Genomic DNA, 57671 nt, shown 5'->3' on the forward strand with positions numbered 1-57671 from the left:
TGAATCCTGCCGGGCGTGCGGCGAACCGGCCACCGCCCGTCATCGTGTGAGCCGCGAGCCGCGAGCCGCGAGCCGCAAGTCGCAAGTTGCAAGTCGCAAGCCGCGAGCCGCGAGCCGCGTGCCGCCTGCCGCCTGCCGCGTGCCGCAAGCCGCAAGCCGCAAGCCGCAAGTCGCAAGTCGCAAGCCGCAAGCCGCAAGCCGCAAGCCGCGAGCCGCGAGCCGCGAGCCGCAAGCCGCAAGCCGCAAGCCGCAAGCCGTCAGTCGACCAGCTCGCCCGTCGGTTCGTAGAACGGATACGGGCCGGCGCCTTCATCGACATATACGTGATGCGACGTCATCCCCGTATCGGGGGTGTAACGATGAACCGCGAACGCCGGCGGTTCGAGCCGGAATGCGGACGGCGCGTCGGTCCGCAGGTCGAACGCGACCTGGTGCGCAGGCGAAGGCACCGCCGACGCGAGCGTGCCGCCGAAGCGCGCGAACATCGTGCGGTGCACGTGACCGCACAGTACGCGCTCGACGTTCGGATGCCCGCGCAGCAGCGCATCGAGTTTCTCGGCGGCGGCGGGCGCGAGACGCAGCTTGTCCATATGGCCGATGCCCGTCACGAACGGCGGATGATGCAGCGCGACGATCACGGGCCGGTCGCGCGCGGCGTCGAGCTGCGCGGCGAGCCACGCGAGCCGTGCGTCGCACAGGTCGCCGTGGCTTGCGCCCGGCACCTGGGAGTCGAGCGCGAGGACGCGCACCGCGCCGACGTCGAGCGCGTACTGGATGAATTCGCCGTTCTGCAGCTCGGCGCGCTCGGCAAACGCGCGGCGCAGCCCGGCACGGTCGTCGTGATTGCCGATCATCAGGTAGTACGGGATCTCGAGCGCCTCGAGCAGCCCGCGCAGGTTGCCGTACTCTTCATCGTGGCCGAAGTCGGTCAGGTCGCCCGTGACGAGCACGGCGTCGGGACGCGGCGCGAGCGCGTTCAGCTTCGCGATGCAGCGCGCGAGCGCGGCCGCCGTGTCGACGCGCCGGTACGCGAGCTGGCCCGGACGCTTGATGTGGAGATCGCTGATTTGAGCAAGCAGCATCGTCGTTCCTCGGAATTGTCTGGTTGTTGTCGCGGCGTCGTCGTGCGCCGCGGTGGGGTCTGCATGAATGATGCCCGAACGACGGATTACGCGCCGAGCGCGATCAGGCCTTCCGGGGCGATCGTGAGGCCGACCGCCGTGCCGCGCGCGAGCGCGACGCGGCCGGGCACGTCGATCACGAGTGCATCGGGTGCCGCATGCTCGATCGTGAGCCGCGTGCGTTCGCCGAGGAATGCGCATGCGCCGACCGCGCCGCGCAGCGGCGCATGCGCGGGATCGGCGAGCTGTGCGTCCTCGGGGCGGAAGAACCATTCGTCGGCCGCATGCGGCGTGACGATCGCGCCGCCCGTCGTTTCGAGCGCGCCATTGCGCCACTGTCCCGCCAGCCGGTTCAGCGTGCCGATGAACTGCGCGACCGTGCGGTTCGCCGGGTGGTAGTAGATGTCGCGCGGCGTGCCGATCTGCTCGATGCGGCCCGCACCCATCACGACGATGCGATCGCCGAGCTCCATCGCTTCGGCCTGGTCGTGCGTCACGTAGACGGTCGTCACGCCGAGTTCGCGCAGCAGCGCGTTCATCTCGCGGCGCAGCACGTCGCGCAGCTTTGCGTCGAGCGCGGTCAGCGGTTCGTCGAGCAGCAGCACGCGCGGGCGCACCGCGAGCGCGCGCGCCAGCGCGACACGCTGACGCTGGCCGCCCGACAACTGATCGACCGGTTTGTCCGCATGCGCATCGAGCCGCATCATTGCGAGCAGCTCGTCGACGCGTTCGCGCAACGCGCGTGGCTCGGTCTTGCGGATCTTCAGCCCGTATCCGACGTTGCCGCGCACCGTCAGGTTCGGAAACAGCGCGTAGTTCTGGAACACCATGCCGACCTGCCGGCGCTCGATCGGCAGCGCGGTGACGTCGTCGTTGCCGAACGCGATCGTACCGCCGGCATCCGGCGTGTCGAGGCCCGCGATCAGGCGCAGCGTGGTCGTCTTGCCGCAGCCCGACGGCCCGAGCAGCACGAGCGTTTCCCCGGCGCCGATCGACAGGTCGAGCGGTTCGAGCACGCGTGTGCCGCGGAACGTCTTCGCGCAGCCGGTCAGGGTGATGGGGGTGGAATCGAGTTTCATGTCTGCGAAAAGTTCAGCGCGAGCGCTTCTTGAGCGCGCGCGTGCCGGACGGGTCGACGCCGAGCCACTGCATTGCGACGAGCAGCGGCAGCGTCATCAGCAGGAACAGGATCGTGTAGGCGCTGCCGACTTCGAGGCGTAGCGAAGCGTAGGTATCGGCGAGCCCGACCGGCAGCGTCTTGGTGTCGGGCGTATGCAGCATCCACGTGAGGTTGAATTCGCCGATCGACAGCGTGAGCACGGCGAGCGCACCGGCGACGATGCCGGGCCGCAGGTTCGGCAGCACGATCGTGACGAAGCGCGTGACGAACGATGCGCCGAGGCTCGCCGCGCCTTCCTCGAGCGTGCGCAGGTCGGCGCCGGCCGCGACGGCTGCGACCGCGCGCACCATGAACGGCAGCGTGAACACGACGTGGCCGACGACGATGAACCACAGGCTCATCCGGAACGCGGTGAAGCCGCCGTACACGACCAGCAGCGCGAGCGCCGAAGCGAGGCCGGGCAGCGCGACCGGCAGCACGAGCGCTTCCTCGATCGCACGCGCGACGCGGCTTTTGCTGCGCGCGAGCGCATAGCCGGCCGGCACGCCGGTGACGAGCACGATCGCGAGCGTCGCGAACGCGACGTAGAGCGACAGCGCGACCGAGCCGTGATACTGCTGCCACACCTGTTCGAGCCAGCGCAGCGTGAGGCCGCTCGACACGCCGCGGAAGTAGTTGACGGTCAGGCCCGCGAGCACGGACATCACGACGGGCACGATCAGGAACGCGCACAGCAGCAGCGTGACGCCCCATTGCAGCGCGGCGATCGCGCGCGCGCCCGTGACGCGCGGCGCGCGACGTGCGGCGCCGTGTGCCTGCGCGGGGGCGGGAGCGGGCGCCGGTGACGGCGCGGAAGAGCCGGAAAGCGATGGCATGCGGGAATCCTCAGGCCGCGGCGGCGGCGGTGTGGCCGGTGAAGCGGCGCGCGAGCGCGAGCACGGCCCAGGTGACGATGCCGAGCACGATCGACAGGCCGGCCGCCGTCGCGATGTTCGCGTTCAGCGTGAACTCGGTATAGATCGTCATCGGCAGCACGTTCAGGTCGGTGGCGAGCGTGAACGCGGTGCCGAATGCGCCCATCGCGGTCGCGAAGCAGATCGCGCCGGCCGCGATCAGGCCCGGCGCGAGCGCGGGCAGCACGATATCGATGAAGATGCGCCACGGCGAGGCGCCGAGCGAACGGGCGGCTTCCTCGAGCGACGCGTCGAGCTTCGACGCGGCCGCGATCACGGTGACGATCACGCGCGGAATCGAGAAGTACAGGTAGCCGATGAACAGGCCCGCAACCGAGTACGCGAAGACCCACTTGTCGCCGGTGAGTTTCGCCGACAGCATCCCGATCAGCCCCTGGCGCCCGGCGAGCATGATCACCATGAAGCCGACGACGACGCCCGGAAACGCGAGCGGAAACGTGAGCAGCGCGAGCAGCACGCGCTTGCCTGCGAACTCGCGGCGCGCGAGAAGCAGGCCGGAGATCGTCGACAGCGCGAGCGTCGCGAGCGTGACGCCCGCTGACAGCGCGACCGTCTCGCCGAGACTCTTCATGTAGCGCGCATTGCCGAGCAGCGCCGCATAGTGCGGAAAGAACGCGCCGTCGGCGGATACCTGCACGAGCGCCGCCATCGGCAGCAGCCAGAATGCGGCGAACACCGCAAGCGCCGGCGCGACGAGCGCGACGCGCCAGCGCAGCGGGAAAGTCAGGTCGAGCATCGGTTGCGTCCTGCCGCTTACTGCATCACTTGCAGGTATTGCTGGCCGAATGCCTGCTGGCCGGCCGCCATCTTGCCGAAGTCGACCGACTTCGCCCGCGCGTATTCGCTTGCCGGCAGGAACTTCGCGGCGATGTCGGCGCCGAGCGTCTGCGCGCGCACCGGACGCAGGTACGCGTTGGCCCACAGCTTCTGGCCTTCGTCGGACAGCACGAAGTCGAGCACCTTCTTGCCGTTCGCGTCGTGCGGCGCACCCTTCACGAGGCTCATCACGTATGGCACGGCGATCGTGCCTTCCTTCGGAATCACGAACTCGACGTTCGCGTTGTCCTTGTATTTCGCGCGATACGCATCGAAGTCGTAGTCGAGCAGGATCGGAATCTCGCCGGACAACACGCGCGCATACGCCGTTTGCTTCGGCACGATCGGCGCATTTGTCTTCAGCTTGCGGAACCAGTCGAGCGCCGGCTTGAAGTTGTCGAGGCTGCCGCCGAGCGCCTGGTTGACGGCGACCGCGCCGGCATAGCCGACGAACGCGCTCGACGGATCGAGATAGCCGACCATGCCCTTGTATTCGGGCTTCAGCAGATCGGCCCACGAGCGCGGCACCGGCTTGCCGTCGAGTGCGTCCTTGTTCACGAAGAAGCCGAGCGTGCCCGAGTGGATCGCGAACCAGTAGCCTTGCGGATCCTTCAGGTTCGCGGGAATGTCGTTCCAGTGCGCGGGCTTGTACGGCGCGATCACGCCCTTGTCCTTCGCCTGGAACGCCGACGACACGCCGAGGTAGACGACGTCGGCGACCGGGCTCTTCTGCTCGGCGATCAGTTGCGCGATCGACTGGCCGGAGTTCTTGTTGTCGAACGGCACGCGGATGCCGGTCTTCTGCTTGATCGCGGCGATCTGCGCGGCCCAGTCGGCCCATTCGGGCGGGCAGTTGTAGCAGATCGCCGTTTCGTCGGCGTGGGCGGCGGGTGCGCCGGCGATGAGCGCGGCGCAGGCGAGCGGCGCGGCGAGCGCGCGCAGCAGCGAGGTCAGGCGAAAGGACACGGTGGGTCTCCGAGCGAGTGGGTGTAGCGCTGGTGTGGTGGCGTGGTTGTTCGTGTGCGTAGCGGTGCGACCGGCGTTCAGGCCTCGCGCAGGTGCAGCTCGGCGGCCGGCGGCGCGACCGTCGCGCCGTCGCGCACCGCATGCGGCAGGATCATCGACGTGCGTTCGATCGCCGTTCCGCCGATGCATTCGACGAGACGCTGCCATGCGTGGCGGCCGATGTCGCGGTTCGGTGTCGCGACGCTCGCGAGCGGCGGCGCGAGCAGTTCGCCGATCGCGATGCCGTCGAAGCCGAGCACCGACAGGTCGTCCGGGATCGAGAAACCCGCGCGGCGCAGGCCGCGCATCACGACCATCGCGAGCAGGTCGTTGCTGCAGAAGAGGGCGGTCGGGCGCGTTGCATGTGCGGTGAGATGCGCGAGCACCGCGTCGGGCAGTTCAGGTGCGTTGAAGTCGACTTCGACCGGCGGCAGCGTGGCCACGCCGCTTTCCTCGAGTGCCTGCGCATAGCCGAGATGGCGCTGGCGCGCGCGGTCCGACGCGGCGAGCGAGCCGGCCAGCATCAGCACGCGACGGTGACCGCGCGCGGTCAGCAGCCGTACGCCGTCGTAGGCGGCACGGCGGTTGTCGACCGATACCGACGGACGGCGCTGCGTGTCGTTGTGCATCAGCACGTAGTGCGGGCCGTCGTGGTCGAGCATGTCGAGCAGCGGGTGCGTATCCGCATCGGCGACGGTGAGGATCAGCCCTTCGACGCGCTGCTCGCGCAGCGTCTCGATCGCGTGGCGTTCGCGCGCCGCGTCGTACTCGGTCGTCATCAGGATCAGCTTGAAGCCGGCCGCGGTCGCGAGCTCGTCGATGCCTTGCAGGCAGTCGGCGAACACCGGGTTCGACAGCGTCGGCACGACGACGCCGACGAGCCGCGTACGCTCGCCGCGCAGTTGGCGGCCGAGCGGGCTCGGGCGGAACTGCAGCGTGTCGATCGCGGTGCGGATCGTTTGCAGCGTGGCGGGGCTGACGGTATGCGGTGCATTGATCGCACGTGAAACGGTGGCGATCGAGAAGCCCGCGAGGGCAGCGACATCCTTGATGGTCGAGGTCATGAAATAACGCGATGTAAACGTTTTCGGCTGGAAAATTATCGAAAACGTTTGTGACTTCGCGATGACGCACGCGACGCTTGTTTCGCAAAAAGCACGACACAAACGTCTGACGGTTGGGGCCGCCGGACGACGCGGACTCGATTGTATCGGGGATGGTGCGGCGCGGGAGGAAATCGCTGGCGGTGTCGTATCGGTGTCGAATCCGCGGGCGGAATCCGTGCGACGGCGGCCGGTGTCGCGATGCGGCGGCGCAGAATAAGGGAACGCATGCGCAAGCAATGGTAGAATCGCGTCCGCCCTCTTGCCGGGGTGATGAAATTGGTAAACATAGCGGACTTAAACGATTGAGTGCCCGGTCGGAAACGGTCGGTGCAGAACCCTTCAAATTCGGTGAAACCCCTGATGCGCGCATCGAGGCAACGCCGAGCCAAGCCTCGCGGCACACGCGAGGAAGGTGTAGAGACTAGACGGGGGGCGCCTAAGGCGCACGGGCAGCGGTCACGCCCGCGCGCGACGGTGAAGGCATAGTCCAGCGCACGAACGGTTACGCTTACGCGACGCCGGCTTTGAAAGAAGCAGTGTGACGAAAATCCGCCGCCTTAACTGGCTTGCCGGTTCAAGTCCGGTCCCCGGCACCACGACTATCCACGCGCATCGACATCGAGCGTCGAGATCCTTGTCCATCAAGGATTCAACAACTATCGGCGGGCTGTGCCTTCCGGTTTCCGCACAACGCTTTCTCCAAGCTCCCCCAGCATTGCGCACGGGGTTGCGCATGGCATCGATTACCCGGTGTAGGTCGGGGGAGTGCGGAACTCACAGGTGTGCAGCGCGACGCGCTGGCCTGGGCCTTCATCGCGCACTCGATGGCAAGACGCCTGTCGATCGTACTGCGGAGCCGCGCGAAATCACGTCTCTTGCGGACGAGGTGGGGATGGCTTGCGGCGAAACGAGGGAGCGGAGCCGGCAACGCGAATGGCGCGTCGGCACCACCCTCGGCGAACACTACCGGCACGTGGTGGAACTTGCGCCTCCTGACGGGGCCGCGAGTCCCACCGTTCAACGAAAACGGCACGCCGGGATGCGGCGCGATGTCTATGAATCACACCGCTCGCGCATGAAGTTCAGATTGCGCGTGCGCGCCGTGTCGATGCGAAAGCGCGTCACCTCGTTTCCCGAGCGTTCCACCGTCAAGACGCCGTGCATGACGGCCAGCCGACCGGCCGGGTCGAACGTGAAAATGTCGTCGGCGACGGGCTCCAGCCGGTAACCGACACTGCCAGCGACGCCGTTCATGGTCATGGTGAGTTCGCCGTTCGTCACGGCGATCGTCGCACGTGCCGCAGCATCGTGACTGCGATACGTACCGGCCAGGCCTGCCGACGCATCGGCGAATGGCGGTGCGTGATCGGGCAAGCGCTCGAGCGTCTCCGCGTGGCCGCAGTCCACCAATTCGAGCGCCGTCACGCGTGCCGCTGCCGTCGACGCGCTAGGTTTGATCAGCAGCGCGCCGCCGGCCCCGTCGTCAACCCGCAACCCGGCCTCCGTCTCGATGAGCGGCTGGGGCATCTGCTTGACGTGATGGAAGCTCGCGATGACCTGCCCGTCGTGATCGCCGATCACGCAATACGTCCCGGACGCGCGCGAGTGGTACTTGCCGAGCAAGGTTTCGTGCCCGGCAGTTTGCAGGGGCGCGGCAAGCTTCGCGCCAAGGATCGCATCGCCCAGAACGATATCGACGATCTGCGTAGCCAGTTCAACCGGATTGGCCGCGGCGCCGTTGGTGAGCACGATGACATCCAGTGCGTGGCTGGCCACGGTCAACATCTGACAGGCGCCACCGAACACACCGCCGGCATGATGCAGCAGCTCCACGCCGCGATGGGGCGTGCGCATCAGCCCGAGGGCATAGACGCCTTCCGCACCGCTCGAATAGTGCGGTTTGGCCAGCATCTGGCGCCAGCTTGCTTCGCTGCCGAGACGCTTGGGGCTGCGCAAATGCGCGAGCCAGAGCAGCATGTCGTCGACCGTCGACACGATCCCGCCTTCGCCGAGCACTTCCCATGTCGGAAAGAGGCCGCGCATGAAGCCGCCGTTTCCATCCGGCACATGCTGGGTCGCCATGCGCGGGCGGATTTGCATATCATCGGCGACCGACTCCGTATCGGCCATGCCGATCACATTGAAGATGCGTTCCTTCAGAAACGTCTCGAAGGGGATGCCGCTGACCCGTTCGATCGCGAGCGACAGCAGGTGATATCCGCCGTTGCAGTAGATCATCCGTTCGCCCGGCGGGAAATTGACGTCGCGTTGCCGGACTTCCGCCGCCAGCGCGCCACCGCGCGGCAGCGTCGCCACGCCTTGCGCGAGCAGCGTGAGGTCGAGATAGCAGCGGTAGCCGCCGGTATGCGTCATCAGTTGGCGCAAGCTGGGGACGCCTGCCAGCGGCGGCAGCTCGGGCACGTACGTGCGAATTCCGGCGTCGATGTCGAGCTTGCCGTCTTCGGCGAGCAGGAGTGCGGCGAGGCAGGTGAAGTGCTTGCTCGTCGAGCCGATGCGCAAGCGTGTGGCCGGTGTATTGGCGACGCCGTGCTCCAGGCTTGCCATGCCGAAGCCTCGCCGGTAGAGGACTTCGCCGCGATGGGCCACGGCCACGACGAGGCCCGGTTCGTCGCACTTGTTGAAACGTTCGAACAGGGCATCCAGTTGCTTCACGATGTCGCGCGATTCTTGTTTCATTGTAAGTTATCCATATGAATTAGAACGGAACGGTAAGCGCCGCGCCGATCGTGCGGGGCTGAATCACGCTGACGAGCGCCGGGCCGCCGAGCGGCATCAGCGACGTACCGGCCGCGATCAACGCGCGACGGTCGAGCAGGTTGCGAACATAGAACGCCAGGCTGAACTTCTTGAAGTCCACACCCGCTTGCAGATCCGTGATTGCATAGCCTGGCAACGGGTAGTCCGGCCGGCCGGAGCTGGCGTCGAACCCGCTATGGCGCCGACCGACGAAGCGCTGGGTAATACCCGCATACGACGGATACCCGTGTGCGGTGAACAGATAGGTGCCCGAGAGTGTCGCGGCGAACTTGGCCGAGTTCGGCAATGGCGCGCCCGCAGTCGTACCCGCGCTGGCATTGCCTGTCGTCAAGCTGGCGTCGATGAGCGACAGGTTCGCACTGAAGTTCCAATGCGGGCCGGGGCGGAACGTGCCGGAGAACTCCAGGCCCTTGATTCGCGCGTTGCCGGCGTTGATGACCTGGTTGACGCCGTCGACGGTGCCGAGCTGCTGGATATTCTTCCACTCGATGTCGTAGACAGACGTCTCCAGCGATAGCCGCTTGTCGAACAGATCGGCCTTGTAGCCGGCCTCATAGCTCCACAGCGTGTCGGGCGCGAAGGTCGGGCTACCCGCCGCGCGTACGCCGGTGAGGGGATCGATCAGCAGTGCATTCGGGCCACCGGGCCGGTATCCGCTGGCGATGCGGACATACGCATTGCTGTTGGAAGTCAGCGCATAGCGCGCGGTGAACATGTAGGTCTTGCTGGTGTCCGACGACGGCGCCGAGACGGTCTGTGTCGGGCCGGCAAGCGTACCGGAGGTCGTCTGGTCATAGGTCTGGGTGTTGTGCGCGATCCGGACGCCGCCGGTCAGCGAAAGACGCGGCGTGAGGTGATAAGTCAGGTCGCCGTATGCCGCGTACTCGTTGTACGTGCTGGGCGCCTGGATCTCCGACAGGTTGGGGCCGGGCGTGCCGTCCGGCAACGTCGTCAGAAAGCCCTCGTTCAACGTGCTGCGCTCGTGCGTATAGAAGAGTCCGGCCAGCCACTCGAGCCGCCGGTTGCCCGGGGAGGTCAGGCGAAACTCCTGGGTAACCTTGTTCGTGGTGGCGACATCCTTCGCCACCACCGAGCCCAGGTTCAGCCCCTGGGCGGCAAACAGCGGCCCATAGACGCCGGTCAGGTCTTGCGGCGCGCTCGAGTTGATTCTTTGATACGACGTGATCGAGTTCAGGCGCGCCCAGCCGAGTTCGTATTCCACCCCGGCCGAATAGAGTTGAATGTTCTGGTGAAAGGGTTGCGGGGCGAACTGTTGCGTTGTCAGGTCCCCGCGGACAGGCTGCCCGTCGGGGCCGTATTCAACGTAGTTCGGATCGTTGCGGTTGATGTTTTGCGAGACCGCGGTCAACCGGACCGTCAAATCCCTGGTCGGCGTCAGTAGCAACGACGCGCGGGCACCGTAAGTGTCGCCGCGATCGATGTGGGAGCCGGCCACGGGGCCCATTGCGTCGACATAACCGCCGTCGTGCTGCCCGAAGACGGAAACGCGCAGCGCAGCAACGTCGGTCTTCAGCGGGATATTCAACGCTGCGTTGGCCGTTCCGCTCACGCCGCCATGCGCGGTTCCCGACACGCCGGTGCCGACTTGCCCGGAAAATTGCCCCGAGTCCGGTTCGTTGGTCACGTATTTCAGCAGGCCGCCCATCGCACCCGCGCCATACAACGTGCCCTGCGGACCCCGCAGGATTTCAACGTGATTGAGGTCGAGCAGGCTCATGTCGAGCGCGAACGTTGCACTCTGGGAGAACAAGGTGCTGCCGCCGAACGCGACGTCGTCGATATACATGCCGACCGTCGGCCCTGTCTGAATGCCTGTCGTCACGCCGCGGATACTGACCTGACCGGAACCGCTGCCGCCACTGGCGTTCAAGTCGACACCCGGCTCCGAGGACAGATAGTCGGACATCGTTTTCGCGCCGCTCTTCTGCAGTTCGTCGGCCGAAAGCACATTGACCTGCATCGGTACTTCGCGAGCCGGTTCACGTCGGCGTGTCGCGGTAACCACGACGGTATTGAGCGTCGCGCCACCTTTGCCTTGCGCCTTCGACATCTCGGCTGCAGGGGCATTCGGCACCGCGGTGCCGGACGCAGTGGCAGGCGTCGCAGCGGACGCCGCATCGGGCGCGGCGATCTGTTGAGTCTGCATGGGCGTTTGCGCCTGTTCCTGCGCGTGGACGCCCAACGATACCAGCCCGAATACCGGTCCGACGAAGAGGGGGGCGTAACGCCCGCCGTGCCGCAGCGGTAGCGTTGCCGAAACCGCCGTGTGCTTCGTCCGGTTTTTCATCTTCACCATTGTCTCCTCCTGATTTTGCGATCTACTGAACGCGGTGCCGCGTCGCGCAACTCAGGGTGAACGGTAAGTGCCGGTTATTTCTGGTTCATGTGGCGTTTGTATCGTCGCTGATACAAACGATCGGGGAGGGCGAAGAGCGGACAGGCAGGCAGACGGGGCGGACCCGGGACGACGACTTGTTTCGGGTTTGCAATAAAGGGCACACATGGCGCCTACATTCACCGGTAATAATTGAAACTATCGCTCGCTGTCGGCCAGGACCATGCACAGACCCCGCTTCGATTCAGCCTTCTACCGCCTGTTTTTCGTGATGATCTCGATCATCCTCGTGATGCAGATCAGTGCCGGCCTGCTACTCTTCAAGCTCTACAGCACCGCTCCGTTCAAACCGCCTCCCGGGATGAGCGCATCGTTGCAGTGGGGCGCCGCCGTGATGATCCAGGTCATGCCGGCACTGATCTCGTCATGGATCGGCGCGCGCATGCTGGCCGCTCCGTTCCGCTCGCTGGCCGTAGGGGCCGCCGAGTTGTCGAGGAATATCGATGCGCCGCCCATCGAGGAAATCGGCCCTGTCGAGGCGCGTCAGGCCGCCAGCGTGTTCAACACGATGCAGGCGTCGCTGCGGCGGCAAATGAGTGAGCGCAACCGCTTTCTTGCCGCCGTGTCGCACGATCTGCGTACCCCGCTGACACGCATGAAGCTGCGTCTTCGATCCGCTCAGGATACCGAATTGAGTGAGCGGCTCAGAGACGACATCGACGAGATGACGCAGCTTCTGGAGGCGACCCTGTCGTTTCTGCGCAATGAAGAAGTGGTCGAGGCGTTCAGTCCGGTCGACATCAATGCACTGGTCGATGCAATCGCGGAGGATGCGGCCGAACACGGTCAAAAGGTGACGATCAGCGGCGAAGTGCCGCCGATATCCGCTCAACCGCTCGGCCTCAAACGCTGCCTGACGAATCTGGTTGCCAATGCGATCCGATACGGCGAGGACGCGCACATCCGTCTGTTCGACGCACCGTCGTGTGTGCGCATCCAGATAGCCGATCACGGCCCGGGCATACCGGAGTCGCAACTGGAGCGGGCCCTGGAGCCGTTCTACCGGGTGGAAAGTTCTCGCAACAGGAACACGGGCGGGACGGGGCTGGGCCTTGCCATCGCGAACGACGTCGTGAAACGTCACGGCGGGGAACTGGTGTTGCGCAACGGGACGGAAGGCGGGCTGGTGGCACAGGTCACGTTGCCGCGTCGATAGGGCGGGCGGCCGGGGCGGCCGTCGGCGCAGCTCTGTTTCACGCTTGATACAGATTGCTCACAAAGCGGAAACAGCGCGTGCTTATAGTCGTTTCACGTCCTTCAATCCTGTTCGGCAGACTTCACCATGAAGCTATATACGGCCCAGCTTTCGACCGAAACCAATACATTCGCACCGTGCCCCACCGGTTGGGGCGGCTTCGAAGAGAGCACCGTCTTTCACGGCGACGCGAGTGTGCGCGAGCCTGACGGCATGGGTCACGTGCTCGCGGAAGTGCGGCGCCTCGCGGAGGGTGACGGCCATGAAATCGTTGAAGGTCTGTGTGCCGAAGCCCAGCCGTCCGGCCGCACGATTCGTGCGGTCTACGAGTCCCTGAGGGACGAAATTCTCGGTGGCGTAAAGGCCGCGTTGCCGTTGGATGCCGTGATCCTGCTGCTGCACGGAGCGATGGTGGCCGAGGGTTACGACGATTGCGAGGGTGAACTGCTTGCCGGCGTTCGCGCGGTTGTCGGACCGGACGTTCCAGTGCTGGTCACGCTCGACCCGCACTGTCATTTCACGCAACGAATGAAGGCATCGGCAGATGTCCTGATTGCTTACAAGGAGTATCCGCATATCGACGCCATCGACCGGGCGCGCGACGCCTACCGGTTGGCGCTCGATATGGCGGCAGGACGCATCCGTCCGACGATCGGCGTGTCCGACTGCCGGATGGTCGGCGCCTGGCACACGACGAGCGAACCGATGGCGGGGTTCGTCCGGCGCATGCAGTCGCTCGAAGGACACGACGGCGTGCTGTCGGTGTCGCTCGGCCACGGGTTCCCGTGGGGCGACGTGCCGGAAGCCGGCGCGAAACTCTGGGTGGTGACGGACAACGATCCCGTCAAGGCCGAGGCGCTGGCGGCGCAACTGGCGCGCGAGTTCTGGGAACTGCGCGACGCGACCGCCCCCGCATGGCTCGATATCGATTCCGGACTGGATCGTGCGCTGGCCGTCGAGGGCGGCCCGGTCGTGCTGGCGGATGTCGCGGACAATCCCGGCGGTGGCGCGCCGTGCGACAGCACGTTCATCCTGCGTCGCGTGGTCGAGCGACGGATTGCCGATGTCGCGATCGGGTGCTTCTGGGATCTCGGTGCCATTCAGATTTGCAAGGACGCCGGTGTCGGGGCAACGCTGACTCTGCGCATCGGCGGTAAATGCAGTGTGTACTCCGGGGACCCGGTGGACCTGCGCGTCACCGTGCGCGGTGTGGTCGAGCATCATGCGCAAAGCATCATGGGTCTCGAGCAGCCGCTTGGCCGCGCGGTGTGGGTAGAGGCCGACAACGGGCTCGACATCGCGCTGATATCGGTTCGCACCCAGGTGCTGGGCGTGGACGCATTCACTGGCCTTGGCATCGACTTCGCCGGCAAGAAGCTGGTGATCGTGAAATCGACGCAGCATTTTCAAACCGATTTCGCGCCGCGCGCGAAGGCCGTATTTCATATCGCTGCGCCAGGTGCGCTCTCGACGGATTTTGCCGGACTGGACTATCGGCATCGTGATCTCAACTACTGGCCGCGCGTGTCGAATCCGTTTGCGACGGGGATGTGAAACCTGGCCGGCGCCGTTCGGCGCCGGCACGCATCAGGCGTCGGCGTGCACCCGTGTGAAGGCCAGATGCCGGGTACGCGGAGTATCGACGCGCAGGCCGGTGATGTCTGCGCGCGTCGGGTCGCGCGTCAGCGTGACGATCCCGGTCATGATGTCCATGGGATCGGCCGGTACCAGCCCGAACACATCGTGGGCGAGCGGCGTGAGGCGGTAGTCGCAACGGCCCACAGCGCCGTGCATGCGAAGGAAGAGTGCGTTGTTGTCGAGTCGAATGACCGCGCGGGCATTCGCGTCGTGGCTTGCGAATGTGCCGGACATCGCGGCGACGAGCGACGGCGACACCTCCGGCGCTTCGTCGAGTCGTACGAACGTTTCGACATGGCCGCAATGCACGATGCGCAGGCTGGCGGGATCGTTCGGCGTGCAAGACGATCCCCAGCGCACTGCCAACGGCCCGTCTCCGCCCGCTTCGACCTGGACATCGTTCAGCGCATCGGCGCTATCGTAGAGCGTCATCGACGGCCTGGGGCAAAGCGGTCCCGTCAATACCAGGGCGCCTTCACGATCTTCCAGTGCATACACGGCGCTGGTGCTGGACGACCGGTAGCTGCCGAGGCGCGCGACATGGTCGGCGGCGCGCGCCGCGACAGGTGGGCCATCGCTGCCAAGCTCATCCGCGAGCACGATGTCGACGACACGCTTCGACAGTTCGAGCGGCGCGTCGAGCGCGCCGTTGCCGAGCAGTATGACGTCGAGCCCGTGCGCCGCCGACACGAGCATCTGGCAAGTCCCGCCGACGACACCGCCGGAATGGTGGATCAGCTCGACACCGCGATAGCGGCTCTGCGTGAGACCCAGCGAGTATTGGCTGCGCTGACCGCTGGAGAATACGGGCAACGCCAGCATCTGGATCCACGTATCGGCGTTGCCGACAATCTTGTTGCTGCATCGCAGGTGGGCAGTCCATCGCAGCATGTCATCGACGGTCGACACGATCGAGCCTTCACCGAGCACGTCCCATGACGGAAAGATGCCGCGCCGGAAGCCGCCGTTGCCGTCCGGAACATGCATGGTCGCGATACCGTGCCCGATCGTCATGTCGTTGGGCACGCACGCGGTGTCGCGCATGAGCATGGGGTTGAAGACATGCGTCGTGAGGAAGGCGTCGAACGGCATCCCGCTCGCACGTTCGACGGCAAGCGAAAGCAGGTGATAGCCGCCGTTCGAATACATCATGCGTTCCCCCGGCGGGAAGTTTTCGTCGCGTTGACGTTGCTGCGAGGCCAGGAGTGCGCCATGCGGCGACATGGCGAGACCTTGCGTCAGCAGTGCGAGATCCAGTGCGCATCGCTGCCCGCCGCGATGCGACATCAACTGCCGCAGCGTCGGCAGGCCGGCGGCCGGCGGCAGTTCGGGCAGATACGCGCCGATGGGGGTGTCGGCGTCGAGAGCGCCGTGCTCGCACAGGAGCAGCACGGCGAGGCAAGTGAAATGCTTGCTGACCGAGCCGATACGCATGCGCGTGGCCGGTGTGTTGCCGATGCCGTGTTCGAGGCTGGCCATGCCGAAACCGCGTCGATACAGCAACTGGCCGCGATGGACGATGCCGGCGATCAATCCGGGGGCATCGGCGCGACGATAACGCGTGAACAGCGCGTCGAGCTGCATCGTGGTGGTGAGTGAATCCGAGGTCATGTCGATGGCTCAGCGTGAGGAATCCGTGGCGCTCGCGTGCTCCCAGACCTGGGGCGGACAGTGCAGCAGGCCGTCGATGTACGCGACACCTGGCTCGCGATCGCGTGCGAGGAAGATCGGTCCGTCGAGATCGACGTGATCGCACTGTTGCCCGAGCAGAAAGGCGGGAGCGACCGCCAGCGAGGTGCCGGCCATGCAACCGACCATCACGGACAAGCCCGCTTCGCGTACCCGCGCGGCCAGGTCGAGCGCGCGCGTCAGGCCGCCGCATTTGTCGAGCTTGAGGTTGACGATGTCGTAGCGGCGCGCGACGGCGGGCAGGTCGCCGAGATCCTGAAACGATTCGTCGGCCGCGAGCGGGATCGGACAATCGATCTGCTCGAGACAGGCGTCCGCACCGATCGAAAACGGCTGTTCGAGCATGCGAACATCAAGCTGTTGCAACACGGGGATCATCGCGTCGAAGTGCGCGTGCGACCAGCCCTGATTCGCGTCGACGGCGAGCGGTACGTCCGGGTGCACCTCACGGATTGCCGCGAGGCGCGCGGCGTCGGCGGCGCTGCCGTCCAGCTTGACCTTCAGCGCCCTGGCGTGGGGCAGTCGCTGCGCGGCCGCGGCCATTGCGTCCGGCTTGTCCACGCCGATCGTCATCGTGGTCAGCAACGGGCGAGGCGCGGCGAGGCCGGCCATGCGCCAGACCGGCATGGCGTGCTGGCGCGATTCGAGCGCCCACAATGCCGCATCGATCGCATTGCGCGCGCCGCCGTTCGGCAATACGTCGAGCAACTGCGTGCGCGTGATGCCCGCTTCGATCGACATTCGGACGCTTTCGATTTGCGCGACGATGGATTCGGGTGTCTCGCCAAGATAAAAGACCCCGGAGGCTTCGCCGTTGCCGGCGTGGCGTCCGTCGTCGATGGTCACGCTCACGAGGCGGGCGGCGTCGATGACGTGGCCGGTGATATGGAACGGCGCAGCCAACGGCCAACGTTCGATGCGCAGCGAGAGGGAGAGCGTGCGGGGCGGCATGGGAGCGGGAGAAAGATGAGCGTTACGCATAGCGTTCGATTGCCTCGCGGACACCGCGGCCGGCTGCGCGCATCAGGATGCAGGCGGCAAAGAAGCCGAACGCCGCGACACAGACGATCGACCACAGCAAGCCCTGGCTGAACGCATGCAGACGATCCGACATGAAACCGATAAACACGGGGCTGCCGGATTGCACGACGATCGACGTCAGCGCGCCAATCGCCGCCACGCGCGAGCGCAGGTGCGCGGGGCAGATGTTCTGCATGATGGTGGGAAACAGCACCATGCCTGCGACCATGCAGGCGAGCTGCACGCCGAAGAGCGCGTAGACCGGCGTGAGGGAGCCCACGGCCAGATAGAGGAACGACAGGCCACCGGCGACCAGCGCGCCACATTCGCAGACACGCAGTGGCGCGAGCACGCCGAAGCGCGCTTTCATGCGGCCGGCAACGAGGCCGCCGAGCACGCAACCCGCGATGCCGCCGGCCATCGCCGCCACGCCCATGCCGCCGCCGGCTTCGGCCGGCGTCGCGCCGAAGGTTCGCACCGCCACGACCGGCATCCACGTCGCCACGCCGCCGAACGACAGATTGACCAGCCCGATGGCGCCGAAGAACTTGAGCATCATGATGGCTTCACGCCGGAAGTAGACCGGTGCGGACGGCAGCGGCGCGGAAGGCCGATGACGACCGGCGGATGCTTCCGTGTCGCCATGCCTTCCGGGTCGAATCAGCAGAATCAGCACGACCAGTACGGGGGCAGGCAACGCAACGGCAAAAAACGCGAGCCGCCACGGCGCGAGATCGGCGAGCCCGGCCGGTAACGCGCCGTGCACCGCCGCGATGCCGTGCATCAGTGCGCCGCCGAGCGCCATCCCCGCCCCTGCGCCCAACAGGTTGGCGAGCGCGAAGATTGCATTGGCGAGCACCCGCTGGCGGGCAGGGAAAAGATCGGGAATCAGGCCGTAGATCACCGGCACCAGTCCGGCTTCGCCGATCCCCAGCCCGACGGTGGCGATGAACAACTGCCAGAAGTGGGTGGTCATGCCGCAGATTGCGGTGGCAGCGGTCCAGACGAGAACACATGCTGCCAGCACCGCACGGCGGTCCAAGCGATCGGCGACCCAGCCGATCGGCAACGAAGCGACGCCCGCGAACAGCGCGATGCCCGCGCCTTGCATCAGGCCGATTTGCGTGTCGGTCAACCCGAAATCGTGGCGGATAGGCTCCGTCAGCAGGATCAGCATCTGACGGTCGACGAACGCGAAGAACGCCACGATCACGAGAATCGCCAGACCGAACCACGCGAGCGGCCCGGCGGGTGAATCCGACGGCGGGTGTTGGCCCGCCACGGGGGCGGGCACGTCGAGGTTGGAGTCGAACATGAGGGCTCTGTGATGAGGAAGCGGTTACTGCATGAACTGCTCGTTACCCACGAGCCCGATGCGGGTCGCGCCGAGCCGCTGCGCGGACGCCATGACCATTGCGACAGCGCGATAAGGCGCCGCCTTGTCGGGCCGCAAATGCAGTTCGGTCGGCGCGGGGTTGGCGGCCACGTCGCGCAATCGCGTTTCCAGTTGCTCGCGCGAACCCAGCGTCTCGCCATTCCATGCGATGGCGCCGTCGGCCGCGATATCGATCTGCACCACGGGCGGTGTCTGCCGTTGCGACGGCGGCGTGCCGGACGGCATGTCCAGCTTGACCGCGTTCGTCTGAACGGGAATGGTGAGGATCAACATGATGAGCAGGACGAGCATCACGTCGATGAGCGGCGTGGTGTTGATCTCGATCATCACGTCGGCTTCGTCGGCGCTGCCGGTGGGCATCGTCATTGCCATCTCGGGACTCCTTGTCGGTGTGGATGGATCATTGGCGCGGTGGCGGTTCGGTGATGAAGTCGACCTTGACGATGCCCGCCCGCTGGCAGGCAAACACGACCCGGCCGATGGCGGCGTAGCGCGCGTCGAGATCGCCGCGGATGTGGACTTCGGGTTGCGGCGATTGCACCGCGACCGCCTTGAGTTTCTCGACGAGCGTTGCCGCGTCGGGCACGCGCCGTTCGTCCCAGAACACGTCGCCTTCCTTCGTCACCGCGAGAATCACGTTCTGCGGGGTCGTTTGCAGCGGCTGCACGGTCTCCTTGGGCAACGTGACCGGCACGGTGTGCGATACCACCGGAATCGTGATGAGGAAGATGATCAACAGCACCAGCATCACGTCGACCAGTGGCGTCGTGTTGATGGACGACATGGTCTCGTCGTGATCGTCGCCGTCGCGGGATCCTATGGTCATGGCCATGGTTCACCCCACGCGGGAGAGGGCAGCGGCCTTGGTCGCGGCGGCGGCCCCGGCCGTGGTCGTGCCGGTCAGGATGACGATGTGCAGTTCCGTCGAAAACCCGCGCACGCGTTCCATCACGGCCTTGTTGCGGCGCACGAGCCAGTTGTAGCCGAGCACGGCAGGCACGGCGACGGCCAGGCCGATCGCGGTCATGATCAGCGCTTCGCCGACCGGCCCCGCGACCTTGTCGATGGAGGCCTGGCCCGCGATGCCGATGGCAGTCAGCGCGTGATAAATGCCCCACACCGTGCCGAACAGGCCGATGAACGGCGCGGTCGAACCGACGGTGCCGAGAAACGCGAGGCCGTCCTGCAAGCGGCTCGAGACTGACGTGGTCGCTCGCTCGATGGCGGCCGCGACCCAATGGTTGAGGTCGACCTGTTCGAGCAGCGCGCCTTCGTGGTGGTCGAATGCTGCGAGGCCTGTTTCGGCGATGAAGCGGAACGGACTGCCGGTGTCCAGTTGACGCGTGCCTTCGCCGAGATTGGCCGCCTTCCAGAAACCCTTCTCTGCCGCCTTCGCGCGGCGCAGCACCCGCGTTTGCTCGAGCAGTTTCGCGACGATGATGTACCAACTGCCCATCGACATGACGACCAGAATGAGCAGCGTGCCGCGCGCGATGAAGTCCCCGCCTTTCCAGAGCGCATCGAGGCCGTAGGGGTTCGTCACCGTATCGGTGGCGGCGTGGGCGGCGCTGGCCGCGAGGAACAGGGCCGTCACCAAGGCGGCCTTGCGGGTACGGTTGATCATGAATGTCTCCTGAAATGCGTTGGCATGAAAAAAGGAACGGCGGTCGCGGGCGCCTTCAATCGAGCTTGAAAGAGAAGGGCACTTGCACGCGGACTTCCTCGCCCTGAGCGACGCAGTGGAACTGTCGAACGGCGTTTTCTGCTGCCCTGTCGAGAACGGGCGCGGCTGACTGGGTCACGCTCAGGTCCTTGACGTTGCCGTCGGTGCCGACCACGAACGTCACGACGACGTCGCCGGTCAGGTTGTCCTTGAGCGCTTCACGCGGATAGCGAATCGCGGCGCGGACTTGTGTCGAGTTGGGACACACCACGCCGACGCTCGTCGACACCGGCGCGGCAGCGGCGGGCGGCGCCGGCGGCGCGACGGGGGCTGACGGCGCAGGCGTGGCCGACTGCGTGGCGATCGCGTTCGGCGATGGAGGCGCGGCGACATGCACGTCGGGCGGCGGCGCGAACGGCGGCGGCGGTGCGACGTGCTTCGGCGGTGGCGGCGCGATCCGCTTCGGTGGCGGTGGTGGGGGCGGCGGCTTGATCTCTTCGATGATTCGCGTCTCGATCGGCTGACGAATCACGTCCACGACTTTCGTCGCGAGACCGGTGAGCAATGCGTAGACGATCGCCGCGTGCAATCCGACCACGAAGGCGATGCCGCCAATGCGCCGGACCGGTGGCTTGGGTTGTGCGTAGTTCATGTCCCGCGTGTCTCCTGCGTCGAGATGACTTGGGAGCCACGTTAAAACCCGGGCATTTCTGTTTCATATCGGCTTTGTATCCGCGCTGACACAAAGTCTTTCCGGTTGGGCAATATCGCGGCACGACGCGCAAAACCAGACGGGGCGGCACAGGCGGACGACGCGCGGGAGCGCGTCTCCGGGAAAATACCGGGCGGGTTATCCATGACGTGAATCCTCGTCAGGCGTCCCGATTTCTCCGCATGACCTTGCGGGGCAAGGTGCGGGGGCAATTATTTCAAGGCCGCAACAATTCGTGCAAATAGCCCTTATATTGGCGGGCAATAATGAGTGCGGGGCACACCTCACCGCCGCAACATCGGAGACAAGACGCCGTGAACAAAGCGATTCGTATTCTCGTCGTCGACGACGACTCGCAGATTCGCAGCCTGTTGTGCGACTGCCTTGCAGACTTCGGCATGACGACCGCGCAAGCCGGCACCGGCACGGAAATGCATCTCGCGCTCGGCGAGGGCGGCTTCGATCTCGTGGTGCTCGACCTGATGCTGCCGGACGACGACGGCCTCAATCTCTGCCGCGAGATTCGTGCGACTTCGGAAATTCCATTGATCATCCTGACCGCGCGCGGCGAGATGACCGACCGGATCGTGGGGCTGGAACTGGGGGCCGACGACTACATCGTCAAGCCGTTCGAGCCGCGTGAACTGGTCGCGCGCATCCAGACGATCCTGCGCCGCGTACGCGCGCAAACGCAAGGCCGGACGCGGGCGCAGGAGGAAAGCCGCTTCGCCGGATGGCGGCTGCATCAAATCGGCCGTCACCTGATTGCTGCCGACAATACGGTCATTCCGTTGTCGAACGCGGAGTTTCGCCTGCTCAACGCCTTCCTTGCCGCGCCGGGGCGTGTGCTGAGCCGCGAATACCTGATGGATACCGCTCGCGGCAAGTCGATCGACACGTTCGACCGCAGCATCGACGTGCAGATATCACGCTTGCGTCAGAAGTTGCGCGAGGACATCAAGGAGCCGCGCCTGATTCGCACGATTCGCGGGGAAGGCTACATGCTGGATGTGGGGCATCGTTAGGTGTGCGTGCGGTTCATTGCCCCGACCGCGCAAGTGCCGGATCGGCGCCCGCCGATCGAACCCGCAACGTCTCGATCAGCGCACGCAGCCCGCCGGACACATGACGATGCCCGGGGTAGTACAGGCACAGTCCCGGCATGACCGGACACCAGTCGGTCAATACGCGTTCGAGCCGTCCGTCGTCGAGCGCAGCGCGGACGAGATGATCGGGCACGAACGCGATCCCGATGCCGTCGATCGCGGCGTCGACCATCAACGGTTGATCGGTCAGCGTGAGCGGGCCGCCGACATTCACCGTTTCGACGACGCCGCGCCGCTCGAACTCCCAGCGGTAGATCGCGCCGCTGTCGAAGCGAAATCGGATGCAGTCGTGCCGATGCAGATCCTGCGGCACGGCGGGGCGCCCGCGCGCGGCGAAATAGGCCGGTGACGCGACGGCGGCGAACTGCACCGGTTCGGACACGCGCACCGCGATCATGTCTTGCGGCACGGCCTCGGCCAGCCGGATCCCCGCATCGAATCCGCCGGCGACGATGTCGCCGAGTGTCCCGTCGGTCACGATGTCGAGATGGACCTGCGGATAGTCGCGCAGGAAGCGCGCGAGCACCGGCTTCAGCACCATGCGGATCGCGCCTTCGCTGGCGTTGATGCGCACGGTGCCGCTGGGCGTGTCGCGCATTCCGTCGACCGCGAGCATCGCGTCGGCAACCGACGAAATCGCGGGGCGGAGCTTCTCGACGAGCCGCTCGCCGGCATCCGTCAGCGACACGCTGCGGGTCGTGCGGTTGAACAGGCGAACTCCCAGGCGCTGCTCGAGGCTCTTGATCGAATGGCTGATCGCCGACGGCGTGACGTCGAGCTCGATCGATGCCGCGCGAAAGCTGAGGTGCGTTGCCGCGACAAGGAACACGTTGAGCGAGAACAGATCGCCGCTTTTCAATTGATGAGCTGAATTCATCTGGGCGTAAAGATTGGCGAGATTGTCATGATAATGCGCCTTTTCTAGACTAGGGCGTTCGTCATTGCAACGGCCGGCCGCGGTCGCGGCGACGCAGCGGCTGCGCGGGCTGACGGACTGCGCAATGAACCCGACGTTCGGTTGAACAAGGAGCAAGCAATGAAGATGAAGGCGGTCGTGATGACTGGCGCCAATCGGCCCTGGGAAGTGCAGGAAGTGCCGGTTCCGGTAGCCGGGCCGGGGCAGGTGCTGGTGAAGATTCATGCGTCCGGGATGTGCTACACGGACGTCTGGGCCACGCAAGGCTTCGGCGGCGACATTTACCCGCAGACGCCCGGCCACGAGGTCGTCGGCGAAATCGTCGAAGTGGGCGCGGGCGTGCATGCGCGCAGGGTGGGTGACCGGATCGGCACGACATGGGTGCAGTCCGCATGCGGTCGTTGCGCGTACTGTCGCGAGAATCGCCCGCTCTCCGGCCAGACGGCCGTGAACTGCGACACGCCGCGGACCACCGGGTTTGCGTCGCAGGGCGGGCATGCCGAGTACATCGCCGTGGCGGCGGAAGGGACGGTGCTGTTGCCCGACGGGCTGACGTACGTCGATGCCGCGCCGATGATGTGCGCGGGCTATACGACGTGGAGCGGCTTGCGCGATGCGGCGCCGCAACCGCACGAGAAGGTCGCCGTGCTCGGCATCGGCGGACTGGGGCACGTGGCGCTGCAACTGTCACGCGCGTGCGGCTTCGAGACCATCGCGATCACGCACTCGGCGGACAAGCGCGACCTGGCGATCCGGCTGGGCGCCGACCAGGTCGTCGCAAACGGCGCGGAACTTCGCGAGGCGGGCGGTGCGGACGTGCTGCTCGTCACGACCAACGAGTTCAGTACTGCAGAGGAAGCGATGGCCGGATTGCGGGTCGACGGCCGGGTGATCCTCTGCGGGCTCGACTTCAGCAAGCCATTCTCGATCGCGTCGCAGCGCAAACCGTTCCACATGATGCGTCAGCAGGTCATCGGGTCGACGCACGGCGGCTTGCGCTACCTGAGCGAGGTGCTCGAGCTTGCCGCCAGGGGCAAGGTCAAGCCGATCGTCGAGACGTTTGCGCTCGACCAGGCCACCGAAGCGTACGACCGTCTTGCGTCGGGGAAGATGCGCTTTCGCGGCGTGTTCACGCCCGCTGGGCACCACTGAAAGCCGACAGGCGCCGGGGGATGCGGGGACGCATGCCCCCGGCCAGCGCGCGTTGCGTTCACGTGAAGCGCCTCCGCGCGTGACCGGCATGACGCGGGCCCGATCGATCGCGATCCTCCGGGCGCGGCATCCCGCCCGGGACCGGCTGTGTCCCGCTGCGGGGCCGGCCGCCGATTTCGTCCGACGCATCCGGTAGCGACCGCGGCCGCCCGCGCATTCCCGCCCGGACCCGGTTCGAAGCCGCACGGCAACACGTGTCCGCCCGCCGCGGCAACCCGGCCCGCTGGCCCTCCCGTACCCGCCATGGCAAATCTGCTCACCGCAATCGAGCGGCTTGGGCATCGACGTCCGGCGCGGCAAGGCATAGATTTCCAAGGTTGACGCGCCTATCCGCGCGTCAGCCCGCGCGCAGGCCGGCAACCGGTCGCGCGTTCCCAAACAGCGTGAGACACAATCGAGCGTGGAGACGACACGATGAGCCTGTCAGAGCCATTGCGTCTGCATGTGCCGGAGCCCACTGGGCGCCCGGGCTGCAAGACGGACTTTTCCTATCTGCATCTATCGCCGGCCGGCGCAGTCCGCCGCCCACCGATCGACGTAGCCGCGGCGGACACCGCCGATCTCGCCCGCAGCCTCGTGCGCGTGCTCGACGACAACGGCAAGGCCGTCGGCCCGTGGGCCCCCGATCTTGACGATGCGCGGCTGATCGCCGGGTTGCGCGCCATGCTCAAGACCCGCATTTTCGACGCGCGCATGATGATCGCGCAGCGCCAGAAGAAAATCTCCTTCTACATGTTGAGCCTCGGCGAAGAGGCGATCGGCACCGCGCACGCGATGGCGCTGCGCGACGGCGACATGTGCTTCCCGACCTACCGGCAGCAGAGCATCCTGATCGCGCGCGACGTGTCGCTCGAGCGGATGATCTGCCAGCTGATGTCGAACGAAGGCGATCCGCTGAAGGGCCGCCAGCTTCCGGTGATGTACTCGGACCGCGAAGCCGGCTTCTTCTCCATTTCCGGCAACCTCGCGACGCAGTTCATCCAGGCGGTCGGCTGGGCGATGGCGTCCGCGATCAAGGGCGACACGAAGATCGCGTCCGCGTGGATCGGCGACGGCGCGACGGCAGAAGCCGACTTCCACACCGCGCTCACGTTTGCGCACGTGTATCGCGCGCCGGTCGTGCTGAACGTCGTCAACAACCAGTGGGCGATCTCGACGTTCCAGGCGATCGCGGGCGGCGAAGGCACGACCTTCGCCGGGCGCGGCGTCGGCTGCGGGATCGCGTCGCTGCGCGTCGACGGCAATGACTTCCTCGCGATCTACGCGGCGTCGAGCTGGGCGGCCGAACGCGCGCGCCGCAATCTGGGCCCGACGCTGATCGAGTGGGTGACGTACCGCGCGGGTGCGCATTCGACGTCGGACGATCCGACCAAGTACCGGCCGAGCGACGACTGGTCCCATTTCCCGCTCGGCGACCCGATCGAGCGCTTCAAGCGCCACCTGATCGTGAAGGGCATCTGGTCGGACAGCGCCCATGACGCGCTGACGGCCGAGCTCGAAGCCGAGGTGATCGCCGCGCAGAAGGAAGCGGAGAAATACGGCACGCTGGCCGACGACCGGATTCCGTCGCCGGCTTCGATGTTCGACGACGTATACAAGGAGCTGCCCGCGCACCTGCGCCGTCAGCGCCAGGAACTGGGAGCGTGATCATGGCGCAACACGAGACAGATACGGCGACGCAGCCGATGACGATGATCCAGGCGCTGCGCTCCGCGATGGACGTGATGCTCGGGCGCGACAGCGACGTGGTCGTGTTCGGGCAGGACGTCGGTTACTTCGGCGGCGTGTTCCGCTGTACCGAAGGCTTGCAGAACAAATACGGCAAGTCGCGCGTGTTCGATGCGCCGATCTCCGAAGGCGGGATCGTCGGCGCGGCGGTCGGGATGGGCGCGTACGGGCTGCGCCCCGTGTGCGAGATCCAGTTTGCCGACTATTTCTACCCGGCGTCCGACCAGATCGTGTCGGAAGGCGCGCGGCTGCGCTATCGCTCGGCCGGCCAGTTCATCGCGCCGATGACGATCCGGATGCCGTGCGGCGGCGGCATCTACGGCGGCCAGACCCACAGCCAGAGCCCGGAGGCGATGTTCACGCAGGTGTGCGGGCTGCGCACGGTGATGCCGTCGAATCCGTACGACGCGAAAGGGCTCTTGATCGCGTCGATCGAGAACGACGACCCGGTGATCTTCCTCGAGCCGAAGCGGCTGTACAACGGGCCGTTCGACGGCCATCACGAGCGGCCCGTCACGTCGTGGCTCAAGCATCCGGCAAGCGCGGTGCCCGAGGGCTACTACACGGTGCCGCTCGATACGGCCGCCATCGTGCGGCCCGGCAACGACGTGACGGTGCTGACGTACGGCACGACCGTGCATGTGTCGCTCGCCGCGGCCGAGGAGACGGGCATCGATGCGGAGGTGATCGACCTGCGCACGCTGTGGCCGCTCGATCTCGACACGATCGTCGCATCGGTCCGCAAGACCGGGCGCTGCGTCGTGGTGCACGAGGCGACGCGCACTTGCGGCTATGGCGCGGAACTCGTTTCGCTGGTTCAGGAACACTGCTTCTACCACCTCGAAGCGCCGGTCGAGCGCACGACGGGCTGGGACACGCCCTATCCGCATGCGCAGGAATGGGCGTACTTTCCGGGCCCGGCCCGGGTCGGTGAAGCGTTGCGACGCGTGATGGAGGCGTGAGATGGGGATTCATGTCATCAAGATGCCGGATATCGGCGAAGGGATTGCCGAGGTCGAGCTGGTGGCCTGGCACGTGGAAGTCGGGCAGATGATCAAGGAAGACCAGCCGCTCGCCGACGTGATGACCGACAAGGCGGCGGTCGAGATTCCGTCGCCGGTGACGGGCAAGGTGATCGAGCTGGGCGGCCGGATCGGCGAGATGATGGCGGTCGGCAGCGAGCTGATTCGCCTCGAGGTCGAAGGCGGCGGCAATCTGAAGGCCGGTGCACCGGTGCGAGAATCAAAGGTGGAAACCGCACCGGTCGCGGCGGCGCCGTCGAAGCCGGTGGCCGACGTGCCGGCCGAACCGCCTGTCCGGCCGGCGGCGAGTCACGCTCCGGCGAAGCCGAGCCGTGCGGAACCTGCGACGCAGCCGCGCGCGGCGCTCGCGCCGGGCGAACGGCCGCTTGCGTCGCCGGCCGTGCGTCAGCGCGCGTGGGACATGGGCATCGAGCTGCGCTATGTGCGGGGCACCGGTGAAGCAGGGCGGATCCTGCATGCGGATCTCGATGCGTATGCGGGCACGGGTGGCGGCGCGGCGCGACCGTCGCACGCCCACGGCTACGACGAACGCAACGACGAAACCGAAGTGCCGGTGATCGGCTTGCGGCGTGCGATCGCGCGCAAGATGCAGGAAGCGAAGCGCCGCATTCCGCACTTCAGTTACGTCGAGGAAATCGACGTCACCGAGCTCGAATCGTTGCGCACGGAACTGAATCGCCGCTACGGCGATACGCGCGGCAAGCTCACGCCGCTGCCGCTGCTGATCCGCGCGATGGTGATCGCGCTGCGCGACTTCCCGCAGATCAACGCGCGCTTCGACGACGAAGCGGGCGTCGTCACGCGCTACGGCGCGGTGCACATGGGTGTTGCAACGCAGACGGACGGCGGCCTTACGGTGCCGGTGCTGCGTCATGCCGAAGCGCGCGACGCGTGGTCGATCTCGGCGGAAATCGCGCGGCTCGCCGACGCGGTGCGCGCGAACCGCGCGCAGCGCGACGAGCTGAGCGGATCGACGATCACGATCTCGAGCCTCGGCGCGCTCGGCGGCATCGTGTCGACACCGGTGATCAATCATCCGGAAGTGGGCATCGTCGGCGTGAACCGGATCGTCGAACGCCCGATGATCCGCGACGGCGCGATCGTCGCGCGCAAGATGATGAACCTGTCGTCGTCGTTCGATCATCGCGTCGTCGATGGCGCGGATGCGGCCGAATTCATCCAGGCCGTGCGTGCGGTGCTCGAGCGCCCGGCACTGCTGTTCGTGGAGTGAGCGCGATGAAGAACGAACACACCACACTGCTCGTCATCGGCGGCGGCCCGGGCGGCTACGTCGCCGCGATCCGCGCCGGCCAGCTCGGCATTCCGACCGTGCTGGTCGAGCGCGACCGGCTCGGCGGCACGTGCCTGAATATCGGCTGCATTCCGTCGAAGGCGCTGATCCACGTGGCCGACGCATTCGAACAGGCGTGCGGTCATGCGGGAGAGGGCGCGCTCGGGATCCGCGTGCACAAGCCCGAGATCGACATCGGGAAAAGCGTCGCGTGGAAGGACGGCATCGTCGACCGGCTGACGCGCGGCGTCGGCGCGCTGCTCAAGAAGAACGGCGTGCGCGTGCTGCATGGCGACGCACACGTGGTCGACGGCAAGACCGTCGACGTCGTCACCGGCGGGCACTCGGTGCGGATCAGTTGCGAACACCTGCTGCTCGCGACGGGTTCCGAGCCGGTCGAACTGCCGACGATGCCGTTCGGCGGGCACGTCGTGTCATCGACCGAGGCATTGTCGCCCGCGACGCTGCCGAAGCGGCTGGTCGTCGTCGGGGCCGGGTATATCGGGCTCGAACTCGGGACCGTCTATCGCAAGCTTGGCGTCGACGTCAGCATCGTCGAAGCGGCCGAGCGCGTGCTGCCTGCGTACGATGCGGAACTCGGGCGGCCGGTTGCCGATTCGCTTGCGCGGCTCGGTGTCCGGCTGTGGCTCGGCCACAAGGTGCTCGGGCTGGCGGAGCATGGCGCGGTGCGCGTGCAGGCCGCCGACGGCGCGGAGCAGACGCTGCCGGCCGATCGCGTGCTGGTTGCCGTCGGCCGCCGGCCGCGCGTCGACGGCTTCGGGCTCGAGACGCTGCAGCTCGATCGTAACGGCCGTGCGCTGCGGATCGACGACGAATGCCGGACGTCGATGCGCAACGTGTGGGCGATCGGCGACGTCGCGGGCGAGCCGATGCTCGCGCATCGTGCGATGGCGCAGGGCGAGATGGTGGCCGAGCTGATTGCCGGCCGGCGCCGCCAGTTCGTGCCTGCGTCGATTCCGGCCGTGTGCTTCACCGATCCCGAGATCGTGACGGCCGGCTGGTCGCCGGACGATGCGCACGCGGCCGGCGTCGATTGCCTGAGCGCATCGTTTCCGTTCGCGGCGAACGGGCGCGCGATGACGTTGCAGGCGACCGAGGGGTTCGTGCGCGTTGTCGCGCGGCGCGACAACCACCTGATCGTCGGCTGGCAAGCGGTCGGGCGCGGTGTGTCGGAGCTGGCTGCCGCGTTCTCGCAGTCGCTGGAGATGGGCGCGCGGCTGGAGGACATCGGCGGTACGATCCACGCGCACCCGACGTTGGGCGAAGCACTGCAGGAGGCTGCGCTGCGTGCGCTCGGGCATGCATTGCACGTCTGACGTGCGGTTTGCCTGAAACGGAGCCGCCGGTGCGCAATGTGCGCACCGGCTGAAGCAGCTTGCCGATCCGGATTTCACGGTGCTGGCTGCGCAGGAGCTGGCCGTCGCGTCGAACCTGCTGGACCTGACCGCCGGCGAGGCCGGTATCGGCCTGAAGGTCGGCCTGCCGGCATGCGGGCTGCTCGGCTATGGGTTGTTGAGCAGCGCGACGGGCATGAACGCCGTCGCGCTGGCCGGCCGCTATCTGGCGCCGACCTATACGTTTGTCGGGATGACGTTCCGCCGCGTCGGGCCGCACGATGCGATTCGGTTCGACGCATCGCCGGAGCTTGCTGCCAACGTGCAGCGTTTCTTCGTCGAACGTGCGATGGGGGCGACATGCCGCGTATTGCGCGACGTGATCGGCAGCGCCTTCGAACTCGCGACGTTCGACCTGGCGTACGACGCCGGCGCCGGCACCGAAGCGAAACAGATGGTGTTCGGCGCGAAGATCCGGTACGGCCAGCCTGCCAGTACGCCCACGTTCGAACACGCGCATCTCGAGCGGCCGCTGCGTAGCACGCGATCCGGCACGACTGCGCCGATGAAAAAAGCCCGTGAACGATCTGACGTTCACGGGCTTTTCCGTTTTGCGGCGGAGCGGGCCGGCACGTACCGCTGCGGCCCGCGCGGCATCACCACGAATGTCCGATGCCGCCGTTGACCATCATGCGCGAGCCGTTCACCGTGCCGACGCCGAGCTTGATCACGGTGTTCTGCGTGATCCGCGCGCTGCCGCCGACGGCGATCGCCGTATAGCCGCCGTAGTTGCCGAATCCGGCGCCGACCGAGACGACCTTGCCCGGATCGACTTGCGGCATGCCCGCGAGCGCGCCGGCGATCGCGATCCCCGAATACGCGTTGCGTGCGAGATCGTTCACGCCTTGCTGAATCGCGCCGACCCGCTGGTCGGTGTAGCGGTTCGCCGATTCCGTCGCCGTCGTCAGTTGGTTCAGGTTGACCGCGTCGGTACCCTGCGTGCCCGGTGCGACGTTGACGATCTGGCGCTGCTGTTCGGCGGTGCCGACCGAGACCACGTTCGAGCGGCCACCGTCGTTCGAGTTCGCGCCGATCGCGACCGAATTGGAGCCGGCCGTGACGGTCGGCGCATCGGTGCCCGAGCCGTTCATGTCCGCGGTGATGCCCGTGTTGCGCGATGCCGACGTCGACAGGTTGTTGATCTGCGCGTTGATGTTCGTCACGCTGGTCGACAGCGACGACACGCGGTCGTTGGTCGTCGACAGGCCGGTTGACAGCGACGTCACGCTCGTCGACGTGGACGTCGACAGCGAGCCCAGCGCTTCGTTGGTCGACGACAGGCCGGTCGACAGCGAACCGATGCTGGTCGACGTCGACGTGGACAACGACGCGAGGTTGCTGTTCGTCGAGCTGAGCCCGGTCGACAGCGACGCGACGTTCAGGTTGGTCGCATGCAGTTGGCTGCCGTTGATCGCATCGGTGCTGTCGGCGCTCACGCGGCCGGCCGCGACGTTCTGGATCTGGCGTTCCTGGCCCGGTGCGCCGACGCTGAACACGCCGAACGGGTTCGCGCCCGCATACGCGCCGAAACGCAGGTCGCCGATGGTCGACGACGACACGCCGACGGCCGCGCCGGTGACCGAACGGTTGCCGATCGCCACCGAGTTGTCGAGGTTGGCGACCGCGTTCGGGCCGATCGCGACGCTGTTCGCGCCAGTGGCCTGGCTGTCGGCTTCGGTCGAGTTCGCGTGGAAGTACTTCGCTCCCTTCGCGTTGAGGTTGTCGATCGCGTCGCCCACGTTGGTGTGGGTCGTCGTCGTGCCGTCGTTGTTGTACGTCACGTACGACGGCGCGGTGATCTTCCCGGTCGCCGGATCGTACGTGGCGCCGCCGCCGAGCGCGTCGGCCGTGCTGTTGCCGAGGTTCGTCGTGTTGACGGTGACCGAACTGATGCTCGTCGACAGCGAGCCGAGGCCCGACGAGGTCGACGTGGACAGCGACGTCATCGTGCTGTCGGTCGCGCTGAGGCCGGTCGACAGCGAGTGGATGCCCGTCGATGCGGACGTCGACAGCGACGCGAGCGTGCTGTTGGTCGTCGACAAGCCGGTCGAGGCCGACGTCGACAACGACGTGACGGTGTCGTTGGTCGTGCTCAGGCCGGTCGACAGCGACACGAAGCCGGTCGACGTCGAGGTCGACAGCGAGACCAGATTGTCATTCGTTGTACTGATCGTAGTGGACAAGGAACCGGCGGTCGTCGACGTTGCGGTCGACAGCGACGTCAGGTTCTTGCCGAGCGTGTCGATGCCGGTCGATGCCGATGTGGACAGCGAAACCAGCGTGTTGCGGGTCGTCGACAGGCCGGTGGACGTGGCGGTCGACAGCGATGCGACGGTGTTGTCGGTCGTGCTCAGCCCGGTCGACAGCGAAGCCATGTTGCTGTCGACGATGCGCAGGCTGTCGGCGGTCGAGGTCGACAGCGACGTGAGCGTGTCGTTCGTCTTGGAGAGGCCGGTCGACGTCGACGTCGACAGCGACGCGATCGACGATTCGGTCGAGGTCGACAGGCTCGCGAGATTGGAGCCGACCGTGCTGAGTTCGACGTTGGTCGCGTTCAGCTGCGAGCCGTTGACGGCGTCGGTGCTCTTCTCGGCCAGCCGGCCTGCGGCGACGTTGGTCACGGTACGTTCACGGCCGGCCGCGCCGACACTGACGGTCGAGGCGGGGGCGGTGCCGGCGAAATCGTACGCGGTGCCGTTGATCGTCGCGCCGCTCGTGCCGATGGCCGCCGCGGTCACGGAGCCGGAGCCCAGTGCGACCGCGCCGGCGTCGGCAGCCGTTGCGCTCGCACCGAGCGCGACCGCACCGGCGCCCGACGCGATGGCACGCGGGCCGATCGCGCTCGCCGCCTGTGCACTGGCGTTGGCCTGCGTGCCGACCGACACGCTGGTGGCGGCCGAGCTCGTCGCGCGGTCACCCAGCGCGAGCGCGCTCGTTGCGGTGGCGGCGGCGGACGAGCCGGCGCCCAGCGCGCCGCGCGCGGTGGCTTCCGCCGCACGGCCGAGTGCCGTGCCCGTGTGGCTCGACGACGCGTTGGCGCCGATGGCCATGCTGTTCTCCGTGGCCGAGCTGTTGTAGCCGATCGCGGTGGCGCCGGTGTAGCCGCCCGTGCCGGCCTTCGCGCCCGCGCCGAGCGCGATCACGCCGAAGCCGCCGCCCGTCGTGACCGCACTGGCGTCCTGGCCGATCGCGACGTTGCCGGCGCCGGTCGAGCCGCTGCTGCTGGCCGCGCCCGCGCCGATTGCGACGTCCGCCTGGCCGGCTGCCGATGCGTTCACGCCGGCCGCGAGCGCGTTGAGGCCCGTGGCGCCGTCGTTGTTGTAGTTCGCGCCGGCCGTGCCGCCGTCGTTGACGCTGTAGTAGCGCGTGGTCGCGGCATCGATCGCGGCCGACGTGGACGTCGACAGCGAAGTGAGGCCGGTCGCGACCGACGTCGACAGCGACGTCATCGTGGTGCCGGTCGTGCTCAGCCCGGTCGACAGCGACGTGAGGCCGGTCGATGCCGCTGCGTCGACGGCGGCCAGCTGCCGGACGTTGACGGCATCGGTGTCCTGCGTGCCGCCGGCGACGCGGGTGATCTGGCGTTCCGCGCCGGCGCTGCCGACGGACACGACGCCGTTCGATGCGACGGCCGCATCGGAGAAGCGCTCCGTGCCCGAACCGGTGCGGTCGGCGATGGAACCCTGGCCGAGCGCGACCGCGTTGGCGACGCTTGCGTTCGACCGGTAGCCGACGGCGACGCCGCCGTGACCGGATGCGGTGGACTTGCCGCCCATCGCGAGCGAGCCTTCGCCGGTGGCGTTGGCCTCGGCAGCGAAGGCCGCGGCATAGGTGCCGCCGGTTGCCTTCGAGCGCGAGCCGACCGACGTCAGGAAACTGGCCGTCGTTGCGCCGGCGCGGTTGCCGGTTTGCGTCGCCGTGGCTTCGTCGCCGATCGCGACGGACCAGTAGTCGGCGCAGGCTGCCCACGTGCCGGAGCAGGGGTAGCCGGTGTCGCCGCCGACGGAGACGTAGGCGAGGCTGTCGAGGGGGATCAGGGCTGCGGCGGCGACGGAGAGCGTGGCGGCAACGCGTGCGGAAGCCGAGACCTTGCTCGAGGTTTTCTTGCCGTTGGCGCGGGTGGTTTCGGAGGTGGCGACCCAGGCGCCCAGTGCGTCGTTCCAGATCGTACGGAAAGTGCGGTTCATAGACTGTCTCGGAAAAAAGAGGACGCCGCACCGCGATACGATGACTTGAAGAATTAAGACAGCTGGATGGGCGTTCCCGGGTGAATTAGGAGATAACGAATGAGATGAATCTTACAGAATGAAATGTATTTGTAATGTAAAACAACGAAAAATGAATGCGTTTTCTTGCACTGTTTTACATTATTTGTCGTATAAACATCGAATAAATCGACGTTTAGAGAGATAGGGTGCGATGAAAATAGCGAAAATGCGTGAAAAGGTGCGACGAATTGCTGCATCGGTGAACCTGCGAGCAGAAGCTGGCGTGGGTAAATTCGAGATATGTAGTGAGCGCGATCTGTAATTTTTCGAGATGCAGGAAGGTTGTCGGCGCGAGGTCGGCCGACGATCATGTCGATAGCCGGAAACCGGGCCGCATCGGGCCCGCCAACGCAGGCTCCTCACGGAAGAACCGGACATGAAACTGCTGCTCGTCGGCGCGACCGGACTCGTCGGACGCCACGTCCTCGAAGTCGCGCTCGCCGATTCGCGGGTCGATCAGGTGGTCGTCCTCGCGCGCCGGCCGCTGTCGCCGCATCCGAAGATGCGCGCGCTGGAGGTCGATTTCGACCAGTTGCCCGCCGCGGCCGACGGGTGGCGGGCCGATGCGGTCATTTGTACGCTCGGCACCACGATGCGGGCCGCCGGTTCGCAAGCGGCCTTCCGGCGCGTCGATCACGACTATCCGCTCGCGGTCGCGCGGCTCGCGCACCGGCACGGCACGCCGACCTACGTGCTGAATTCCGCGCTCGGTGCAGACGCCGCGTCGCGCATCTTCTACAACCGCGTGAAGGGCGAGGTCGAGCAGGCGCTGGCGGGTATCGGGTTCGCGTCGCTCACGTATGTGCGGCCTGGCCTGATCGGCGGCAGCCGCGACGAATTCAGGTTCGGCGAGCGGCTGTTCGTGTTCGCGCTGAACGCCGCCGGGCCGATGCTGCCGGCGAAGTGGCGCGTGAATCCGGCGTCGCGGATCGCGCGTGCGCTGGTCGATGCCGCGATCGACGCGCGGCCGGGCGTGCACGTCGTCGCATCGGACCGGCTCGCCTGACGCGGCACGGGCAGGGGGCCGGCCTGGCTATCCGCCTGCGCACCCGTCAAGCTCGCCGAACTGTTCGGCGAGCGCAGCGGTGAACGCATCCAGCGCTTCGCTGCCGTCGCAGTTCCTCGGTGTCGCGAGCTGGAATTCGACCGTATGGCTCAGCTTGCTCGCGAGCAGCCGGCGCATCTTTCCGGCGGCGACCCACGGCGCCGCGACGTGGTCGGGCAGGAAGCCGACATGCGCGCCGGACAGGATGAAGATCACGTCGGCGTCGACGTTTTCCGAAAACGCGGTCGGCTGCGCGTTGCGCAGCGCCGCACCCGACGTGTTCGTCTTGTAGAGCCGCGCGACGTTGCTCGTGCGCGCGATGTCGTTGACCGACACGCTTTTTTTCGCAAACAGCGGATGGCGTGCGCCGCAATGCAGCGACTGGTGTTCGACGAACAGCGGTGCGTAGTGCAGGCCGGCCTGGTGGCCGGAGAAATAGCCGATCGCGAGTTGCAGTTCGCCTTTCAGCAGCCGGCGCTCCAGTTCGTCGGGCGGTATCGCAATCATCTCGATCAGCACGTCCGGTGCCTGTTCGCGAAAACGGCCGACGGCCGCTGCGATCGATTCGACGACGTCGGGCGCGAGCCGCTCGGACAGGCCGATGCGCAACTCGCCCAGCATCGTGTCCGATACGTGTTGCGTATCGCGCGTGAACACGTCCATTGCCTGCAGGAGCCGGCGGGTCGACTGCAGCACGCGTTCGCCCTTCGGCGTCAGCCGGAAGCCGCTTTTGCCGCGATCGCACAGCCGGAACCCGAGCCGGGTCTCGAGCTTGGCCATCTGCGTGCTGATGGTGGACGGCGCCATCCCGAGCGTGCCTTGCGCGGCGCTGAAGCCGCCGCTCTCGACGATCGTCAGGAAGAGCCGCAGCAATTGCAGATCCATGTCTCGGAGTCGGGTCAGCATGGCGATACATCGCATTTCGTGAAGTTGGCTTATGTTAGTTCATATTTTTCGTCGGATGCCGCGCGGGCAGAATCGGGTTCGAGGTCGCCAGCCGCGCGGCCGTGTCCCCCTTCAGACAGGATTCCGACGATGAGCCAGAACGATTTCGCGTTCACGCGCGACAGCCTCTACGGCACGCAGGCCGAACCGACCTTCGCGGGCGCGACGAGCTTCATGCGCCGGCGCTTCAGCCGCGATCTCGACGGCGTCGATCTTGCGATCACGGGCGTGCCGTTCGATTCCGCCGCGTCGCACCGGCCCGGCACGCGATTCGGCCCGCGCGGGCTGCGGATCGCATCGACGGGCATCGCATGGGAGCGCCCGTGGCCGTGGTCGTTCGATCCGTTCGACGTGCTGGCTGCGGTCGATTATGGCGATTGCGCGTTCGATCTCGGCCAGCCCGAATCGGTGCCGGGAGCGATCGAGCGGCATGCCGATGCGATCCTCGCGAGCGGCTGCGCGATGCTGACGCTTGGCGGCGATCACTTCATCACGTATCCGCTGCTGAAGGCGCATGCGAAGGTGCACGGCCCGCTGTCGCTCGTGCATTTCGACGCGCACACCGACACGTGGCCCGACCGCGACGTGAAGCGCATCGATCACGGGACGATGTTCTGGCACGCGGCGCGGGAAGGGTGGGTCGTGCCCGAACGGTCGGCGCAGATCGGCATCCGGACGACCAACGACGAGCCGATGGGATTCGACATCCAGGATGCGCGCCGCGTGCATGCGTCGACGCCGGCTGCGGTCGCCGCACGGATTCGCGAGCGCGTCGGCGATCATCCGGTGTACCTGACGTTCGACATCGACTGTCTCGATCCGGCGTTCGCGCCGGGCACCGGTACGCCGGTGTCGGGCGGCCTGTCGAGCCATCAGGCGTTCGAGATCCTGCGCCACCTCGACGGCATCAACCTGGTCGGCATGGACGTGGTCGAAGTGTCTCCACCGTATGATCATGCGGAAATCACATCGCTGGCCGGCGCGACGATCGCACTCGAACTGATCTGCCTGTATGCATCGCGCCGGCGGCAAACCAGGGAAGCTTCGATCGATGGATGACCTCATCTGGCGCAAGGCCGTACCCGGCGACGCGGCCGCGTGCATCGCACTGCGCGGGCGGACGCGCGAGAACGCGTTGACGGAAGCGCAGTTGCGCGATCTCGGCATCACGGCCGAAAGCTGGGACGCCGGAATTCGCGACGGCCTGTTTTCGGGCCATGTCTGCTTTGCGAACGGAACCATGGTCGGCTACTGCTTCGGCGACACCGGTTCGGGCGAGATCGTCGTGCTCGCGATGCTGCCTGCGTACGAAGGGGCGGGGATCGGCAAGCGGCTGCTGCGGCGCGTGATCGACGATTTCGCGGCAAGCGGCTTCACGTCGTTGTTTCTCGGTTGTTCGACCGACCCCGCGTCGCGCTCGTACGGGTTCTACCGGCATCTCGGCTGGATTCCGACCGGGCAGCTGGACGAGGCCGGCGATGAAATTCTCACGCTCCGGGTCGGCTCGAGCACCTGACGGCATGCGTTGTCCCGATCGTGGCACTTCACGCGGTCCGTAAAACTGTTTCGTCATACAAAACAATAGATCAATGGCGGCGTGCTCGCTGATCTACGATGGAAACATTGCTTCCATCGTCAGCCGAGCCGTGTGCACTCACTACCGCGCTCCGGGCGAAGACCCGGGCATCAGCGAACTGAAGATCGGCATCGGCGATCTGTATCGCCGCGACCCGTGGGCACCCGACGTGTATCCCGACTACGCGGCACCGGTCGCATGCGCCGAAGGCGACAGCCTTGCGGTCGTGGGGGCCGTGTTCGGTTTCTGGCCGAAATTCATGCAACCCGAGCGGCTCGACGAGCACGGCCGGAAGAAAAAGAAGCTCGATACGGTGAACGCGCGCACGGAAACGGTCGGCTCGTCGCGGCTCTACGGCAAGGCCTGGCGCAATGGCCAGCGTTGCCTGATTCCGGTGCGCTGGATCTGCGAGCCGTGCTACGAAACCGGCCGCAATGTGTGGCACCGGATCGGCGTCGACGGCTGGCAGCCGTACTGCGTCGCCGGTATCTGGCGCCGCTACGAAGACAGCGACGGGCGCGCATGCATCGGCATGACGATGCTCACGGTAAACGCCGACGATCACCCGCTGTTCGCGCGGATGCATCGGCCCGGCGACGAGAAACGAGGCGTCGTGATCCTGCGCCACGACGATTACGACGAATGGCTGCACGGGCGCGACATCGAGGCCGCACGGCGCATGCTGAACCTGCTCCCCGCCGGCGACATGACGGCGGCGCCCGATCAGGCACCGCCGGCCGCCACCTGACCTTTCATTTTTCCGACGTCCGGCTTGCGGCAAAACGACCGGCCGTGTCGCGATTATTCGGACAATTTCGAAAGCCGGTCGATACCGGGTAATCACCGATATCTCACAAGTTGTATATACAAGATTATCCGCTGGCAATGTCGGCGCACGTCGTGCCGCTTGCGCGCCAGCGTGCAGACCGTGCGTGCGTGGCGCATGCCGGCGATCCACGGCGCCCCGCACCCGCAGAGCCGAAAGGGCGGCTCGCAGCATCCTGTCCCGTTTAAACCATGTGTGGTCCTGAGTATTTTGGAGATTGACTCGTGTCAACGAATTCCAGTGGAAAAGCCGGCGGACTGATCGAGGTACGCTCGATCGACTTCATTCCCGATGCCGAGCGACACGGCGGCCTGCTGAGCCAGTTCACGCTGTGGCTGTCCGCGAACATGCAGATCACGGCCATCGTCACGGGCGCGCTCGCGGTCGTGCTCGGCGGCGACGTGTTCTGGTCGCTGGTCGCGCTGCTGCTCGGCCAGCTCGTCGGCGGCGCGGTGATGGCGCTGCACGGCGCGCAGGGGCCGCAGCTCGGGCTGCCGCAGATGATCTCGAGCCGCGTGCAGTTCGGCGTGTACGGCGCGATGATCCCGATCGTGCTCGTGTGCCTGATGTACATCGGCTTCTCCGCCAGCGGCTCGGTGCTGGCCGGGCAGGCCGTCGCGCAGTTGCTGCACGTCGACGACGCAGCCGGCATCCTGCTGTTCGCAGCCGTGATCGTCGTGCTGACCGTGTTCGGCTATCGCGCGATCCACTTCGTCGGCCGGATCGCGAGCGTGGTCGGCATCGTCGCGTTCGTCTACATGTTCACGCAGCTGTTCGCGAACCACGATGTCGGCGCGCTGCTCGCCAACCGCCATTTCTCGCTCGCGAGCTTCCTGCTGTCGATGTCGCTGTCCGCGTCGTGGCAGATTGCGTTCGGTCCGTACGTGGCCGACTATTCGCGCTACCTGCCGCGCTCGACGTCGTCGGTCGCGACGTTCCTCGCGGTTGGCCTCGGCTCGGTGATCGGTGCGCAGGCGGCGATGGTGTTCGGCGTGTTCGCGGCCGCACTGGCCGGCGGCCAGTTCGCGCACCATGAGGTCGCGTATATCGTCGGGCTCGGCTCGACGGGCGCCGTGGCCGCACTGCTGTACTTCAGCATCGCGTTCGGCAAGGTGACGGTCACGGCGCTCAACGCATACGGCAGCTTCATGTCGATGGCGACGATCGTCAGCGGCTTCCGCGGCAAGGGCGCGGTGTCGTCGAAGAGCCGCCTCGTGTACATCTTCGGGATGATCTGCGTATCGACGCTGATCGCGCTTGCGGGCCGTCATTCGTTCCTGAAGGAGTTCACCGCGTTCATCCTGTTCCTGCTCGCGTTCTTCACGCCGTGGAGCGCGATCAACCTGGTCGACTACTACTGCTTCACGCGCTCGCGCTACGACGTGCCGGCGCTGTCCGATCCGGACGGCCGCTACGGCCGCTGGAATGCGATGGCGATCACGATCTACGTGGTCGGCATCCTCGTGCAGCTGCCGTTCATGTCGACGCACATCTACACGGGGCCGCTCGTCGATGCCCTTGGCGGCACCGACATCTCGTGGATTCTCGGGCTGATCGTGCCGGCCGTGCTGTATTACATCGGCGCGCGCGCGTCGCGTCGCAGCATCCCCGAACGCCTGATCCTGCCGCTCGAACGCGGCGAAGTGCACCACTGACGACACGTCTCGCGCATCGGGCCGGCAAGCCGCCGGCCTGAGCGTCGAGCCCGGCGCAGCCTGCGCCCGGCTCTGTCAACACGATCCCGTATCCCGCGATACCGGTGCGGCATGCACACCGCGCCCGGTGTCGTTTCATTCCTGGACTATTGAATAGTATGACTAAACAAATTGAAGCGCGCGGCAGAGATTGCAGCGTGCGGCCGGTGCACGCCGGGCTTCGCATGACGGTCGCGGTTGCCTGCCTCGCCGGATCGGGCACCGCGCTCGCGCAGGACGGCGTGACGCTGTACGGCGTGATCGACGAATTCGCGCAGTACGTGAATACGGGCAACGGCTATACGGCGGCGATCAACTCGGGCGGCCAGTGGGGCAGCCGGTTCGGATTGAAGGGCGGCGAGGATATCGGCGGCGGGCAGAAGATCGAGTTCGCGCTGGAAAACGGCTTCAACCCGAATGACGGCTCGCTCGCGAGTGCGGGCAGCATGTTCAACCGGCAGGCGTGGGTCGGCCTCGCAGGGCAGTGGGGCAAGGTACGTGCGGGCCGCCAGAATTCGCCGCTGTTCAACGACCAGGGCGGGCAGGACGCGTTCGGCGGTGTCACGCAGGGGTCCGGCATGGACAACCTGACCGTGTTCGCGTTCCGCACGAGCAACACGTTGTCGTACCAGAGCCCGGAGATCGCGGGTTTCCAGGGCGGGCTGTACTTCGGATTCGGCGACGCGGGCGGCGTGCGCTCGGCGGGTTCCAGCCAGCAGTTCGATCTGACCTACGAACACGGGCCGTTCGGCGCGTTCGTCGCGGGCCAGTGGCTGAAGAACGCGACGGCGGCCACGACCGATCGCACGATCATGGCCGGCGCGTCTTACGAGATCGGCAAGGCCACCGTGTACGGCGGCTTCTCGGCGGTGAAGTGGGCCGACTTCGGGATCGATTCTCGCGTGTACGGGCTGTCGGTCAAATACCAGTTCAACCCGGCGAACACCGTCGCGCTCGGCTATGCGTATCTGCACGACCAGTCGTCGCAGGGCAACAACGCGGAGCAGCTCGGGCTGATGTACGAGTACGACCTGTCGAAGCGCACGAGCTTCTACGGCGCGCTGTCGTACCTGCGCAACCGCAACCAGGCTGGCTACACGCTCGCCGGCGCGGCGAACCCCGGCTTGCCGCTTGCGTATCCGGGCGCGAATGCGCGCGGCGTGCAGCTCGGCATCGTGCATCGCTTCTGACGCGTGCGACGCGCCGGACCGTGTGCGCCCGGCGCTTTCCTTCGGCGGCGCATTCGCGCCGTTACTTCCCCAGCCGCTGCGCGAGCGAATAGCGCTGCATGCAGCGTTCCATCGCGTCGAGAAACGCATGCTCGGCCGCATTCATCTTGCGGTCGCGGTGCCACAGCAGGAACACGTCGACATCGACGAGCCCGTCGTCGGGCGGCAGCCGCCACAGCCGCTGCTGCGCGATGTCGTCGCGCACGATGTGCTCGGGCAGGCAGCCGATCCCGTAGCCCGCGAAGATCAATCGCCGCACTTCCTCGAGGCTCGGCGACGACGCGACGATGCGCCCCGTGAAACCCTTCTGATCGCGGAACACGGTGAGCGGCGACAGGCTGTCGCCGATCTGGTCGCTCGTGAACGACACGAAATTCTCCGCGAGCAGATCGTCCATCCGCAGTTGCGTCTGCCCGAACAGCCGGTGATGGCGGCCGCAGTAGATCGCATAGCGCTGGCGCAGGAAACAGCGCATCTCCAGTTTGTCGTGCGGCGTACGGCAGAGGCCGAGCCCGGCCGTGGCCGTCTTCTGCAGCAGCGACGACAGGATGTCCGACGAGCGCATCACTTCGATCTGCAGGTCGATGCGCGGATACGCGCGGTGGAATTCCGCGAGGAATTCGTCGTAGACGGGCGATTCGATGCGGCTCACCGTCAGCAGCCGGATCGACCCGGTCAGGTCGGCCGTACTGTCGTCGATTTCCGTTTCGAGGCGCGAGATGCCGCCGTAGATGTCGCTCGCGATCCGGTACACGGCTTCGCCGGCCGGCGTCGGCGCGAAGTGCGCGCCGCGCCGCTCGATCAGCCGGCGTTCGAGCGTCTCCTCGAGCCGCCGCAGCGCCTGACTCACGGCCGGCTGCGTCACGTGCAGGCGCGCGGCCGCACGGCTCACGCTGCGCTCCTGCATGATCACCAGGTAGGTGCGCAACAGGTTCCAGTCGAGTCGGTCGTTCAGGAACGGGGCGAGGTCGGGGCGCATCGGGTCTCCGGGCGAGGCGTCAGGGTAGTCATTAGCTGAATTTATACGGCGAATAATAACTTGAAATTTGACTAATGATTTGCGGTCGCCGATAAAGGAGGGGTGCCGCAGCGTGCGGCGCGAGGCCGCGACAGACGGCCGTCACACGATATTGCGCGTCGCCCGCAGCGGCGCGCGTCAGGAGCCCGCATGACCCAGTCCCTTCCTTCCGCCCGCCAGCCGGGACGCGCCGCGACGGCCGCGTTCATCGGCACGATGATCGAGTGGTACGACTTCTACATCTACGCGACCGCCGCCGCGCTCGTGTTCGGCGAACTCTATTTCCCGTCGCATGACCGCTTCGTCAGCACGATGGCGTCGTTCGCGACGTTCGCGGTCGGCTTCTTCGCGCGGCCGCTCGGCGGCGTGATCTTCGGTCACCTCGGCGACCGCATCGGCCGCAAGAAGGCGCTGATGACGACGCTGATGATGATGGGCGTCGCGACCGTGTGCGTCGGGCTGCTGCCCGATTATTCGAAGGTCGGCATGCTCGCGCCGGTGCTGCTCGTCGCGCTGCGCGTCGTGCAGGGGATCGCGGTCGGCGGCGAATGGGGCGGCGCGGTGCTGATGGCGGGCGAGCATGCGCCGCAGGGGCGCCGCACGTTCTTCGCGTCGTTCGCGCAGCTCGGCAGCCCGGCCGGGCTGATCCTGTCGCTGATCGCGTTTCGCGCGGTCACGTCGATGGACAAGGCCGACTTCCTCGCGTGGGGCTGGCGCCTGCCGTTTCTCGCGAGTTCGGTCCTGCTCGTGGTCGGCATCCTGATCCGGCTCGGCGTGAACGAATCGCCGGAATTCGCGCGGGTGAAGGCAACCAACCGCACGGTGAAGCTGCCGGTCGCGGAAGTGTTCCGTTCCGCGTCGGGGCTCGTGCTGCTCTGCATCGGCGCGAACACGATCGGCATCGCGGGCGTCTATTTCACCAACACGTTCATGATCGCGTACACGACGCAGTACGTCGGCGTCTCGCGCTCGCTGATCCTCGACAGCCTGTTCGCAGTCGCAATCATCCAGTTCATCGCGCAACCGATCGCCGCATGGACCGCCGAGCGGATCGGCGGCGCGCGCTTCCTGAAGATTGCGGCGCTGCTCGCGATGCTGTCGCCGTATCCGATGTTCATGCTCGTGCAGGGCGGCACGTCCGCGTCGCTGATTGCAGGCATCGCGCTCGCCGTCGTCTGCATGGCGGGCTTCTATTCGGTGATCGCGGGCTTCGTCAGCGACGTATTCCCCGCACACGTGCGCTATTCGGCGATCTCGCTTGCGTATCAGATCTGCGGCGCGATCGCAGGCGGCCTGACGCCGCTCGTCGGCACGTGGCTCGCGCATCGCTTCGCCGGCCAATGGTGGCCGCTCGCGGTGTTCTACACGTGTCTCGCCGGCGTTTCGCTGCTTTGCATCGTCGCGCTCGACGCGCGCCGGGCGGCGCAACCGGCCGCCGCCGAAGCGCTCGGCTCGCACTGAACTTCAACGAACGAATTCATCCGGAGTGCACATGAAAGACCTGCTGGAAATCGACGGCGCCCGTTTGTGGCAGAGCCTGGCCGACATGGCGCGCGTCGGCGCGACGCCGCGCGGCGGCGTGCGGCGCCTCGCGCTTACCGATGACGACCGGCGCGGGCGCGACCTGTTCGCGCAATGGTGCCGCGACGCGGGAATGACGGTGAGCGTCGATGCCGTCGGCAACCTGTTCGCGCGGCGCGACGGCGCCGATGCGCAAGCGGCGCCCGTGTTGATCGGCAGCCATCTCGACACGCAACCCGAAGGCGGCCGCTTCGATGGCGTCTACGGCGTGCTCGCCGCGCTCGAACTCGTGCGCACGCTGAACGATGCAGGAATCGCGACCGGCAAGCCGCTCGAGATCGTGTCCTGGACCAACGAGGAGGGCGCGCGCTTCGCGCCGGCGATGCTCGGTTCGGCCGTGTTCACGGGCACGTTGCCGCTCGACGAGGCCCTCGCGAAGCAGGACGCCGACGGCGTCGCGCTCGGCGCGGCACTCGACGCGTGCGGCTATCGCGGTACGCGCGCAACGGGCGGCGCGGTCGACGCGTATTTCGAAGCGCATATCGAACAGGGGCCCGTGCTCGAAGCGAACGGTACGACGATCGGCATCGTCACGGGCGGGCAGGCGATCCGCTGGCTCGACGTGACGGTGACGGGCGTGGCCGCGCACGCGGGGACGACGCCGATGCCGTATCGCAAGGACGCATGCTTCGCGAGCGCGCAGATCGCGCTCGAACTCGAACGGATCGTCGCCGGCTATGCGCCGCGCGGGCTCGCGACGATCGGGCAGGTCGGGATCCGCAATGCGTCGCGCAACACGATTGCCGGCGACCTGACGTTCACGGTCGACCTGCGTCATCACGACGATGCCGAAGTCGACGCGATGGAGCGCGACCTGCGCGATGCGTGCACACGCATCGCCGCCGCGCGCGGCGTGCGGGTCGCGATCGACACCTGCTGGCGCAGCCCGGCGACACCGTTCGACCGTGACTGCGTCGAACTGGTTGCGCAGGCAACCGAAGCGTTCGGCTACACGAACGAGCGGATCGTCAGCGGCGCCGGCCACGATGCAATCCTGCTCGCGCGCCGCGTCCCGACCGCGATGGTGTTCATCCCGTGCGTCGACGGCCTGTCGCACAACGAGGCCGAGGACGCGCTGCCCGACGACGTGACGCGCGGCACGAACGTGCTGCTCCATGCGGTGCTGGCGCGCGCAGGCATCGCAGCGCGCGTCGAAGCGGCGGCCACCGCGCACGATGCGTGACGCGGCGAATCGACGAGGACGAACGATGAAAACCTATTTCCATCCCGAACAACTGCTGCACCATCCGCGCAGCTACCTGTCGCGCGGCCAGATGCGCGAGCCGCAGGAAGTGCCCGAACGCGCGGCGCGGCTCGTCGCGGCGGTGCGTGCGCTCGACTTCGACGTGCGCGAGCCGGCCGACCGCGGCACCGCGCCGATCGCGGCCGTGCACGACATGAACTACCTGCGCTTTCTCGAAGAGGCGCACCGCGACTGGAAGCAGATGCCCGACGACTGGGGCGACGAAGTGATGTCGAACGTATTCGTGCGCGACCCGAATCCGCTGCGCGGCGTGCTCGCGAAAGCCGCGCGCTACCTCGCCGACGGCAGTTGCCCGGTCGGTGCGAACACGTGGCGCGCTGCATACTGGTCCGCGCAGGACGCGCTCGCGGCCGCAGCGGACGTCAACGACGGCGCACGCGAGGCCTACGCGCTGTGCCGGCCGCCCGGTCATCACGCGCGCCGCGATGCGGCCGGCGGCTTCTGCTACCTGAACAATGCGGCGATCGCCGCGCAGTCGCTGCTGGGCCGCCATCGCCGCGTGGCGGTCCTCGACACCGACATGCACCACGGGCAGGGCGTGCAGGAGATCTTCTACGGCCGCGACGATGTGCTGTACGTATCGATCCACGGCGATCCGACCAACTTCTACCCGGTCGTCGCGGGCTATGAGGAAGAGACGGGGGCGGGCGCCGGCGACGGGTTCAACCTCAACCTGCCGATGCCGCACGGTTCGCCGGAATCGGCATTCTTCGCGCGGCTCGACGACGCGTTGCGCGCGCTCGCGCGGTTCCAGCCCGATGCGCTCGTGCTCGCGCTCGGCTTCGACATCTACAAGGACGATCCGCAATCGCAGGTTGCCGTCACGACCGACGGGTTCGGGCGGCTCGGCGGCGCGATCGGCGGGCTCGGGTTGCCGACGGTGATCGTGCAGGAGGGCGGCTATCACCTCGACAGCCTCGATGCGAACGCACGTGCGTTCTTCGGCGGGTTCGCCGCCGCACGCTGACCGTTTCAGCGGGGCCGGATCGCGTGCGCGCGGCTTCAAGTTTTCCGCGCGTACGCCGATAATTCGCGCATATGCTGAATGGATGCATGAAGGAGGGCCGCACGATGACAGCCGGCCAAATCAGACGCGGTGCGCTCGCGCTCGCGGTGCTGGGCACAGGGTCGCTCGCGCACGCAGCGGAACCGTCGATTCCGCTGCGCGTCAGTCTCATCATTCCGGAAATCTGCACGATCGGTTCGCGCGCACGGGGGGCCGCCGACGCCGACATGCCGAGCGTCAGCTGTGTGCACGGCACGCCGTTCGTGCTGAGCCACGCACCGCTGCCCGACCTGCGATCGGCGCCGCGCAGCGTCGGCGCGGGCGTGCCGCCCGCATGGACCGTCACGTTCTGACCTCCCGTCATTCCCGCTAGAAGCTGATCGTCGCGGTGATCTTGTCGCTGTAGTTGCCGGGCGCGGGCGTGGTTTGCGCCGGCACCGCGCCATATACGGTCACGACCTGCGACGTGCCCGTGCCGACACCCGTGGCCGTCGAGCTGCCGCCCGTGCCGTCGCCCCACGCGATCGAGCGCGCGGCATCCGTGTAAAGCCCGTAATTGATCGTGCCGCCGCCGCCGCTGCGCTGCATCCCGCGTGCCGTCACGTTGCCGGTGCTGCCGCCGTCCAGCGCGATTTTCCACGCGTCGCCGTTCGTGCACTGCGCGGTGATCGAGCCGGTTGCCGTGAGCGTGCCGGACAGCACGCTCGCGGTGCCGAAGCTGACGTTGGTCGCGCTGATGTTGCAGTTGTTGATCACGTTCGCGGTCGCGCTGAACGGGAAGGTACCGTTCGACGTCGTCAACGACGCGCAGGTCGGCGCACCGAGCAGGTAGAACCCGGCGTTGAGCGACGTCGTGTTGCCGCCGAACGTCTGCGAGTAGGTCGTCGTGTTGTTGCCCGTTGTCGGCACGGTCGGCTGGTTCGACGTGATCTGTCCGTAGATCGTGACCGTCGCGCTCGCGCTCGTGCCGAGCGCGGGTTTGGCGAGCGTGACGGACGCCGGTGTGGTGCCGGAATACACGGAACCCCATGCGACCGAATGCCCGCCGTCGAGATAGAGGTCGTACTGCATCGCGTTGGCGCCGTTGACGAGGCTGCGCGGGCTCGTGCCGCCGAGATTCAGGCACACGAGCACGTTCGGCGTCAGCGAGACGGCCGACCACGTGCACGTGATGCTGACGGTGCCGGTCGCGGTGACCGGCGCGAGCGAGATCGGGCTGACCGAGCCGAAGCTGACCGTCGATGCGGTGGCCGTGCAGGTCTCGGCCTGCGCGTGACGCGGCACGCCGCACCACGCGGCGAGCGCCAGGACGAGCAGCAGCACGATTCTCATGGCGCCGCCCGGCAGGTGAGCGGCCCGACGGTCGGCAGCGTGCCGTCGCCGGGCGCGGTGAACGCGAATGCCACGGCGCAGCGTTGCGTGCCGTAGTCGATCGCGAGATGGTTGTCGTCCTTCAGCCCGTCGATGAACGTGAGCCCGTCATAGCCGACGATCGTGTCCGCGCCGCTTTCGGCGTGATGCACGCGCGCACCGGCCGGCAGCGGATTCCCGGCGGCGTCGCGCAGGATCACCGACGCGGCGCGATAGCGCGACACACCGAAATGCGCGACGACGCCCGATTGCGCCTGCGGCACGATCGTCATCGACGTGCGGGCGATTCGCGCGTCGGCCGGCAGCTTCATCGAATCGATCGCGACCTGGTTGTTCTGGTACGCGTTCAGGTCGGGCACGAGCAGATGCCCGGCGCGATCGGTCGTGCCGATCACGCGGTTCTCGTGCAGCACGGGGATGCCCGCGACGCCGTCGGTCGACACCAGCGCGAAGCCGTCGTCGATGCGGCGCGACAACTGCAGGCTGCTGTCCATGAACACGAGCGCGCCGCTCACGTCGAGCGATGCGCCGGTCTGACGGTCGATGCTTTGCGCGGCCGCGATGACCTCGCCCGCGCGGCCGAGATAGCGCACCTGCGCCTGCCGGTAGGGCACCGCGCCCGTGCCGCCGGTCTGCACGCCCCAGCCCCAGCCGCCGTCGTAGTCGGGCGGACGGTTCGCGTCGACGGTGTAGTTCGACTGGCCGCGCTGGCGGCCGACGGTCGCGTTGAGCGACGTGTTGCGGCCGAGCCCGATGTTCAGCGACACGAAGGCGCCGTTCGCGCCCTGCTGCGCGAAATCGCGGTAGGCGCTCACGCTCAGCGATGCGAGATCGCCGAGGCTCAGCGTGTACGACACGGTGCCGATCCGCGCGCTCGGGCCTTGCGGCAGCCGGAAGCCGATATAGCTGAGCGACAGCGTCTGGCGGTGCATGAACGGCAGCGCGAGCGTCGCCTGGTCGGTCGCCGACGGCACCGGTGAACCGTCGCGCGATGCCAGGTCGCCGTAGCGGCCGAAGGCGCGGATCGTCTGCGCGTTGATCGAGAAGCGCGGTTCGATCAGCTGGTAGCCGACGCTCACCTGCGTGCCCGGATAGCGGCCGACGCTGCCCGCGACCGCGCCGCTCACCACGCCCGCATAGCCGAGCCGCATCAGCGCGCCGACGCCGGCGTTGAGCACGCCGCCCGTCGCTTCCGCATGCCCCTCGACGGTCAGCGTATCGCTGACGCCGCGCCGCATCGAGCCGCTGACGGCCGGCCGCGCGTCGTAGTCGAACGACTGCAGCGCATAGTTGCGGCGCAGGAAGCCGGCCTCGAACGAATAGCTCGACAGCCCGGCCGACAGCATGCGCGTGTCGACATAGAGCGGCACGGACGTCGCGACGGTGCGCCCGAGCGCGTCGCGCGTGATGAGGGTCGCCTGGCCGGCGCCGGTGATGCCCGGCACGTCGTGGATGATGAACGGGCCGCTCGGCACGTTGCCGGTGTACTGGCGCACGTTGTTGACGTACAGGTCGACCGCCGACGGTACTGCGGCGGAACCCGCGAGCGACGGAATCGGGAACGTCACGAGATCGGGCCGCAGCGCGAAGTTGCTGCGCCACTGGAAGCCGCCGAGGCGCACGGAGCGCGTCCACGCGAGCGATCCCGAGATCGCGTCGCCGATCTGCGTCGTGCTCGGCCGCGCCGGGTCCGAGCGGCTCCATGACGTATCGAAGCGCGTGTAGCGCCGCTGGCCGTTGTAGAAATACGCGGTGCCGGTGGTGTTGAACACGCCGTTCGGATCGAAGTAGCGCACGCCGGTGTAGAGCGAGAACTGCCGGTCGCCGATCGTCTGCGCGTACGCCTCGTAGTTGATCGCGAGCCCGCGCGACGCGGTGGCCGCCTGCGTGGCCGGCAACGCGCGGCTGTCGACCGCGTACGGACGGCGCAGCGTGTCGGCCATCGCCAGGTCGACACGCTGGTGCGCGGCGTCGTAGCGATAGCGCAGGCCGGGAATCGTGTCGAGCTCGACGGTCGCCGCGTCGGCGATGCCGAGCCGGTCGGTCGCGAAGCCGATCGTGCGCAGGTCGGCGCCGCTCGCCGACAGATGGCCGTCGCGTTCGCGGAAATGCGCGAGCAGCGTCGTGCTTTCGCCGTTGATGCTGACTTCGAGGATGACGTCGTGGATGCTGTCGGCCATCACGAGCGCCGCCGGTTCGTCCGCGCGAGCCGCGCCGTGCACGAGCAGGCGCCCGGCCACGACGGCGACGAGCACGATGCGCCGGGCACGTCGCGACGTTCTGTGTCCGTTGACCGGAAACGTGCCGGCGCGTGGCGAAGGGGAAGGGGCCGGGCGGCGCACCGGCGGTCTAGCCCGGCGGCTCCACCGCGACGACCGCGCTGGCCGGCTGCGAATTGACGGCCGCGCGCACCGTGACCTTGCCGCCGAGCGTGAGGCCGGCCGGCAGCGGCACGCTCCACTGGCCGGTGCGGCCCGCGAGCGCGTAGCCGAGCAGCCCGTGCGTGAGCGGGTACGCGCGACCGTCGCCGGTCACGAGCTCGACCGATGCCAGCTGCGCGCGGCGTGCGCCCACGTTGCGTACACGCAGCACCCAGCCGCCGTTTTGGCGCGCGAGCGCCCAGTCCAGCTGCGGCGCGCCGTTGGTCGGCGGTTCGACGAACACCGGAATCGAATAGCGTAGCCGGATCGACACGCCGTTGGTCGGCGCTTCGCCGGGCGGCGGCAGCTCGTCGATCAGCAGCCGGTAGCTCTGCTCGACACCGGATGGCGTGCGCGACGCGCGCACGACGCGGATCAACTGGTCGGACTGCGTGCCGACCTCGATCAGCGGCGGGCTCGCGACGAGGTCCTGCGTGGGCGTCAGCGTGTCCTGGCCGTCGGCCTGGTCCCAGCGGAACACGCGCACCTGTCCGTACACGGGACGATCGCCCGGATTGCGCAGCGTGATGCCGGTGGCCGTGTCGTCGGCGCCGAATTCGATCGTGACGGGGGAGATCTGCAGCGACGCGGCGTGCGCGGCGCCGGCCGCGCACAGCAGCGCGGCGAGCGTTCGACGTAATGCGATCATGCGTGGCGGCGCCGGTCAGAAGTAGACCGTTGCGGTGACGGTCGTCTGATAGGTGTCCGGCTTCGGCGTGGCCTGCGTCGGCACTTGGCCGTAGACGGTCAGCGCCTGCGCGGCGCCCGTGCCGGTACCGGCGACCGTGTCCGTCCCCTGCGTGTTGCCCCATACGGTCGTGCGGCCGGCGTCCTGGTACAGCTGGAAGCCGACGGTCGTCGTCGTATTGCCGGTCGCCGTGCCGGCCATCAGGCGGCTCGCGACGGTCGACCCCGTGACCGTGCCGGCATCGAGGCCGACGTTGTACGGCGTCGTGTTGGTGCAGGTGACGCTGACGGTCGTCTGCTGGTTGATCGCGGCGGAGAGCACGCCGTTGGTCCCGAAGGCCAGCGGGTTCGCGGTGATCATGCAGTTCGGCTGCAGTGTCAGCGTGACGTTGAAGGTGGCGGTCGCGGTGCCGTTCGAATAGGTAGCGGCGTCGGCGGCAGGTGTCGAAAGGCCGATTGACAGCGCGAGCGACAATGTCGTGGAAGCGATGGCGACTTTCACTCTGAATCCTCCCCGGTCGGTTTTTCATTGGATTTATGCCGCGCTCCGCGCGCCACGGCCGCTTGAATGCTGATACGAATCGAGGAGTCTTTCAATCTTAAAGTTTTGGCTGTTTCATTTTGTTACAGTTTGATCGATTAATGATTGAATAAAACCGGTAAGCATTGCGCTTTTCGATTTTGTCCGGCGCATCGGGCGAAATATTTTCTTGCGGAGCACAAGTGGCTGAGGGGCTTATGCGGGGTGCGACTCGATTTTCAGATTGGCGTGGCGGATTGAATCGACCGGTGCGGAATGGATAATTGCGGTGTGTGGTGAATTGGAAATGACATGCGTCGAATCATTTCAGGGCATTGAATCGATCCCGGTAATCCGTGAGTGGATTCAATTTTCAATTCGGGTGTAGAAGGAGGAGGGGTGATATTCGGGATTTATCCCGATTGAAGAATCGGCGAATCCGGATTGGCGGCGGAAAACGAAAACGGCCGCATTGCGCGGCCGTGAGCGTCGGTACGTCGGATTGCCCGGATTATTGCGATTACGAATTCGCGGTGGCCGGTGCACGGCGGCGCTGCGCAACCTGCAGCACCACGAGCGCGAGTCCGGCCGCGGCGATCAGCCCGCCGACGAGCGGCACGGCTGCGTAGCCGAAGCCTGCCGAGATCGCCGCGCCGCCGGCAGCCGCGCCAACCGCATTGCCGAGGTTGAACGCACCGATGTTGACGGCGGACGCAAGGCCCGGCGCTTCGTGGGCGGCGCGCATCACGCGCATCTGCAGCGGCGGCACGACCGCGAACGTTGCGACACCCCACACGAGCAGCGTGACGGCGGCGCCGACATGCGTGCTGGCGAGCAACGGGAACGCAGCCATCGTCGCGATCAGCAGCAGCAGGAAGCCGGTCAGCGTACCGTCGAGCGAGCGGTCGGCGAGGCGGCCGCCTGCGATGTTGCCGATCGAGAAACCGACGCCGATCAGCACGAGCATCGCCGTCACGAAGCCGGGCGTCGCGCCAGTCAGGTGTTCGAGCGTCGGGGCGACATACGTGTAGAGCGTGAACATCGCGCCGGCGCCGAGCACCGTCGTCCCGAGCGCGCCGAGCACGACAGGGCGCGTCAGCACCGAGAGTTCGGCACGCAGGTTGGGCATCTTGCCGGCTTCGCCCTTCGGCAGCGCGGCGAACAGGCCGGCGATCGCGATCAGGCCGAGGCCCGCGGTTGCCGCGAACGACATGCGCCAGCCGATGATCTGGCCGAGCCAGGTTGCGGCCGGCACGCCGCCGACGTTCGCGATCGTGAGGCCCATGAACATCGTCGCGACCGCGCTCGCCTGCTTTTCACGCGGCACGAGGCTGGCCGCGACCACCGAGCCGAGCCCGAAGAACGCGCCGTGGTTGAGGCTCGTCACGAGGCGGGCGAGCAGCAGCGTCGTGTAGTCCGGCGCGACGGCCGACAGCAGGTTGCCGATCGTGAAGATCGACATCAGCGCGATCAGCGCCGAACGGCGCGACCAGCGCGCGAGCAGCAGCGTCATCAACGGCGCGCCGACCATCACGCCGATCGCATACGCGCTGATCAGCATGCCGGCCTGTGGAATCGACACGTGCACGCCGTCGGCGATCACGGGCAGCAGGCCCATCGGCGCGAACTCGGTCGTGCCGATGCCGAACGCACCGGCGGCGAGCGCCAGCAGCGGCAGCGCGGCGCTGCCGCCCGGGCGGGAACGAGAGGAAGTCGTGGGGTTCACGCGATGGGCTCCTGTTAATCGAAGGACAACGGCACGGGACCGTTGAGGACAGGGCGAAGTTTGCCTGCATTACTTTTGCGGAAAAAGCCGCATGCGGGCGAAATTATCTTGATTTCATGTCAACAATGCGGAGCAGCGGCGACATGCGCGCGAGGCTTGTGGATGATGCGTCGGCGGGGGCTGCCGAACGAGGCTGGGATTGGCGAAAGATATTCGTAAGATGAAAGGGCGGAGCCTGCGGTCGCGCGGCCGCGATCCGGTGAGGGTGTGCGGCGAATGGGCGGCCGCCCGGGGCGATGCGCCGGGCGCGGTCCGACCGCCGTGCGGCGACCTGCAGCCGGGTGGTCCGGGCGCGCGGCCCAGGTATCGGCGAGCGCCGGTGGCGGACATCGTGCGTTGGCCGGAAACCCTTTCCCCGCAAGGCGAAAGCGCAAAAAAGCCCCGACCACAGGGGGACCGTGACCGGGGCGGAAAAGCATCCTCTCTTTGGCACGAGGGTTGGATGCGGGCGCAGTATATTTCGGCCCGTGACAATTCGAATCGGCGTTAAACGGCCGTTTTGGGTGTCAATTTAAGAATTCCGGTGCCGCAGTGTCGTGCGTCAGTTTTTTGAAAGCTTTTTTATGGGCTCGACGGTGTCGTTCAACGCGCCGAAGCAGCCGGAGCGACGGTATGGCGGAGGGGCGGTTACGCTCGCCGGCCCGAGTTGCAAGCCGCGTTGCCCGATTGCGTGCCGGACGCGCCCCCGGCATCCGTTCAGCCCGGTTCGCCGGCCGCATCGCGTACGGCTGCGAGAAACCGTGCGACGACGGGGGACGGTGCCGCCGCCGCGCCGTCGAACACGAACTCGATGTCGAAGCGGCTCGCAAGCTCGTCGAGCGCGACGAGCCGGACCGTGTGCGGGCAGGTCGGCGACGCGCTTTCGGGCACGAACGCACAGCCCATCCCGGCCGCCACGAGGCCGATCAGCGTCGGGATGTCGCTGCCGACCTGCGCGATGCGCGGCGTGAAGCCGGCCTGCTGGCACTGCGCCATCAGGAACCGGTGGTGCGCGGCGGAGCGCTGTGCGTCGAACCAGACGAACGGTTCGTTTGCGACATCGGCCAGCGTGCGCGGCGCGTTGAAGCCGCCGCCCGGCGGCGCGGGCATCGCGAGCACGAAGCGGTCGCTCAGCAGCCGCACACCCGACAGGTGCGGCGCCTCGTCGCGACGCCAGGCCATGATCCCGGCGTCGAGCTGGCCACGCATCAGCGCGCTCGCCTGTTCGGCCGACAGCATCGGCGCAATCGACAGTTTCACATCGGGGCATGCGTCGCGAAACGCCTTGAGCACGTTCGCGACGATCGGCAGCGGCAGGCAGTTCGGCAGCGCGCCGAGCCGCAGTTCGCCGAGCTGGCCGGCCGCGCTGCGCAATGCGCGCTCGCGGCTGTCCTGCAGCGTGGCGAGCAGGCCGGTCGCATCCTGCAGGAAGCTCGCGCCGGCCGCCGTGAGCGTGACGCCCGTTGTGCGGCGGATCAGCAGCGCCGTACCGATCGCGTCCTCGAGCTCGCGGATCTGCCGCGACAGTGCAGGCTGGACGATGCCGGCCGCGCGGGCGCCAGCCATCACGCTGCCGGCCTGTGCGACGGCGACGAAGTAGCGCAGGTGACGCAATTCGATCTGGCGCATGCGGTGTCCGTTCCGGTTTGTTGATATGCCTGTCAAGCATAGCAAACGCCATTCGATGGTATTGGAAAGCATGACGAGCCTGCCGTACGATAACCGTCCCTGCCGCACGCGTGTGCTCACGAGTCGCGTGCGTTTCCCTCCGTTTCCACAGCGTTCCGTCCCATGCCGCTTCATATCCCGACCCCTTATATCCGCTCGCAAATCGCGTCCCGCCGGCTCGGCAGGACCATCCGGCTGAAGCTCGATGCGCTGCAGCCGTCGGGCTCGTTCAAGCTGCGCGGCATCGGTGCCGTCTGCGAGGCGCGGCATGCGGCCGGCGCGCGGCGGTTCGTGTCGTCGTCGGGCGGCAACGCGGGTATCGCGGTCGCGTATTGCGGCCGTGAGCTTGGCGTGCCGGTGCGAGTCGTGGTGCCGGAAAGCGCATCGGCCCGCGCGCGCGAACTGATCCAGGTCGAGGGCGCGGAACTCGTCGTGCACGGTGCGAGCTGGGCCGAGGCGAACGCGTTCGCCCAGTCGGCGCTCGGCGAGCACGATGCGTTCGTGCATCCGTTCGACGATCCCGTGCTGTGGCAGGGCCACGCGACGATGATCGACGAGATGGCGGCGGCCGGTCCGAAGCCCGACGCGGTCGTGCTCGCGGTCGGCGGCGGCGGGCTGTTGTGCGGCGTGCTCGAAGGGCTTGCGCGCAACGGCTGGCACGACGTGCCGGTCGTCGCGGCCGAAACGGAAGGCGCCGACTGCTACGCGCGTTCGGTTGCGCAGGGGCGTCCGGTCGAATTGCCGGCGATTGCGAGCATCGCCACGTCGCTCGGCGCGAAACGGCCGTGCGACGCGGCGGTCGAGTGGGCGACGCGCCACGAAATCCATCCCGTCGTCGTGTCCGATGCCGACGCGGTGGCTGCGTCGCTGCGGTTTCTCGACGAGCACCGGATCGTCGTCGAGCCCGCGTGCGGCGCGGCGCTGGCCGCACTCGAGCGGCCGGTGCCGGTGCTGGCGTCGGCGTCGGACATCACCGTGATCGTCTGCGGCGGCGTGACAGCGACCGTCGAGTATCTGCAGACGCTGCGCGCGACGTTGCGGTAACGCGGTAACGCGGGAAAGCGGGAAAGCGGGAAAGCGGGAAAGCGGGAAAGCGGGAAAGCGGGAAAGCAGGAAAGCAGGAAAGCAGGAAAGCAGGAAAGCAGGAAAGCAGGAAAGCAGGAAAGCAGGAAAGCAGGAAAGCAGGAAAGCAGGAAAGCAGGAAAGCGGGCGGGGCGGTCGGGAAATGGCCGGGCGGCTTGCGATCGTCGCGTGCGGAGCTTAGGGAATCGGCCGTGTCGGGCCTGCCGAGCGGCGTCGGCGTTGCTGGTCCGTCATCACGGCGTGGTCAGATGGCCGGATGCGCGGACATGGCTTGGGGAAATGACGCGGAGGGGACGCGTATCGCCGCGCTGAGCCCGGTGCGGCCGGGCGCGGCGATACGACAGATCGATCAGTTCGCGGCTGGCGCGCTCGCGCCGGAAGGCGCGGAAGATGCGACGGGGTTCACGGCGGCAGGCGACGCGCTCGACGGTGCCGATGCTGATGCAGGCGCGGAGGCTGCCGACGAAGGCGCCGGCGTGGCCGATGCCGGGGTGGCTGGGGCCGACGGTGCCGCCGGACCCGAAACCGAGGCGGGCGCGGAAACCGGTGCGGCCGCCGGTGCGACCGTCGAACCGGCAGCCGGCGAATGGGCCGAGGCCGGCGCGGGAGCCTGACCGGAGGAGGCCGACACGGGTGCCGAAGCGGGCGCAGGCGCGACAGCCGACACGGGCGCAGGCGCGACAGCCGGCGCGGGCGACGAACCGGTAGTCGATGCGGGTGCCGAAGCCGGTGCGGGCGCGGCGCCGGAGGCCGAAGCCGGGACCGCAGCAGCAACCGGCACCGACGCGGAACCGGACGCCGCCATCGGCGCGGCCGCGCGCACCGTGGCCGGCACGACGACAGCCGATGCCGCGGCCGGCACGGCGTTCGCGCCCGGCTCGGGCGCCACACCCGGCACCGAAAGCGGCACCGGCGCCGCGGGCGGCGTCGGCACGACCGGCGTCGTCATCTTGATCGGTTCGCCTTGCGGCGTCGGCGCGGGTTCGGGCAGCGGCGCGACGGGTTCCTTCTCGGCCGCCTTCACGGTTGCGCGATCGCGGCGTGCCGGGTCGATCTTCAGGAAATGGTCGACGAGATTGAAGAAGCGTTCATAGAACACGCCGGCGGGAATCGTCTCGCTCGCGGTCTTGACGAGCGCATCGTCGCTCGACCCGATCGGCAGCGACAGCGAGCCGAACACGCTCAAGCCGACGCTGGCCGACGTATTCGACTTCTTCAGCGTGTAGCGGTCCTGCACCGCATTCACGTACGCGATGCTCGACGAGCCGTCCGCGTTCGCATCCGCGCACACGACGTGAAACTCGATCACGACGTGCATGTCGTTGTTCGGCTGGAAATTCTTGCTGCCGTCGACCGCATCGTTGCGCGACGACGACACCACGTAGCCCTGGCTCAGCAGCGCCCGCCGCGCGGCCTCGCAGGCCGCGTCGGATTTCGAGTGGAACGTGTGCGCGTACGGGCTGCTCGTCGCGTCGAACTGTTCCTGCTGGTAGATCGGCTTGGGCGGCGACGAGCACGCCGCCAGCACGGTCGCGGCCGCGAGCGCGCACGAAACGGAAAACAGGCGAAATCGGTTGTGCATGGCGTCTTTCAGAAGGCTTGGCGAGAGGCTGCGCAAGGGCGGTGCCTGGGGTGATGCGCGTGCACATCTCGTAAGGCCGGGGCGTCATTATAGTTTCGTTTGATGTCGCGCTCGCTTCAGTCGGCCGGTGCGCCGCGCGCCGCGGCGAGCAATTGCGACGTCAGCGGATGATGTTCGCCGCGCCGCGAGCGGATCGCGTGGATTTCCTCGGTCACGTCGCCCGCGCGCCCGAGCCGCCTGAGCCCACGCAGCAGCGACGCGTCGTTCGCGCCGAGCTCGCTCAGCGGAAACACGCCGAGGCCGCGCGCCGCGAACACGGCCATCAGCGCGCTGTCCTCGAATTCCCCGGCCACGCGCGGGACGATCCGTTCGCCTTCCAGCCACAGGTCGAGGCGTGCGCGCAGCGCCGAGTGGGCGGTCGGCAGCAGCACGGGCAGATCGGCCAGGCACTGCGGAAAGCGCTGCCGTGCCGCCGGCGTGACGAGCGCCGCGGGCCCGTACCAGTCGACCGGCGAGGCGACGAGCCGCTCGCTCGTCACGCGCAGGTTCGACCCCGACGGCGCGCCCTGGCCGGCCAGCACGAGATCCAGATGATGCAGCGCAAGCTCCGCGAGCAGCGCATCGTGTTCGCCCTCGTGGCACAGCAGCCGCAGCGTGGGCGTGTCGAGCACCGGTGCTAGGATCGCATGCGCGGCGAGCTTGGAGATGCCGTCCGCGAGGCCGACCGCGAGCCGCACGGTCGGCTGGCTGGCCGCCGCGCGCA

Annotated in this window: 47 protein-coding genes (1 of these 47 cut by a window edge); 20 read left to right on the forward strand and 27 right to left on the reverse strand. The window is 67.2% G+C overall.

Annotated features, from left to right (window positions below; translation table 11 throughout):
- Positions 1–257: 257 nt before the first annotated feature.
- The 8 genes from ACWMMN_RS06195 to ACWMMN_RS06230 all read right to left on the reverse strand — a co-directional run bounded on the left by ACWMMN_RS06195 (position 258) and on the right by ACWMMN_RS06230 (position 11237).
- On the reverse strand, positions 258–1082 hold the full coding sequence (locus ACWMMN_RS06195; RefSeq protein WP_486423099.1) for a phosphodiesterase: 825 nt from the start codon (positions 1080–1082) through the stop codon (positions 258–260).
- An 86-nt stretch (positions 1083–1168) separates the two neighbouring features.
- Positions 1169–2200 (reverse strand): ABC transporter ATP-binding protein, encoded by a 1032-nt coding sequence (locus tag ACWMMN_RS06200; RefSeq protein WP_059235196.1) that lies wholly within the window; start codon positions 2198–2200, stop codon positions 1169–1171.
- 13 nt (positions 2201–2213) lie between these two features.
- Positions 2214–3116 carry an ABC transporter permease gene (locus ACWMMN_RS06205; RefSeq protein WP_486423100.1) on the reverse strand — a complete coding sequence of 301 codons (903 nt, stop codon included), beginning with the start codon at positions 3114–3116 and terminating at the stop codon, positions 2214–2216.
- A 10-nt stretch (positions 3117–3126) separates the two neighbouring features.
- Positions 3127–3951 (reverse strand): ABC transporter permease, encoded by an 825-nt coding sequence (locus ACWMMN_RS06210; RefSeq protein WP_059235192.1) that lies wholly within the window; start codon positions 3949–3951, stop codon positions 3127–3129.
- Between the two features lie 17 nt (positions 3952–3968).
- Complete coding sequence (locus tag ACWMMN_RS06215; RefSeq protein ID WP_423759626.1) at positions 3969–4997, reverse strand: ABC transporter substrate-binding protein; 1029 nt, start codon at positions 4995–4997, stop codon at positions 3969–3971.
- Between the two features lie 77 nt (positions 4998–5074).
- A complete protein-coding gene (locus tag ACWMMN_RS06220) occupies positions 5075–6100 on the reverse strand; it encodes a LacI family DNA-binding transcriptional regulator (protein WP_059235187.1) in 1026 nt (341 codons plus the stop codon).
- Positions 6101–7195: 1095 nt separating this feature from the next.
- Positions 7196–8839 carry a serine hydrolase domain-containing protein gene (locus ACWMMN_RS06225; protein WP_256085751.1) on the reverse strand — a complete coding sequence of 548 codons (1644 nt, stop codon included), beginning with the start codon at positions 8837–8839 and terminating at the stop codon, positions 7196–7198.
- Positions 8840–8858: 19 nt separating this feature from the next.
- The gene (locus ACWMMN_RS06230) at positions 8859–11237 is read right to left on the reverse strand and encodes a TonB-dependent receptor (protein WP_059235162.1); all 2379 of its coding nucleotides are present in this window, start codon (positions 11235–11237) and stop codon (positions 8859–8861) included.
- Between the two features lie 262 nt (positions 11238–11499).
- On the opposite strand from ACWMMN_RS06230, the gene ACWMMN_RS06235 reads away from it, so the two are divergent.
- Together ACWMMN_RS06235 and ACWMMN_RS06240 are read left to right on the forward strand one after the other, a co-directional pair.
- Complete coding sequence (locus ACWMMN_RS06235) at positions 11500–12492, forward strand: ATP-binding protein (RefSeq protein WP_059235160.1); 993 nt, start codon at positions 11500–11502, stop codon at positions 12490–12492.
- A gap of 126 nt (positions 12493–12618) precedes the next feature.
- The gene (locus tag ACWMMN_RS06240; RefSeq protein WP_486423101.1) at positions 12619–14085 is read left to right on the forward strand and encodes a M81 family metallopeptidase; all 1467 of its coding nucleotides are present in this window, start codon (positions 12619–12621) and stop codon (positions 14083–14085) included.
- 33 nt (positions 14086–14118) lie between these two features.
- Here the strand turns inward: ACWMMN_RS06240 and ACWMMN_RS06245 are convergent, their stop codons facing one another.
- From ACWMMN_RS06245 to ACWMMN_RS06275, 7 genes are all read right to left on the reverse strand, one after another.
- On the reverse strand, positions 14119–15780 hold the full coding sequence (locus tag ACWMMN_RS06245; RefSeq protein WP_486423102.1) for a serine hydrolase domain-containing protein: 1662 nt from the start codon (positions 15778–15780) through the stop codon (positions 14119–14121).
- Between the two features lie 9 nt (positions 15781–15789).
- Entirely contained in the window at positions 15790–16809 is a 1020-nt protein-coding gene (locus ACWMMN_RS06250; RefSeq protein ID WP_486423103.1) for a dipeptide epimerase, read from the reverse strand.
- A gap of 22 nt (positions 16810–16831) precedes the next feature.
- Positions 16832–18055 carry an MFS transporter gene (locus ACWMMN_RS06255; protein ID WP_342703951.1) on the reverse strand — a complete coding sequence of 408 codons (1224 nt, stop codon included), beginning with the start codon at positions 18053–18055 and terminating at the stop codon, positions 16832–16834.
- A 162-nt stretch (positions 18056–18217) separates the two neighbouring features.
- A complete protein-coding gene (locus tag ACWMMN_RS06260) occupies positions 18218–18646 on the reverse strand; it encodes an ExbD/TolR family protein (protein WP_059235150.1) in 429 nt (142 codons plus the stop codon).
- Positions 18647–18674: 28 nt separating this feature from the next.
- Positions 18675–19106 (reverse strand): ExbD/TolR family protein, encoded by a 432-nt coding sequence (locus ACWMMN_RS06265; RefSeq protein WP_256085756.1) that lies wholly within the window; start codon positions 19104–19106, stop codon positions 18675–18677.
- Positions 19107–19109: 3 nt separating this feature from the next.
- Positions 19110–19898: a MotA/TolQ/ExbB proton channel family protein gene (locus ACWMMN_RS06270; protein ID WP_059235145.1), complete on the reverse strand. Its 789-nt coding sequence runs from the start codon at positions 19896–19898 to the stop codon at positions 19110–19112.
- A gap of 55 nt (positions 19899–19953) precedes the next feature.
- The gene (locus ACWMMN_RS06275; RefSeq protein WP_059235143.1) at positions 19954–20589 is read right to left on the reverse strand and encodes an energy transducer TonB; all 636 of its coding nucleotides are present in this window, start codon (positions 20587–20589) and stop codon (positions 19954–19956) included.
- A 326-nt stretch (positions 20590–20915) separates the two neighbouring features.
- Here ACWMMN_RS06275 and ACWMMN_RS06280 point away from each other — a divergent pair, with 326 nt between their 5' ends.
- Positions 20916–21674 (forward strand): response regulator, encoded by a 759-nt coding sequence (locus ACWMMN_RS06280; protein ID WP_486423104.1) that lies wholly within the window; start codon positions 20916–20918, stop codon positions 21672–21674.
- 13 nt (positions 21675–21687) lie between these two features.
- Here the strand turns inward: ACWMMN_RS06280 and ACWMMN_RS06285 are convergent, their stop codons facing one another.
- The gene (locus tag ACWMMN_RS06285; RefSeq protein WP_226196711.1) at positions 21688–23016 is read right to left on the reverse strand and encodes a LysR family transcriptional regulator; all 1329 of its coding nucleotides are present in this window, start codon (positions 23014–23016) and stop codon (positions 21688–21690) included.
- On the opposite strand from ACWMMN_RS06285, the gene ACWMMN_RS06290 reads away from it, so the two are divergent.
- The 6 genes from ACWMMN_RS06290 (at position 22906) to ACWMMN_RS06315 (ending at position 29985) form a co-directional block, all read left to right on the forward strand.
- Complete coding sequence (locus ACWMMN_RS06290; RefSeq protein WP_233464153.1) at positions 22906–23823, forward strand: alcohol dehydrogenase catalytic domain-containing protein; 918 nt, start codon at positions 22906–22908, stop codon at positions 23821–23823. The genes ACWMMN_RS06285 and ACWMMN_RS06290 overlap by 111 nt on opposite strands.
- Before the next feature lie 474 nt (positions 23824–24297).
- A complete protein-coding gene (locus ACWMMN_RS06295; protein WP_059235138.1) occupies positions 24298–25530 on the forward strand; it encodes a 3-methyl-2-oxobutanoate dehydrogenase (2-methylpropanoyl-transferring) subunit alpha in 1233 nt (410 codons plus the stop codon).
- Positions 25531–25532: 2 nt separating this feature from the next.
- Positions 25533–26573, forward strand: coding sequence for an alpha-ketoacid dehydrogenase subunit beta (locus ACWMMN_RS06300; RefSeq protein WP_059235136.1), 1041 nt, complete (start codon positions 25533–25535; stop codon positions 26571–26573).
- 1 nt (position 26574) lies between these two features.
- The gene (locus tag ACWMMN_RS06305) at positions 26575–27885 is read left to right on the forward strand and encodes a dihydrolipoamide acetyltransferase family protein (RefSeq protein ID WP_059235133.1); all 1311 of its coding nucleotides are present in this window, start codon (positions 26575–26577) and stop codon (positions 27883–27885) included.
- A 5-nt stretch (positions 27886–27890) separates the two neighbouring features.
- Positions 27891–29282: a dihydrolipoyl dehydrogenase gene (gene lpdA / locus ACWMMN_RS06310; protein ID WP_059236832.1), complete on the forward strand. Its 1392-nt coding sequence runs from the start codon at positions 27891–27893 to the stop codon at positions 29280–29282.
- Between the two features lie 79 nt (positions 29283–29361).
- The gene (locus ACWMMN_RS06315; RefSeq protein WP_486423105.1) at positions 29362–29985 is read left to right on the forward strand and encodes an AraC family transcriptional regulator ligand-binding domain-containing protein; all 624 of its coding nucleotides are present in this window, start codon (positions 29362–29364) and stop codon (positions 29983–29985) included.
- Here the strand turns inward: ACWMMN_RS06315 and ACWMMN_RS06320 are convergent.
- Positions 29957–33547 carry an ESPR-type extended signal peptide-containing protein gene (locus ACWMMN_RS06320; RefSeq protein ID WP_486423106.1) on the reverse strand — a complete coding sequence of 1197 codons (3591 nt, stop codon included), beginning with the start codon at positions 33545–33547 and terminating at the stop codon, positions 29957–29959. The two genes, ACWMMN_RS06315 and ACWMMN_RS06320, sit on opposite strands and share 29 nt — an antisense overlap.
- A 457-nt stretch (positions 33548–34004) precedes the next feature.
- Here ACWMMN_RS06320 and ACWMMN_RS06325 point away from each other — a divergent pair, with 457 nt between their 5' ends.
- Positions 34005–34634: an NAD(P)H-binding protein gene (locus ACWMMN_RS06325; protein WP_174992037.1), complete on the forward strand. Its 630-nt coding sequence runs from the start codon at positions 34005–34007 to the stop codon at positions 34632–34634.
- A gap of 27 nt (positions 34635–34661) precedes the next feature.
- On the opposite strand, the gene ACWMMN_RS06330 is transcribed toward ACWMMN_RS06325, so the two are convergent.
- The gene (locus ACWMMN_RS06330) at positions 34662–35579 is read right to left on the reverse strand and encodes a LysR family transcriptional regulator (protein ID WP_059235127.1); all 918 of its coding nucleotides are present in this window, start codon (positions 35577–35579) and stop codon (positions 34662–34664) included.
- Positions 35580–35708: 129 nt separating this feature from the next.
- Between ACWMMN_RS06330 and speB the strand changes: the two genes are divergently transcribed.
- The 5 genes from speB to ACWMMN_RS06355 all read left to right on the forward strand — a co-directional run bounded on the left by speB (position 35709) and on the right by ACWMMN_RS06355 (position 40904).
- A complete protein-coding gene (gene speB, locus ACWMMN_RS06335; RefSeq protein ID WP_059235125.1) occupies positions 35709–36677 on the forward strand; it encodes an agmatinase in 969 nt (322 codons plus the stop codon).
- Positions 36670–37134, forward strand: coding sequence for a GNAT family N-acetyltransferase (locus tag ACWMMN_RS06340; protein WP_486423107.1), 465 nt, complete (start codon positions 36670–36672; stop codon positions 37132–37134). Before speB ends, ACWMMN_RS06340 begins: the two co-directional genes overlap by 8 nt.
- 130 nt (positions 37135–37264) lie before the next feature.
- The gene (locus ACWMMN_RS06345) at positions 37265–37942 is read left to right on the forward strand and encodes an SOS response-associated peptidase family protein (protein ID WP_059236830.1); all 678 of its coding nucleotides are present in this window, start codon (positions 37265–37267) and stop codon (positions 37940–37942) included.
- A 302-nt stretch (positions 37943–38244) separates the two neighbouring features.
- Positions 38245–39675, forward strand: coding sequence for a purine-cytosine permease family protein (locus ACWMMN_RS06350; RefSeq protein ID WP_059235121.1), 1431 nt, complete (start codon positions 38245–38247; stop codon positions 39673–39675).
- A gap of 158 nt (positions 39676–39833) precedes the next feature.
- Entirely contained in the window at positions 39834–40904 is a 1071-nt protein-coding gene (locus ACWMMN_RS06355; protein ID WP_486423108.1) for a porin, read from the forward strand.
- Positions 40905–40965: 61 nt separating this feature from the next.
- Here the strand turns inward: ACWMMN_RS06355 and ACWMMN_RS06360 are convergent, their stop codons facing one another.
- Positions 40966–41922 (reverse strand): LysR family transcriptional regulator, encoded by a 957-nt coding sequence (locus ACWMMN_RS06360; RefSeq protein ID WP_059235116.1) that lies wholly within the window; start codon positions 41920–41922, stop codon positions 40966–40968.
- A gap of 189 nt (positions 41923–42111) precedes the next feature.
- Here ACWMMN_RS06360 and ACWMMN_RS06365 point away from each other — a divergent pair, with 189 nt between their 5' ends.
- The 4 genes from ACWMMN_RS06365 (at position 42112) to ACWMMN_RS06380 (ending at position 46165) form a co-directional block, all read left to right on the forward strand.
- On the forward strand, positions 42112–43422 hold the full coding sequence (locus ACWMMN_RS06365) for an MFS transporter (protein ID WP_174992041.1): 1311 nt from the start codon (positions 42112–42114) through the stop codon (positions 43420–43422).
- Between the two features lie 31 nt (positions 43423–43453).
- Complete coding sequence (locus ACWMMN_RS06370; protein ID WP_486423109.1) at positions 43454–44725, forward strand: Zn-dependent hydrolase; 1272 nt, start codon at positions 43454–43456, stop codon at positions 44723–44725.
- Positions 44726–44750: 25 nt separating this feature from the next.
- Positions 44751–45773: a histone deacetylase family protein gene (locus ACWMMN_RS06375; RefSeq protein WP_059235110.1), complete on the forward strand. Its 1023-nt coding sequence runs from the start codon at positions 44751–44753 to the stop codon at positions 45771–45773.
- Positions 45774–45877: 104 nt separating this feature from the next.
- The gene (locus tag ACWMMN_RS06380; protein WP_486423110.1) at positions 45878–46165 is read left to right on the forward strand and encodes a hypothetical protein; all 288 of its coding nucleotides are present in this window, start codon (positions 45878–45880) and stop codon (positions 46163–46165) included.
- A gap of 16 nt (positions 46166–46181) precedes the next feature.
- Here the strand turns inward: ACWMMN_RS06380 and ACWMMN_RS06385 are convergent, their stop codons facing one another.
- The 6 genes from ACWMMN_RS06385 to ACWMMN_RS06410 all read right to left on the reverse strand — a co-directional run bounded on the left by ACWMMN_RS06385 (position 46182) and on the right by ACWMMN_RS06410 (position 54204).
- A complete protein-coding gene (locus ACWMMN_RS06385; protein ID WP_340623956.1) occupies positions 46182–47144 on the reverse strand; it encodes a Csu type fimbrial protein in 963 nt (320 codons plus the stop codon).
- A complete protein-coding gene (locus tag ACWMMN_RS06390) occupies positions 47141–49438 on the reverse strand; it encodes a fimbria/pilus outer membrane usher protein (protein ID WP_233464155.1) in 2298 nt (765 codons plus the stop codon). Before ACWMMN_RS06390 ends, ACWMMN_RS06385 begins: the two co-directional genes overlap by 4 nt.
- Before the next feature lie 94 nt (positions 49439–49532).
- Complete coding sequence (locus ACWMMN_RS06395; RefSeq protein ID WP_059235102.1) at positions 49533–50252, reverse strand: fimbrial biogenesis chaperone; 720 nt, start codon at positions 50250–50252, stop codon at positions 49533–49535.
- A 15-nt stretch (positions 50253–50267) separates the two neighbouring features.
- Positions 50268–50765 (reverse strand): Csu type fimbrial protein, encoded by a 498-nt coding sequence (locus tag ACWMMN_RS06400; protein ID WP_486423217.1) that lies wholly within the window; start codon positions 50763–50765, stop codon positions 50268–50270.
- A gap of 565 nt (positions 50766–51330) precedes the next feature.
- Entirely contained in the window at positions 51331–52536 is a 1206-nt protein-coding gene (locus ACWMMN_RS06405) for an MFS transporter (RefSeq protein WP_486423111.1), read from the reverse strand.
- 756 nt (positions 52537–53292) lie between these two features.
- Positions 53293–54204: a LysR family transcriptional regulator gene (locus ACWMMN_RS06410; RefSeq protein ID WP_486423112.1), complete on the reverse strand. Its 912-nt coding sequence runs from the start codon at positions 54202–54204 to the stop codon at positions 53293–53295.
- Positions 54205–54366: 162 nt separating this feature from the next.
- Between ACWMMN_RS06410 and ACWMMN_RS06415 the strand changes: the two genes are divergently transcribed.
- Positions 54367–55287 carry a pyridoxal-phosphate dependent enzyme gene (locus ACWMMN_RS06415; RefSeq protein WP_486423113.1) on the forward strand — a complete coding sequence of 307 codons (921 nt, stop codon included), beginning with the start codon at positions 54367–54369 and terminating at the stop codon, positions 55285–55287.
- A 388-nt stretch (positions 55288–55675) separates the two neighbouring features.
- On the opposite strand, the gene ACWMMN_RS06420 is transcribed toward ACWMMN_RS06415, so the two are convergent.
- Both ACWMMN_RS06420 and ACWMMN_RS06425 read right to left on the reverse strand, forming a co-directional pair.
- Positions 55676–56908, reverse strand: coding sequence for a DUF2242 domain-containing protein (locus ACWMMN_RS06420; protein WP_486423114.1), 1233 nt, complete (start codon positions 56906–56908; stop codon positions 55676–55678).
- Positions 56909–57024: 116 nt separating this feature from the next.
- On the reverse strand, positions 57025–57671 hold the 3' portion of the coding sequence (locus tag ACWMMN_RS06425; protein ID WP_174992048.1) for a LysR family transcriptional regulator. It continues 247 nt past the right edge of the window; only the last 647 of its 894 coding nucleotides appear in the window; its start codon lies off the right edge, out of view; the stop codon is at positions 57025–57027.

The sequence above is a fragment of the Burkholderia cepacia complex sp. TUM26381 genome (assembly GCF_057439935.1).

Bases quoted from the DNA above. Each gene is read 5' to 3' on its own strand.
- ACWMMN_RS06280 (WP_486423104.1), top strand. From the start codon at position 20,916: ATGAGTGCGGGGCACACCTCACCGCCGCAACATCGGAGACAAGACGCC.
- ACWMMN_RS06365 (WP_174992041.1), top strand. From the start codon at position 42,112: ATGACCCAGTCCCTTCCTTCCGCCCGCCAGCCGGGACGCGCCGCGACG.
- ACWMMN_RS06230 (WP_059235162.1), bottom strand. From the start codon at position 11,237: ATGGTGAAGATGAAAAACCGGACGAAGCACACGGCGGTTTCGGCAACG.
- lpdA (WP_059236832.1), top strand. From the start codon at position 27,891: ATGAAGAACGAACACACCACACTGCTCGTCATCGGCGGCGGCCCGGGC.
- ACWMMN_RS06375 (WP_059235110.1), top strand. From the start codon at position 44,751: ATGAAAACCTATTTCCATCCCGAACAACTGCTGCACCATCCGCGCAGC.
- ACWMMN_RS06220 (WP_059235187.1), bottom strand. From the start codon at position 6,100: ATGACCTCGACCATCAAGGATGTCGCTGCCCTCGCGGGCTTCTCGATC.
- ACWMMN_RS06290 (WP_233464153.1), top strand. From the start codon at position 22,906: ATGTGCTACACGGACGTCTGGGCCACGCAAGGCTTCGGCGGCGACATT.
- ACWMMN_RS06300 (WP_059235136.1), top strand. From the start codon at position 25,533: ATGGCGCAACACGAGACAGATACGGCGACGCAGCCGATGACGATGATC.
- ACWMMN_RS06205 (WP_486423100.1), bottom strand. From the start codon at position 3,116: ATGCCATCGCTTTCCGGCTCTTCCGCGCCGTCACCGGCGCCCGCTCCC.
- ACWMMN_RS06255 (WP_342703951.1), bottom strand. From the start codon at position 18,055: ATGCTGATCCTGCTGACGGAGCCTATCCGCCACGATTTCGGGTTGACC.
- speB (WP_059235125.1), top strand. From the start codon at position 35,709: ATGAGCCAGAACGATTTCGCGTTCACGCGCGACAGCCTCTACGGCACG.
- ACWMMN_RS06380 (WP_486423110.1), top strand. From the start codon at position 45,878: ATGACAGCCGGCCAAATCAGACGCGGTGCGCTCGCGCTCGCGGTGCTG.
- ACWMMN_RS06265 (WP_256085756.1), bottom strand. From the start codon at position 19,106: ATGGCCATGACCATAGGATCCCGCGACGGCGACGATCACGACGAGACC.
- ACWMMN_RS06245 (WP_486423102.1), bottom strand. From the start codon at position 15,780: ATGACCTCGGATTCACTCACCACCACGATGCAGCTCGACGCGCTGTTC.
- ACWMMN_RS06385 (WP_340623956.1), bottom strand. From the start codon at position 47,144: ATGAGAATCGTGCTGCTGCTCGTCCTGGCGCTCGCCGCGTGGTGCGGC.
- ACWMMN_RS06410 (WP_486423112.1), bottom strand. From the start codon at position 54,204: ATGCGCCAGATCGAATTGCGTCACCTGCGCTACTTCGTCGCCGTCGCA.
- ACWMMN_RS06235 (WP_059235160.1), top strand. From the start codon at position 11,500: ATGCACAGACCCCGCTTCGATTCAGCCTTCTACCGCCTGTTTTTCGTG.
- ACWMMN_RS06395 (WP_059235102.1), bottom strand. From the start codon at position 50,252: ATGATCGCATTACGTCGAACGCTCGCCGCGCTGCTGTGCGCGGCCGGC.
- ACWMMN_RS06275 (WP_059235143.1), bottom strand. From the start codon at position 20,589: ATGAACTACGCACAACCCAAGCCACCGGTCCGGCGCATTGGCGGCATC.
- ACWMMN_RS06295 (WP_059235138.1), top strand. From the start codon at position 24,298: ATGAGCCTGTCAGAGCCATTGCGTCTGCATGTGCCGGAGCCCACTGGG.
- ACWMMN_RS06330 (WP_059235127.1), bottom strand. From the start codon at position 35,579: ATGCTGACCCGACTCCGAGACATGGATCTGCAATTGCTGCGGCTCTTC.
- ACWMMN_RS06305 (WP_059235133.1), top strand. From the start codon at position 26,575: ATGGGGATTCATGTCATCAAGATGCCGGATATCGGCGAAGGGATTGCC.
- ACWMMN_RS06360 (WP_059235116.1), bottom strand. From the start codon at position 41,922: ATGCGCCCCGACCTCGCCCCGTTCCTGAACGACCGACTCGACTGGAAC.
- ACWMMN_RS06355 (WP_486423108.1), top strand. From the start codon at position 39,834: ATGACTAAACAAATTGAAGCGCGCGGCAGAGATTGCAGCGTGCGGCCG.
- ACWMMN_RS06285 (WP_226196711.1), bottom strand. From the start codon at position 23,016: ATGCACGCCCGCGCCCACTTCGACGATTTCGCCGACGACCTCGTGGCC.
- ACWMMN_RS06250 (WP_486423103.1), bottom strand. From the start codon at position 16,809: ATGCCGCCCCGCACGCTCTCCCTCTCGCTGCGCATCGAACGTTGGCCG.
- ACWMMN_RS06240 (WP_486423101.1), top strand. From the start codon at position 12,619: ATGAAGCTATATACGGCCCAGCTTTCGACCGAAACCAATACATTCGCA.
- ACWMMN_RS06210 (WP_059235192.1), bottom strand. From the start codon at position 3,951: ATGCTCGACCTGACTTTCCCGCTGCGCTGGCGCGTCGCGCTCGTCGCG.
- ACWMMN_RS06370 (WP_486423109.1), top strand. From the start codon at position 43,454: ATGAAAGACCTGCTGGAAATCGACGGCGCCCGTTTGTGGCAGAGCCTG.
- ACWMMN_RS06270 (WP_059235145.1), bottom strand. From the start codon at position 19,898: ATGATCAACCGTACCCGCAAGGCCGCCTTGGTGACGGCCCTGTTCCTC.
- ACWMMN_RS06200 (WP_059235196.1), bottom strand. From the start codon at position 2,200: ATGAAACTCGATTCCACCCCCATCACCCTGACCGGCTGCGCGAAGACG.
- ACWMMN_RS06420 (WP_486423114.1), bottom strand. From the start codon at position 56,908: ATGCACAACCGATTTCGCCTGTTTTCCGTTTCGTGCGCGCTCGCGGCC.
- ACWMMN_RS06260 (WP_059235150.1), bottom strand. From the start codon at position 18,646: ATGGCAATGACGATGCCCACCGGCAGCGCCGACGAAGCCGACGTGATG.
- ACWMMN_RS06340 (WP_486423107.1), top strand. From the start codon at position 36,670: ATGGATGACCTCATCTGGCGCAAGGCCGTACCCGGCGACGCGGCCGCG.
- ACWMMN_RS06320 (WP_486423106.1), bottom strand. From the start codon at position 33,547: ATGAACCGCACTTTCCGTACGATCTGGAACGACGCACTGGGCGCCTGG.
- ACWMMN_RS06195 (WP_486423099.1), bottom strand. From the start codon at position 1,082: ATGCTGCTTGCTCAAATCAGCGATCTCCACATCAAGCGTCCGGGCCAG.
- ACWMMN_RS06415 (WP_486423113.1), top strand. From the start codon at position 54,367: ATGCCGCTTCATATCCCGACCCCTTATATCCGCTCGCAAATCGCGTCC.
- ACWMMN_RS06325 (WP_174992037.1), top strand. From the start codon at position 34,005: ATGAAACTGCTGCTCGTCGGCGCGACCGGACTCGTCGGACGCCACGTC.
- ACWMMN_RS06225 (WP_256085751.1), bottom strand. From the start codon at position 8,839: ATGAAACAAGAATCGCGCGACATCGTGAAGCAACTGGATGCCCTGTTC.